Origin of the sequence: Komagataeibacter sucrofermentans DSM 15973 (genome assembly GCF_040581405.1) — a bacterium.
GTDB lineage: Bacteria > Pseudomonadota > Alphaproteobacteria > Acetobacterales > Acetobacteraceae > Komagataeibacter > Komagataeibacter sucrofermentans.
In genome coordinates, this window is record NZ_CP137157.1 from 557430 (window position 1) to 615100 (window position 57671).

Sequence of the window (57671 nt, forward strand, 5' to 3'; positions counted from 1 at the left end):
AGCGGTTTATTTTTCAGGTAAGGGCATGTGCCGGGCCTGTCCGGTCATGCCGCGCCGGGGGCATGCAGGAGGGTGACATGGCCAGCGCGCCAAAACGGATCCAGTCCATCGTGCGTTCCGCCGCCATTCTGGAAATCATGGCGCAGGCGGGTGGCAGCGCGCGGCTGGGCGAAATCGCGGCAAGGGCGGGCATGGAAAAAACCACCGCCCACAACATTCTCCAGACCCTGAATGACCTTGGCTACGTGCAGCGCAGGCCAGGCGATATGCGCTATCATCTGGGCGGGCGCATTCTCAACCTGTCGCGCATCATGGGCGATGACCACGGCCTGCGCGCGCGCATGCGCCCCACGCTCGAGGCCATCGCGCGGCAGGGCGGGGCGACCGTGCACCTTGGCGTGCCCAGCGGGGATGAAGCCGCCTATCTGGACCGGGTGGACCCGCACGCCCCCGATGCTCCGGCCACGGCCGTGCAGCGGCGCGAAACCATCGAGGGTTCGGCGGTGGGGCTGGTGTTCCTGGCTTTCGTGCCCGGCATGGGCCAGCGTGTGCTCAGCACCCGCGCCCATGCGCTTGATGGCCGCGTGCGCGAGCAGGTCGAGGCCGTGCGCCTCAGGGGCTACGCGCTTGACCTTGAAAGCTACCGCCCCGGCCAGAATGCGGTGGCCGTGCCGTGGCGTGAGCACGGCGAGGTCCGGGCCGCCATTGCCCTGACCGGCCCCTGCGCCGACCTGCCGCGCCCGCGCCTTGTGCGGCTGGCATGGATGATGATGCAGCATGTGGCGCGCGCCACGGTTCAGCAATGTTGAACAAATCGGGATTTTGGTAATTGGTGCGTTACGCCCGCGCAGGCGTAGGGTTACGCTGCGCTTTTAATGCAAGTTTAATGCAAGCCGTGGAAGCCGATATGAAACTGACTGACGCGATGACCATGATGGAGGCCGCCCTGGCCGAGACGCGCAGGCGCGGGTTTGGCGTGTGCATTTCCATCGTGGATGCCGGGGCATGGCCCGTGGCCTTTACCCGCATGGATGGCGTGCCGCTGGGCCTGATCGATGTGGCGACCAAAAAGGCGCGCACGGCGGCCCTGTTTCATATGGACAGCGCCGATCTGGCCACCATCGCCCGCCCCGGGGGCGAGGCCTACACGCTGGAAAACACCAATGGCGGCCTGACCAGCTTTGGCGGCGGCATTGTGCTCAGGGGCGCGCATGGTCGCGTGGTGGGCGCAATTGGTGTTTCTGGTGCACCCACGGAAGATGATATTGCCATTGCCCGCATTGCTGCGAACACGCTCAACGCCTGAGCGCCCCTTTACCTGAGCCGGACCCGCCCTCATGATCCAGACCGCACCCCCCGCAGGCGGGGTCGCCCCCATCACGGCGCCCCACGGCGCGAAAGCTGCTTTTTTCATCCTTACCTTCGGCACGTTCGTGGTCGGCACGGGTGAGTTCGCCATCATGGGCATGCTGCCCGAATTTGCGTCCTCGCTCGGGCTGTCCGCTTCCGATGCAGGGCATGCCATTACGGCCTACGCGCTGGGCGTGGTGGTGGGCGCGCCGCTCATCACCATTATGGGCGCGCGCCTGTCGCGGCGTGAACTGTTGCTGATCCTGTTCGCCCTGTTCTGCTGCGCCAACCTGCTCAGCGTGGCCATGCCCACGCCAGGGCTGGTGGAGGTGGCCCGCTTCATCACCGGCCTGCCGCATGGCGCGCTGATCGGCATCTCGGCGCTGGTTGGCGCCTCGATGGTGGAGCGCGCGCGGCGCGGCTGGGCCGTGGGGCGCATCCTGTCGGGCATTGCCATTTCCACCCTGGTGGGTGCGCCGTTCTCCACGTTTGCCGCCGATCATTTTGGCTGGCGCATCGCCTATCTCATCATCGCGGCGCTGGGGCTACTGACGGTGGCGGGCATCTGGCGCTATATCCCCGCCGACGCGCCCAACCGCAAGAACTCCCCGCTGAAAGAAATCCGCGCGCTGGCCAATACGCAGGTGCTGCTCACACTGGTAACGGCGTCGATCGGTTTTGGCGGCATGTTCGCCATCTACACCTACCTGACCAGCGTGTTGCAGAACGTGACCCATGTGCCTGAATGGCGCATCATGATCTACATGATCGTGTGCGGCGCGGGCATGCTGATCGGCGCGAATGTGGGCGCGTGGATCGTGGACCGCAATCTCGACCGCGCCGCCCTGCTGGCGCTCGGCGGCAGTGCCGTGGTCATGCTCGCCTTTCCGCTGGTGCTGCATAACGAGCCGGCCCTCATGCTCGATGTGCTGCTCGTGCCCGCCTTCGTCAACGCGCTTGGTCCGGCATTGCAGACGCGCCTGATGGATTTTGCGGGCGATGCGCAGACGCTTGCGGCCTCGCTCAACCATTCGGCGTTCAACATCGCCAACGCGCTTGGCGCGTCACTGGGTAGCGCGCTCCTGGCGCGGCAGTTCGGGTATGGCGCTCTGGGCGTGGGCGGGGCGGTGCTGTCAGCCGGTGGGCTGGTGGTCTACCTGCTGGCCATTGCCCTGCTCAGGCGGAGCGGGCAGGCGGAGGTGCGGGGCGATATCGGGTGAGCGGTAGCGTCTAGCGCACGCCCAGCGCCTTCATCTTGCGGTAGAGCGTGGCCCGGCCAATGCCAAGATGGCGCGCGGTGGCCGTAACATTGCCATGCGCGAGTGCGAGTGCGGAGCGGATGACATTTTCCTCCGCCTTGCGAAAGCTCACCCGGTCTTCCGCCTCAAGCCGGTCGAGCAGGTTGGGGTGGGTGCGGATCATGTCATCCGTCCAGCCGGTCAGGGCGCGGGCCGCATGGGTGGCTCCCGTTACTTCGCCCTCCGCATTGATGGCGACGAGCGGGGCCGAGCACCTTTCGGCCATGCCCAGCGTCAGCACCCGCGCGCCTTCATGATATTCACGAAAGAGCTGCTCCTCGATCCGGCGGCCCGATTGCAAAAGGGTGTCGAGCACGAGCGGGGCGAGCCTGCGCGAGGTATCGCCATTGAAGGCGGCAAGGTTGATCGCGCCCGCGACCTGGCCATGCGCGTTGAAGATCGGCACGGCATAGCTTGCCAGCAGCGAGAAGCAGAAACGCCAGTGCTCGCCTTCACCCAGAAAAATGGGGCAGCCATCCTGCACCGCCGTGCCAATGCCGTTGGTGCCCGCCATGCGCTCGCTCCACACGGCGCCTTCACGCAGGGCGAGCCTGCGGCACAGGCCCATATGGGCTTCGTCTATGTTGCGGGCGAGGATCGTGGCGTCAGGGTCGGCGAGCAGCACCATGAAGTCGAGCCCCTGCACAAGGCTGAACAGGCGCTGCATCTCCGGCATGGCGATACGGAGCAGGCTGGCGGAACGGGCGCTGACATGCCGCAGCTCCGCGCCTGAAAGCACATCGGCCTGCCACCCCTGCGAGGGGTCAAGATTATAGGATGACACGCAGCGCTGCCACGACTTGGCCACCTCGGTTCCACCAGCGGGGCGCAGGGTCTGCCCCATAAGGGGCGGCTGGGCCGGGTTATGGCAATGCGGTTTCATTTCTCCTGCCCCTGACTGTCGGGCTGCGTGCGGCATGGCTGCCGTAATGGCCTGTCCGGTTATGGTTGTATATATTTATTATCAGTCATTCCACGTTATGTTCGATCAACGCATGGCCCTACCATGCGCTACCATAAATAGACGACTTTTATATAATAGGCATTACTTTCGGGTATGTTTCGTCCATCAACAGAATGCGAGTAGCGTGTTGTAAAAGAAAAGTGTTTTGAAATATTGAACATTGCGCCCGCGCCCAGTGTTATTTCACGACTGTCTGAGTTGTCCATGTACTGGCTTGCTGTCCGGTCATAGGTGCCTTTCACGTTCTGCCAGTCCAGCGCGAAAAACGGCTCGAACAGTTTTGTCGCCTTCCAGCTGAAACGCAGGTTGGTATAGAACACCACGCCGGGTGAATAGGTATGCCCGCCCTTGACGTGCCTGGCCGCCCCCGCCACGGTGCCGGCGTCGCCATCGAAGCTGAAATGCTTCCATTCATAATCGAAAATGAAGCTCGAGATGTTCGACCAGTAATTGGGCGATGTGGCATCACGCGTGCCCACTGCGGTCTGCATGAAGGTCTGGATGCCGAACGTGCTGTGTTTGTTGGGCTTGAACCACGCGGCGGGGCCGACAATGGTGGGGCCAAGGCCGCCATAATTCGTGCCATCCGCCAGGGTGTAGCTTTCGCTCTGGATCAGCTCGAAGGCGAAGCCCACGTGGGGGATGGCATCAAAACTGCGGAAATGGACATATTTGGTCATGCCCGCCCAGGTGTGGCTGCCGCCGTTCGGCTTGCGCTGCCCCAGGCTGTTGTAGGAATGGCCCGCCGCATTGCCATCGCCATACTGCACCAGCACGTTGAAGGGCTTGAAGTCGACGGGCAGGTCATATTCGTGGGGGCCGATGATCCCGAGGGTTACGTCTGCGCCATGGGCCTTTGGCGTAAGGAACAGTATGGCCGAAGGAAGGGTGAGGCGCAGCATGGCATGGAGCCATGCCGATCTTTCTGTCAGACGCATGGGAGGGGCTTCCCTGATGAAAAGCAGGCACCCGGTGTAAACCGGATACCTGCACGGTTATTGTTTTTTATTGGGCTGCATTGCCTGCCTGTGCACCATCAAGCGTGTAGGCGATGATGTAATCGCCGCTCCGGGTGCCCAGGCCACCATGGCCGCCAGCCGCAATCAGGACATACTGTTTGCCACCAACCTCATACGACATGGGGGTTGCCTGGCCGCCTGCGGGCAGGCGGTCGGTCCACAGCACGTTGCCGGTCGCGAGGTCGAAGGCGCGCAGGTAATCATCCGCCGTGGCCCCCATGAAGACAACGCCACCCCTGGTCACAATATTGCCACCGACGTTATACATGCCGGTCGGCAGGGGGATGTTGTTGTGGGTGCGGAACGGCCCCGTATCGCGCGTGGTGCCGACCGGGTGCTGCCACACGATCTTCTTGGTCACGAGGTCGATCGCGCTCAGCGTGCCCCAGACCGGGCCCTTGCACGGAATCTGCAGCGGGTTCAGCCACGGGTTGGTCAGCGCGATGTAAGGCGTGCCGTAATCAGGCGAGACGGAAAGCGCATCGCCCTTGGCGGCAGGCTCCTCGCCCTTACCATCCCATTTGGGCAGCGTGCCGTTGCTTTCCAGCTTCTGGCGGTGGTCAAGCTTGATGCGGAAGGGCAGGTAGCTCGCATTGGCCAGCATGATCTTGCGCTGCGGGTCGATGGTGATGCCCTGCCAGTCAACCACGCCATAGAAGGCGGGATAGACCACGGTGGTCTGGCCCACATGCGGCGGCGTGAACTGCCCCTCATAGGCGGACTGGCGGTACTCGATGCGGCACAGCATCTGGTCAAGCAGCGTTGCGCCCCACATGTCGCTTTCCTTCAGGTTTGGCGGCGTAAGGCTGGGCATGGCCGCCGGGAAGGGCTGCGTGGGGGAGGCATGGTCATCAGGCGCAACACCCGCGGTCGGCACGGGGCGTTCTTCCACCGGGTAGCCGGGCACGGTCTCGCCGGTGCGGCGGTCGAGCACGAAGAACTCGCCGCGCTTGGTGCTCTGCACCAGGGCGGGGATCGTCTCGCCATTGGGGCCGGGCAGGTCGACCATCGACGGGCCGGAGGGGATGTCCATGTCCCACAGGTCGTGGTGCACGGTCTGGTAGGTCCAGCGGCGCTCGCCGGTCACGATATCGAGCGCGATGGTGGCCGAGGAGGTCGCATCATCAAACGGGCGGCGCGTGCCACCCCAGTTATCCGGCGGCGAGTTGCCAGTGGGGATGTAGACCATGCCGAGGTTGAGGTCGGCGGTGTACACGCCCCAGGCGTTGGGGGTGTCGCGGGTCAGGACTTCGTCGGGGTTGGGCTTCCAGGTTTCGGGGTTGTGGCCCGCATCCCATGCCCAGGCCAGCGCGCCGGTTGTGGCGTCAAAGCCACGGATTGCGCCCGAGGGCTCGAAATTGGCCTGGTTGTCAAACACCCAGCCACCCGTAATCAGGCGGTTCTTGGCCACCAGCGGCGGCGAGGTGACGAAGTGGAAGCCATGCGGCACGTGACCGAGATATTCACGCAGGGAAATGAAGCCGTGATCGCCAAAATCGTCGCACGGCTTGCCGGTCTCTGCATCCAGCGCCACCATGCGCACATCCGCCACGGGGGAATAGATGCGCGTGCGGCAGCTTGTCTGGATCTCGTCGGGGATGCGGTAATACGACACGCCACGGCAGGCGAGATAGACGTTCTTGGCCAGGTCGGCGGTATCGGGGTGGGGGTCGAACTTCCACTTCACCTTGCCGGTGGCGGCATCCATTGCAATCACCCAGCTATGGGGCGTGCACATGTACAGCGTGTTGTCGACCTTGATGGGCGTGACTTCAAGGTTGAACTCATGACCCTGGTCGGGGCCGGCCACGGTGCCTTCGCCCGCCTGCTGCACGTCACCCGTGCGGGTCAGCCAGGCGCGCTTGAGCTTGCCCACGTTGGCGGGCGTGATCTGCCCCAGCGGGGAATAGCGGTCGCCGCCTGCGGTGCGGCCATAGGCCTGCCAGTCGCCATCGGGCATGTTCTCGGCCGCTGATTCCGGCTGGCCCTGTGCCGCCATGCGATCGGCCGGGACCGTGCCATCGATGGAATACGACGAGAAGCAGCTGATGAGCAGCACAAGGCACGACACGCCAACCGCGCCGAGCAGGGCCTTCTTGTCAGCCAGCCAGCTTTCGCTCACGCGCCAGACCTGAGGCAGCAGCAGCCAGACGCCAATGCCCACCAGCGTCAGCAGCCGGACCTCGAGGCCCCAGATGTTGAAGCCGGTCTCGACCAGCGCCCAGATGGTGGCAACCACCAGCAGGGCGGCATACAGGCTGCTTGCCAGCCGGGGCTGCTTCAGCCCCAGCGCTGCGGCAGCGAGCAGGACGCAGCCCGTCAGCGCATAGAACCAGGAGCCGCCGAGCAGGAGCAGCTGGGCCCCGCCAAAGAATAGAAAAAGCCCGATCAGGGCCAGCAAGACGGAGGTTATGATGGATAATAACCTCTTGGTGGTTTCTCGCATGCCGCGTTTCTTCCCATAGTTTTCCAAAGCTGCGCTGCGTGTGTAGGTATCGGGTTGCCTAGTGCGCCCAGCCAGAGCCTGTTGTTCAGCATGAGGGGGGCGGCAAATGCCATGCCCTACCGCGCGGGCTTCACGCAGCTGTGTCCGGGCATGGCGCAACTGTCTCAAAATCGAGACGGGTCTCCTGCCCTGTTGTCATGATAAAGCCCGAAAGCCGCGCAGGGAGTGCCGTGTGCATGGCCGTGGGGGCAGGGCTGACGGGGCAGGCCGGGCTCCGTCCGGGCCCGGGTGCATGGCTGGTTATGGCGCTTATGTGTTCAATAGACGTTATGCACGTTTTTCTATGAACGGGGAGTCTGTACTGCCTTGGCATAATGGACACTTCCACTACAGTGCAGGAAGTGCCAGAAGGCCCACAAGTGAAGCGACATGATGTTGTGTCGTTATATTTCTGCAGGCAATCATGCTTTTCAAAACCCTCCCGGCTGAAGCCGTTATCGGTCTTTGCGCCCTGTTTGCATGTACTTTCACGGCCCTGACAACCGAGGTGGCGCCTGTCGGCATCCTGATCGACATGGCCCGCGCCTTTCACATCCCTGAAGGGGAAGCCGGACTTGCCGTCAGCGCCTTTGCCCTGATGGTGGCGGTGTGCGCCGTGCCGCTGACCATCATGACCGCGCATATTGACCGCAAGCGCCTCGTGCTGGTGTCGCTGCTGGGCTATGTGGTGTCGAACCTGGTGGTGGCGGCCGCGCCAAGCTTTGTCATCCTGTGCATGGGCCGCCTGATTGGTGGCGTTGCGCATGCGCTGCTCATGTCCATCGCATCCGCCTATGCCGCGCGGCTGGTTCCCGCGAGGATGACCGGGCGGGCCATTTCATTCGTTTATGGCGGCACGTCGCTTGGCGCGGTGCTGGGCGTGCCGGGGGCGGCGGCCATCGGGCATCTGGCGGGCTGGCGGGTGGCGATGTACGTGATGACGGGCCTGTCCGTCCTGCTTACGCTATGCATTGCCTTCTTCCTGCCGCCGGTCACAACACCGGTGCAGGTCAGAAACGGGCTGCCCTCGGCGGGGCCGAGCCGGGCCATGCGGATCTTTCTGGTGGTGATCGCGGTCAATGCCATCCTCTTCTTTGCCCATAACCTGCTTTATACCTATGTCACCCCGCTGCTGCTTGATCACGGGCTGGCTACGGGCAACCTGAGCATCGCCCTGCTGCTGACCGGCAGCGTAAGCATCGTGGGCCTGTGGGGGGTGGGGCAGCTTGTCGATACCCGCCCGGCAACGGGCCTGCTGGGCGGTGGCGCTGCCATGCTGATCGGCATGGGGCTGATGTACGGGCATATCCTCTCGGGCTGGGCGGCGGTGGCGCCAGTCGGGCTGTGGTGCATGGGGTATTCGGCGGTCATTCCTTGCGTCATGTCCGGCGCGATCCGTGCGCGGGCCACGCGGCCTGACGTGGCCGGGGCGGGCATCAATGCCGCGAGCAATGTGGGTATTCTCATGGGCTCGGCCGTGGGCGGGCAGGTTCTGAATGCCGCGGGCTTTGGCGTGCTCACGCCCATGGCCATCATCACGGTGGTGGTGGGGCTGGTCGTGGTCATGACCAATCCCCGCGCCTTTCCCCACAGGCTTGCCGACACGGATCATGAGGAATAAAGGCTGGTGTGATGACATGGCCCGTTCTGTACAGTTTCCGCCGCTGCCCGTATGCCATGCGGGCGCGGCTGGCGCTGCTGGCGAGTGAAACGCCCTGCACCCTGCGCGAGGTAAAGCTGGCAGCCAAGCCCGCCGCCATGCTGCGGGCCTCACCCAAGGGCACGGTACCGGTGCTGGTATTGCCCGATGGTCGCGTGATGGCCGAGAGCCTCGAGATCATGGACTGGGCGCTGGCCCGTCACGACCCGCTGCACTGGCGGCCCGGCACGCGCCATGACCTGATCGCGCGTAATGACGGGCCGTTCAAATATCATCTCGACCGCTACAAATACGCGACCCGTTACCAGTCAGATGCGCTGCATCATCGGGGCGAGGCGCTGCATATCCTGCACGACCTTGAAGCGGCGCTGCATTCAGCCCCGTTTTTGCACGGAGCGCGACCGGGCATGACCGATGCCGCCATTGCCCCATTCGTGCGCCAGTTCGTGGCGACCGATCCTGACGGGTTCGCCACCTGTGCCCTGCCGCGCGTGCGGGGGTGGCTGGAGGCTTTTCTGGCTACGCCGCTGTTTGGACGCGCCATGAAACGTGTCGCCCCTTGGCGTGAAGGCGATGCGCCGGTTCTGGTGGGTTAAGGCGCGCCGCCTTTTTGAAAAAAGGCGGCACCCAAAAACGTTTATTCCTTTTAGGCCATGGTTTTTGCCAGTGGCATTGTCTCTGCGCGGAAGCGGGCGGTTTTGGGGTCGCACACATAGGCCTGCGCCATGGGGGCGGGGTTGCGGGCGAGTTCATCGACAGAGCGGATGATGAAGTCCGCCTTGGCATCATCCATCAGGGCGCAGAAGTTCAGCCGCGTCCAGCCCGGCTTGCGGATCTCCTCGCCGTTGAGAATGGCGTGGCGCAGGGTGTCCGACAGGAGTTCGTCAATATCAAGCAGGCTGTGCGCATAAGGCCCCGCGCAGGCGCAGCCGCCACGGGCCTGGATGCCATACCCGTCGGACAGCATGCGCGTGAAAAGCTGCTGGTGCACCATCTCGCCCGCCTCGACCCCATGCACGCGGAAGGAGAAGATAGGCAGGGCATGCCGTGCCTGCGCGTTGCCTACGATCTCGATATGCGGGTTGCGCCGCCAGACCTGCTCGGCGCGGGTGCGCAGGGCATGGTGGCGGGCATCGAGCCAGTCCTGCCCCATGGCGTCCTTGACCATGAAGGCCAGGGCCGCGCGGATGTCGCCAATGACATTGGGGGTGCCCGCTTCCTCGCGGCTTTCGAGGCTGGTGGCATAATCATGCCCCCACGGCGAGACAAACCGCACCGTGCCACCGCCGGTAAAGACCGGGCGCGTGCGCGATACGGCGGCATCGCGCACGATCATGATGCCCGATGCCGCAGGCCCGCCCACGAATTTATGCGCCGAGAGCACAACGGCATCCTTTTCATACGGCGTGCCCGCACGCATGTTGATGGGCAGGTACGGCCCGCCACCGGCGTAATCCCACACGGCCAGCGCGCCGTGGCGTTTGAGCACCCCTGTCACGGCATCCACATCGGTGATGATGCCCGTCACGTTCGAGGCCGCCGAGAAAGCGCCGATGCGCAGGCGCGTGGGGTCGGTGGCGGCGAGAGCACGGTCAAGCCGTTCAAGGTCCGGGCCACCTTCCGGGGCTTCGCCAATGGTGATGACCTCCGCCCCGCTCTCGCGCCAGGGCAGGATGTTGGAGTGATGCTCGTAAGGCCCGATGAACAGCACGGGCCGCTTTCCCGCTTCCGCCGCCTCGGGCACGCCAAGCAGATGCACCAGCCGGTTCAGTCCCGCCGTGGCCCCTGCGCCGCAGAACACGGTGGAGAACCCTGTGCCCGCCCCGCATAGAAGCGCGATCTGCGCGCGCGCGGCATGGCGCATGCGGGTCATGTACCCCCCACAGAACGAGGCCTCGGTATGGGAGTTGGCGTAATAGGGCAGCACGCGGGTGAGCACGAACTCCTCGATCTGCTTTAGCGCCCGGCCCGAGGCGACATAATCGGCATAAACCAGTGGTTTGATGCCAAACGGGCCGGGAACGGGCGCGCCTTCCCCGATCAGGCCCGCGCGCAGGCCCTTATGGCCACCTGCAAGCAGGCTGGCTGCAAACTCTGAAAAAGACGTGTCATCCACCTGCATGGCCTGTTCCCCCCAAAGCGCATTGCATGGAGATGTTAATCGGATTTTGGGCAATATTTTTCCCTATTTCATGCTGCATGCGTGCAAAAATGGTGTCATATGATCGGTTATGAGCGAAAAAATGGATCATTTTGATCGTGCCATATTGCGCGCCCTGCAAAAGGATGCAGGCCTGTCGCAGCGTGAACTGGCCGAGCGGGTCGGCCTGTCACAGAATGCATGCTGGCGGCGGCTTAATGCCCTGCGCGCGCGGGGCCTGGCAGGCGAGCGCACCCTGCGGCTTGATCCGGCAAAACTGGGGCTGGGGCTTACGGTTTTTGTCATGATCCGCACGCGCAGCCATTCGCGTGAGTGGCTTGAGCGGTTTCACAAGGCTGTTAATGACATCCCCAATGTGATCGATTTCTACCGCATTGCGGGCGATTACGATTACATGCTCAAGATCATCACCGAGGACATGGCCTCGTTTGACGATATATACCGCACCCTGATCAGCCGGGTCGATCTCGACACGGTCACATCCTATATCGCCATGGAGGCGATTGCAGCCAACCGTGACCTGCCGATCTGAAGCCGGGCAGGGCATGTGTTTATGCACCGGGTGCGTCCCGATAACAGGACTCACCAATCCCGTCCCGTCACGCTAAGACCGCACGGGATGGCCGGGGCAGGCGGTCGCGGATTTGTGGAGTTCATGATGCGTATTCTTGTTACTGGCACCGCCGGGTTCATCGGTTTCCATGTGGCCCGGCGCCTGCTGCGCGAAGGCCACGAGGTGACCGGCATCGATGGCGTGACCCCCTATTACGATGTCATGCTCAAGCGCGCACGCCATGCCCGGTTGCGGGAATATGCCGGTTTTACCTGCAATGAATTCATGCTCGAGGATGCGCAGGCCCTGCATGATGCCTTTGAGCAGTGCAGGCCGGAGGGGGTCATTCACCTCGCCGCGCAGGCAGGGGTGCGCTACGGGATGGAAAATCCGGGCTCGTATGTCAGCGCCAACCTTGTGGGCACCTATAACGTGCTCGAGCAGGCCCGACGCTGCGCCACGCCACACCTCATGATTGCCTCGACCTCATCCGTCTATGGGGCCAATGCGGTCATTCCCTTTGCCGAGGACCAGCGCTGCGACCATCCGCTCAGCCTGTATGCCGCCACCAAGAAGGCAACCGAGGATCTGGCGCATTCCTATGCCCATCTGTGGAACCTGCCCATCACGGCCTTCCGCTTCTTTACGGTGTACGGGCCATGGGGCCGGCCTGACATGGCGCTGTTCAAATTCACCGCCAACACGCTCGAGGGCCGCCCGATCGATGTCTATAACAATGGCGACATGGAGCGGGACTTTACCTATATCGACGATATCGTCGAGGCGATCCACCGCCTGGCAACCCGCCCTGCGCCCGCATCGGGGGAAAGTGATCGTGGGGCAAGCCCCGTGGCCCCTTATCGGGTGGTCAATATCGGCAATGGCGAGCCGGTCAGCCTCATGGCGTTCATTCAGGCGATCGAGACGGCGCTGGGGCGTAAATGCGTGTGCAATTACCTGCCCATGCAGCCCGGTGACGTGCCGCGCACCTGGGCGGACTGCACGGCCCTGCAGGACCTGACCGGTTTTCGCCCCACCACCTCCGTGCAGGCCGGGGTGGATGCCTTCGTGGCGTGGTACCGTGACTATTACGGCGTGCCTGCTGACGCCTGAGCGCGGACACGCTCAGAACCAGCTCCGCACGCCAAAGGTCAGGCGCAGCGCCCCGCTCTCGCCGTGCTGGTCATGCACGATGCGGCGGGCCTGTGTCAGATACCCCGCATAGGACACGGCCACATAAGGCGCGAATTTGCGCCAGATCTCGTAGCGCAGGCGCAGCCCCGCATCGACATCAGAAAGCCCCGCGCCAACCTGCCGCGCCGGGTCGGATCTGGTATAGAGATTGAACTCCGCCTGTGGCTGCAGAATAAGCCGGTTGGTGAGCAGGAAATCGTATGATCCCTCAATACGGGAGGCAAAGCGCCCCCGGTCGCTGACATAGGCTGTGGCCTGGAACTCGAACTGGTACAGCGCCAGCCCCTGCACGCCCAGCGCGCCCCATGTGCGGGTGGGGCCATCATCAATATCGGCGCGGACACCGGCCTGAACATTCCAGTAGGGCGAGACCGCGCGGCTGTACAGCAGTTCGTGGTCGCCATCATGCAGGCGGCCATGCTCAAGCGTGCCTTCCGACTTGAGCCACAGCCTGTTGTAGTCGCCACCGTACCACGCTTCGCCATCCCAGCGGAAATCCGTGCCGCCGGGTGCGTAACGCCCCTCAAGCTGATCGAGAATGCCGTGGAAGTAGCGGCCCTGATCCATGACCGGCTTCATGCCGCCCACATAGGCCACGGGAGCGTTGGTGGGCGCATCGGCGGCGTGATAGGCAGGCTTTGGCAGGGTTTTGCGCGTGGTTGCCGTTGCGGTTTTTCGGGGCGTGGTTGTGGCCTCGCTCCGGGCCTGCGCGGGCAGGGCGGTGGCGGGCAGCAGCAAGGCTGCAAGAAGGAGTGCGCGCCTCATTCCACGATCACCGTGCGGAACATGCCCGTTTCCATATGCAGCATGAGGTGGCAGTGATAGGCCCACAGGCCCGGCGCATCCGCCGTGACAAGGTAGCTCAGCTTCGAGCCCGGCTGCGAGATGAGGGTGTGCTTGTAGGGGCGGTAGGCACCCTGTCCGTTCTCAAGTTCGCTCCACATTCCGTGCAGGTGGATGGGATGCTCCATCATCGTGTCGTTGATGAGGGTAAAGCGCACGCGTTCGTTGCGCCTGAGCCGGATTGGCCCTGATTCGGAAAACTTGCGCCCGTTGAAGCCCCAGATATAGCGCTCCATGTTGCCCGTCAGGTGCATGATGATCTCACGCGTGGGCGGCCTTGGGTCGCTGCCCGGCCGGGTGGCGCGCAGTTGGCTATAGTTCAGCACGCGGCGGCCATTGTGCTCCAGCCCATCGCCGGGGCTGGCCAGGCGGTCGGTGGGCATGCGGGCGATATTCTGGTTTTCCACGTTCAGGGGCGGGGGGCCGGGGTCATCCACTTCCAGCACGGGCGCCATTCCGGGGGCGGGCATGTCATGGTGCATTGCCCCGTGCGTGTGCATGGGGGCAGTTCGCGGGTGGTGCATGGGTTCATCCATGCCTTGTTCAGGCATGGGCATGCCGTGTCCATGCCCGGCTGGATGCATGTTCTCCATGTTCATGTCCTCCATCGCGCCCGCTTCGTGGCGTGGCATGGAGGTATCATGCCCGTGTGGCGCCGGTTCCAGGGTGGTTGCCTGCATGTCGCTCATGGGGGCGTGCGGTGCATGATCCGTCATGTCCATGCCTTCCATCGTGCTGCTTTCGTGGTGCGGCATGGGGTGGCTGTGTCCGTGCGGTGCCTGCATGTCGGGCGCATGGTCCGCCATCGGCATGTCTTTCATGCTGCTGCCGGGTTTCATGTCGCCCATGCCCATATCGACCATGGTGCGCACCGGGCGCGGGTCCATGGGCGGGATGGGGCCGCTCATGCCCGGTTGCGGGGCCAGCGTGCCCCGGGCATAGCCGGTGCGGTCCTCGCTCTGGGCAAAGAGGGTATAGGCGCGGGCCTCCTTTGGCTGCACGATCACGTCATAGGTCTCGGCCACGCCAATGCGGAACTCGTCCACCGGCACGGGTTCGACCGCATTGCCATCGGCTGCGACCACCAGCATTTCCAGCCCCGGGATGCGGATATCGAAAAAGGTCATCGAGGCGGCATTGATGAAGCGCAGCCGCACCCGCTCGCCGGGGCTGAAGAGAGCGCTCCAGTTCATGTCAGGCGCATGGCCGTTGAGCAGGTAGGTATAGATCACGCCCGTGACGTCAGCGATGTCGGTTGCCGCCATGCGCATGCGCGACCAGGCCAGCCGGTCCTTCAGCGCAGCCAGCGTGCCGCCTGCCCCCCTGGCCTCGCGCGGGAGGGATGCCAGCGTGCGCTGGCGGAAGACATAGTAGTCATCCTGCATCTTGAGGTTGCTGAGCATGTCCATGGGCGGGACATCCGTCCATTCCGATAGCAGGATGACGTAATCACGCGCGCAGGCCTGTGGGTCGGGCACGGGCGGATCAATGACGATCGCGCCATAAAGTCCCTGCGCCTCCTGCATGCCGGAATGGCTGTGATACCAGTATGTGCCGCTCTGGGTGACGGGAAAGCGGTAGGTAAAGGTCTGCCCCGGCGGGATTCCGGCAAAGCTCAGCCCCGGCACGCCATCCATGCCGGCGGGCAGGCGCAGGCCGTGCCAGTGGATGGAGGTGTCTTCATCCGCCAGTGTGTTGGTGACGTTGATGCACACCGTATCATTCTCCCGCCAGCGCAGGACGGGGCCGGGCACATCCCCGCCAATGCATGGCGCGTGCAGCACCTTGCGGTCGATTTCAATACGGGCGCGGCCCACGCGCAGATCCCAGCGCGCGCGGGCCACGGGGGGCACCTGGCCTGCGGCAGGGGTGTGGGCATGCAGCGGGCGGGGCAGGGCAGCCATGGCCGCCCCTGCGCCCAGCCCCGTTACAAAACGGCGGCGGCTCAGGCCGCCCCGGTTACGAGACGGAATCAACATGAAAAAATCCGGAAAGAAACAGTCAGTCAGATCCCGCCCTGCGCAGGGCAGGGCAGGGGCCAGAACGGGGTGACGTGTTTACAGGTTCCGGATCTTGGGCGGCCGCAGGGGCGGCAGCCAGTCGCCGCCGGGCGCAGGGGCCTGTCGGGAGGCGAGGAAAGCACGTCTTCCCTCGGCGGAGAGGCCGGTCAGGCGTTGGGCCGAAGGGGGGGCGGGCATGTCCGACAGGCCCGCATGCACATGGCAGCACGGGTTCTGGCCGGGCGTGGCGGGATCGTGGCGGGCATGGTGTATGCGGGCCATGTGCAGGGCATGGGCGGGGGTCATGCAATCAGGCGCCATGGCGCAGGCCGTGGCGAGTGAATGGGCGTGAGCGACAGGCGTGGGAACAGCGCCAAGAAGCAGCCCCGCCTGCATCAGCAGCCAGACCAGCAGGCCAACCCATGTCCGGCCCCGCGCCCTGAACATCCAGCACTCCCATCCGCCACGTAGCATTACAAACTGTTGCCCATAATACCCATGGGGGGCATAAAGGAAAGCCTTTTATGTCAGCCCGCCTGAAGCTTTATCCGGCAGAACGCCGCTTTTTTGAAAAAAGGCGGCATCCAGAACCTTTCATCATTTTATAACAGGTTGCCTGCGCACCAGGCGGGTCGCGATCAGCATTACCGCCAGCGTAACACCCCACGCCAGGAGCTGGATGCCCATGGGCCGGTCGGAATACCCCACCAGTGCCTTGGCGGCCCGCCCCACCATGCTGCCATCAGAGAGCAGCCACGACGTATCCCACATCTCATAGCCCAGGGCGGGCACGATATCATCGCCCGCCAGCAGGGCCGCGGCCTGACTGGCCATGCCTGCGGCCAGCAGGGCGATGAGCAGGCCGGTCACGGCAAACAGGCGGTGAAGCGGGATGACGATCAGCCCGCGATACAGCAGCCACGATATGCCGCCGCCCGCCACAATGCCCAGCAGGCCACCCGCCAGCATGGGCACCGGGCCGGAATGGGTGGAGACCGCGATGCCATACAGGAACAGCACTACCTCCACCCCCTCGCGCAGTACCGCTACAGCCACCACCACGGCCATGGCCGCAAGCGAGCGCTGGCCGGTCGCGACCTCGGCGCCGAGGGCCTTCATGTCGCCCGCCATCTCGCGCCCGTGCCGGGTCATCCAGATAGTGTGCCAGCCCAGCATGACAACCGCGATGCACAGGATGATGGCCGAGAACACATCCTGCCCATTGCCCGACAGCGCCGCCGAGAGGCTGCCCGCAAACACCGCCACCACCGCAGCGCCCGCCACGCCGGCCGCAATGCCGCCCGCCACCCAGCGCCCCCGGCCCGCTATGCCCTGCGTTGCCGCCAGCACGATGCCAATGATCAGGCCCGCTTCCATGACCTCGCGAAAAACGATCAGCAGACTTCCCAGCATGTTCAGGGCTCCTGCGTTACGGTAACGGTGCCCGTTGCCTGGTCGGGGTGGTAGTCATCGAAGAACTTGTAGGTGCCCGGATGCAGTGGCCCGGCATGGACCGTAATGGTGCTGCCCGGGACCACGATCTTCTCGAACTTCAGGTCATAGCTTTCAAATTCGTCAGTCGTGTCATCCTGATTGTCCAGCATGATGAGAAAGCGCGTGCCTGCTGGCACCGTAAAATGGTCCGGGCTGAAATGATGGTCCTTGACCACCAGGTGCACGGGATCCTGCGCCCATGCCGCCGGGGCGGACAGGAGGGCCGCAAGCCCGAGGCAGGACAGGATGGTCGCGTAACGCATGGACAGACTCTCCGTGGAATGGCGGTAAATTATTGCGACTTATTATCACTGTCAATTTCAGTCTTTCCACCCGTGCCGTCCTGTCGATGCGGGGCTGACATGCGCGGGCAGGTGCCTGCATAAAGGTATGTTCTGTTGACATCTTTTTCCTGCGGCATAAAAGGTCCTTATTAAATACACCTTAATGGAGGCCAGAATGGCGCCGCCGCTCGATGACACAACCCGCAGCATCATCAAGGCCTGCGTACCCGCCCTTGAAGCCCATGGTCTGGCGATCACGACTGAAATGTATCGCCGCCTGCTGGCCAATCCCGCCATCCGCGATCTGTTCAATCTCTCGCATCAGGAAGATGGGGCGCAGCCCAGGGCGCTGGCCCTGGCCGTGCTGGCCTATGCCCGCAATATCGATAATCTTGGCGCCATGGCAGGCGCGGTCGAGCGCATTGCTGAAAAGCATGTAGGCCTGAATATCGAGCCTGAGCACTATCCGTATGTGGCCGAGGCCCTGCTGGGCGCGATTGCGCAGGTGCTGGGCGATGCCGCCACCCCGGAAATCATGGATGCATGGGGCAAGGCCTACTGGTTCCTGGCCGATATCCTGATCGGGCGTGAAAAACAGATCTACGCGGCTCACGCGGCGGCTCCCGGCGGCTGGGTGGGGTGGCGGCCCTTCCGCGTGCAGGCCCGCAAGGCAGAGAGCGAGACCGTCACCTCCTTCGAACTGGTGCCTGAGGATGGCGGCCCGGTCATGCGGCATGCGCCGGGGCAGTATCTCAGCTTCCGGCTTGATGTGCCGGGGCATGGGTGTGAACGGCGCAATTACAGCATCTCGTCCGCACCCTCCGCGCATGGCTACCGCATCAGCGTGCGCCGCATTGATGGTGGCGTGGTGTCGGACTGGCTGCATGACAGCGTGCGCGAAGGCGCCGTGCTGCAGGTTTCCGCCCCCGCCGGTGAGTTCACGCTCACGCCCGCCACCGGGCCCATCGTGTTCCTGAGCGCAGGGGTGGGGCTGACGCCGTTTATGTCCATGCTGGCGAAACTGACGGGCAGCGACGCGCATCCCCCCATTCATTACATCCACACCACCCGCACCCCGCGCACGGAAGCCTTTGGCCCGGCCATTCGCGCGCTTGCGGGCCGGGGGCAGGTGCGGGCGGATATTTTCTACACCCGGCAGGCCCCGCAGGCGGATGCATCCGTGCCGGGAGTGACCTGCCATGAGGGGCGCATCACGCCCGCATGGCTACAGGGTAGTGTGGACCTGAAGGCGACCTATTACATCTGCGGCCCCGACGGCTTCATGCGCGACATGGTAGGCGTGCTGAAGGACGCAGGCGTGCCACCAGCGCAGATCCGCTACGAATTCTTTGGTCCGGCAGATGACCCCGCACTCTGATCCGGGCAATTGTTGTGGAAATATGCTTTAAAAAATAAAAAAGCTTCAGGGAACGCCGCCTTTTTGAAAAAGGGCGGCACCCGAAAACTTCTACCCTTTTCCGTAATCATCAGCCATGTCGCGGGCAGATCTGGCGGAACCAAACAGGCGGCAATCCCCTTATCGCCTGTATCCGCAGCGCGCGTGCCGCCAGGCGGGTCCATGTTTCGCCACGGAAGGTCCGCCGCCATGATTACCGTGCATCATCTCGACAATTCGCGTTCCCAGCGCATCCTGTGGCTGCTGGAGGAACTCGAACTGCCCTACGAGATCCGCTTTTACAAACGCGACCCCAAAACCATGCTGGCGCCCAAAAGCCTGCGCAGGATCCACCCGCTGGGCAAGGCCCCGATCATCACCGATACCGAGGGCGACGTAACGCTTGCGGAAAGCGGGGCCATTATCGAATACCTCGTCGAGCGCTATGGCAACGGCCGCCTGCAGCCCGAACGCAGCACGCCCGAGCACGTGCAGTTTCTGTACTGGCTGCACTATGCGGAAGGCTCGGCCATGCCGCCGCTGCTGCTCAAGCTGGTGTTCGGGCTGCTGCCCACGCGGGTGCCCTTTATCATCCGCCCCGTGGCCAGCCTGATCGCGAGTGGGGTGCAGAGCCGGATCATCAACCCGCAACTCAAGCTGCACATGGATTTCTGGGAGCAGGCGCTAAGCCAGCGCGAATGGTTTACAGGCCAGGACTTCACTGCAGCCGACATCCAGATGAGTTTCCCGCTTGAAGCCGCCGCCTCCCGCGCCGGGGCCTTGCAGGGCAGGCCGCATGTGGGCGCCTTTTTGCGGCGCATCCATGCACGGCCCGCCTATCAGCGCGCGTTGATTAAAGGCGGGGCCTATACCTTCGCCTCGGCAGGTGATGCGCCTGCCTGACAGCACGGCTGCGGTTTACGCCCCACCTCGGTTCGTATTAAGTGCGCGCATTCCTTCCGCGCCCCCGAGGTTCCATGATTCGTCTCGACAGTATCAGCAAGCATAACGGCCAGCGCCTGGTCTTCATTGAAGCATCAGCCGCGTTGCAGAAGGGCGAGAAGATCGGCCTCGTGGGGCCAAACGGAGCGGGCAAGACCACGCTGTTCCGCATGATGACCGGGCAGGACGAACCCGATGAAGGCCAGATCCTGACCGATCGCGGCATTACCATTGGCTTCTTCAGCCAGGATGTGGGCGAGATGACAGGCCGCAGCGCCGTGGCCGAGGTGATGGAAGGAGCTGGCGCCGTATCGGAGGTCGCCTCCGAACTCGCCACGCTGGAAACGGCCCTTGCCGACCCCGAGCAGGCTGATCAGCTTGACGCCATCCTTGAACGTTTTGGCGAGGTGCAGGCCCGTTTTGAGGAACTCGGCGGCTACGCGCTCGACAGCAGGGCGCGTGAGGTGCTGCACGGGCTGGGCTTCAGCCAGGAGATGATGGATGGCGATGTCAGCCGCCTCTCGGGTGGGTGGAAGATGCGCGTGGCCCTTGGCCGCATCCTGCTCATGCGCCCCGATGTGATGCTGCTTGATGAGCCAAGCAACCATCTCGACCTTGAAAGCCTGATCTGGCTGGAACAGTTTCTGGCCGGTTACGATGGCGCGCTGCTCATGACATCGCATGACCGGGCGTTCATGAACCGGGTCATCAACAAGGTAATCGAGATTGATGGTGGCAGCCTGACCAGCTTTTCGGGCGATTACGAGTTCTATGAGCAGCAGCGCGCCCAGAACGAGAAGCAGCAGCAGGCCCAGTTTGAGCGCCAGCAGGCGGCGCTGGCCAAGGAAATCAGCTTTATCGAACGCTTCAAGGCCCGCGCCTCGCACGCAGCGCAGGTGCAGAGCCGGGTCAAGAAGCTGGAAAAGATCGATCGCGTCGAGCCGCCCAAGCGCAGGCAGGCGCTGAGCTTCGAGTTTCCGCCCCCGCCGCGCTCGGGCGAGGACGTGGTCAAGCTGCGTGGCGTGGATAAAAGCTATGGCAGCCGCGTGATCTACCACAATCTCGACCTGCTGATCCGCAGGCGTGAGCGGTGCTGCGTGCTGGGCGTGAATGGCGCGGGCAAGTCCACGCTGCTCAAGCTGGTCACTGGCACGACCCAGCCCGATGCGGGCACGGTCACGCTGGGTGGTAGCGTGAAGCTGGGCTATTTCGCCCAGCACGCCATGGACCTGCTTGATGGCAGCCGCACGGTGTTTGAAACGCTGGATGATGCCTTTCCGCTGGCAAGTCAGGGTTCGCTGCGGGCGCTGGCAGGCAGCTTCGGCTTTTCGGGCGATGAGGTGGAGAAAAGCTGCCGCGTGCTGTCAGGCGGCGAGAAGGCGCGGCTGGTCATGGCGCTGATGCTGTATGACCCGCCCAACTTCCTGGTGCTTGATGAACCGACCAACCATCTCGACATCGCCACCAAGGAAATGCTGATCGCGTCACTCGCGCAGTATGAAGGCACGATGCTGTTCGTATCGCATGACCGGCACTTTCTTGCCGCCCTGTCCAACCGGGTGCTTGAAGTAACCCCCGGTGGCATCCACCAGTATGATGGCGGCTACACGGAATATGTCGCCCGCACCGGGCAGGAAGCCCCCGGGCTGCACGCCTGAACCGGTAGGCCTGCCCTTGAAAATACCATTGGGGGGTATAAAGTCAGGTCGGTGAGCATAAGGAGCGCCGCCGTGGCCCAGACTGTCAGTTTTTCCGTAGGCGGCATGAGCTGCGCGGCCTGCGCCACGCGGCTGGAAAAGGTGCTCAACCGGCAGGGGGGCGTGCAGGCCACGGTCAACTTTGCCACCAACCGGGTGCAGGCCGAGGTCGATGACCCCGCAACCGCGCTGCCTGCCATGGTCGCGGCTATTGGCAAGGCGGGTTTTGAGGTTGCAGAAAACAGCGTGGACCTGTCGGTTACCGGCATGAGCTGTGCGGCCTGCGCGGCGCGGGTCGAGAAAATTCTCAACCGCCTGCCGCTGACACAGGCCAGCGTGAATTTTGCCACCGGGCACGCGCATGTCTCGTACGTGCCCGGCATGGGCGGGCCAGAAACCTTTATTGCCCGCATTGAAAAAGCCGGTTTTGGCGCAACCATGGTAGATGATGCAGCGCCGCGCCCGGACCCGCACGCCCAGCGCATGCAGGCGTGGCGGAGGGAACGCAACGAGTTTACACTCACCCTCGTGCTGGCTCTGCCATTTGCGGCGCAGATGCTGGCCATGCTGGCGGGCATGGGGTTCATGCTGCCCGGCCCCGTGCAGGCAGTGCTGGCCACGGTGGTGCAGTTTTACTGCGCGCGCCACCTCTATCCCCGTGCGTGGAAGGCCGTGCGCGGTGGAGCGGCCAATATGGATGTGCTGGTGGTGCTGGGCACGGGCATCGCCTATTTTTTCAGCCTGACGGTTCTGGTCCTGCGCCTGCCGCAGCCGCTGTATTTCGAGAGCAGCGTTGCCATCATCACGCTCATCTCACTGGGCCGCCTTATGGAGAGCCGCGCGCGTGATAAAACCGCGGCAGGGCTGGAAAGCCTGCTGAAACTACAGCCTCCGCTGGCCCATGTGGAACGCGATGGCGTGGTGCGCGACTGCCCGGTGGAACAGGTGCGCGTGGGCGATGTGTTTATCGTGCGCCCCGGCGAGAGCCTGCCGGTGGATGGCGCGGTGCTTGATGGCGCATCGGATGTGAATGAAGCCATGCTGACCGGCGAGAGCATGCCCGTGGCCAAGCAGGTGCATGACACGGTTTTTGCAGGCACGCTCAACACCACCGGCAGCCTGCGGGTAAAGGCCACCGGCGTGGGGGCGGATACCGCGCTGGCTCATATCGTGAAAATGGTGGAGCAGGCGCAGGGCAGCAAGGCGCATGTGCAACGTCTGGCCGACCGGGTGGCGGGCGTGTTCGTGCCGGTGGTGCTGGTATTGGCAGCACTTACCTTTGGCGTGTGGTGGGGGGTGAGCGGACATGTTTCGGCCAGCCTTATTGCCGCCGTGTCGGTTCTGGTCATTGCCTGCCCGTGTTCACTGGGGCTGGCTACGCCCACCGCCATCATGGTGGGCACCGGGCTTGGCGCGCGTGCGGGTATCCTGTTCCGTAATGCCGATGCGCTGGAACAGGCGCAAAAACTTGATACAATCATGCTCGACAAGACCGGCACCCTGACCGAAGGCACCCCCACGGTGCAGGACGTGCAGGCCCGGCCCGGCGTGGACCTGGTCCACCTGCTGGCAGTGGCCTGCACGCTGGAGCAGGATTCCGAGCACCCGCTGGCCCGCGCCATCATGGCGCATGCCGCCAGGCTTGGCGTGCAACACGGCACGCTGGCCGCCTTTCAGGCTACGCCGGGGCTGGGGGTTGCAGGCATGGTGGATGGCATGGCGGCCTGCCTCGGCGCGCCGCGCTTTCTGGCTGAACGCGGCATTGCGCTGGACCCGGAGGCGGCAGGCGGACTGACGGGCGCGGGGCGCACTGTGATTGGCGTGGCGCAGGCGGGGCGTCTGCTGGGTTATATTGCCCTGTCCGATACGTTACGGCCTGATGCGGTCGCGAGTGTGGCCGCGTTCCGGGCGGCGGGCATCCGGGTGGTCATGCTCACGGGGGATAGCCCGCAGGCAGCAGGCCCCGTCGCGGCCGCAGTGGGGGTGGATGATTACCGCGCGGGCGTGCTGCCCGGTGACAAGGCGCGGATTATCGAACAGTACCGCGCGCAGGGCCATGTGGTGGGCATGGTGGGTGATGGCATCAATGATGCGCCGGCGCTGGCTGCGGCTGACGTGGGTTTTGCCATCGGGGCCGGAGCCGCCATCGCGCGCGAGACAGCAGATATCGTGCTGATGAAGAATGAACTGGCCAGCGTGGGCGACGCCATCTCGCTTTCGCGCGCCACACTGGCCAAGATCCGGCAGAACCTGTTTTTTGCGTTCATCTATAATATTCTGGGCCTGCCGCTTGCAGCCTTCGGCCTGCTCAACCCTATTGTGGCGGCAGGCGCCATGGCCATGAGTTCGGTCTCGGTGGTCAGCAACGCGCTGCTGCTCAACCGCTGGCGGCCGCAACCCCGCGCCCGGAGCTGAATGAGGCTCACATCATGTTACGGCCTGTTCCGCATGCGTGTGCTCGTCTATGCTGCGGCATGGTGGCATGATCCAGCATGATTCAAGGGATGGACGACGACGCGTGACCAGAGATAAACAGCAGGTAACAGACCCCGCAGCCTGCACGCAGTGCGTTCCACAGCATGACAGGGTCGTGGAACAGCCCCACAAGAAAGCCCTGATCAACCGCGTGCGCCGCATTGAAGGGCAGGTGGGCGGCGTGATGAACATGATCGAGAATGACCGCTACTGCGTGGATATTCTGACCCAGATATCGGCGGTAAAGTCGGCGCTTGATGGGGTTGCGATCCAGATCCTGTCCTCTCATGCCAAGGGCTGCGTGCGCAAGGCGGTGCAGGAAGATGGCGGCGAGGAAACGATGGAAGAGCTGCTCGGCATCATCCGCAAGCTGATCCGGTAGGTGCGTTCTCCATTACTGGTAAAGAACGGAACAAAGACGTTTCTGGTAAGGATTTTTTTTAAAAGCTTCGATAGACACTGCTTTTTTTAAAACGGCAGTGCCTATGAAACATATGTTCCCTTTACTGCATGCGGAGCGCCATGCGGCCTATGGCCGGGTCATCGGTAAAGAAGCCATCAAGCCCCAGGTCCAGATAACGCCGTATTTCGGCAATTGCTCCGGGCACGTTGCGCGCGCTGTCGCCCTCGCCATTGCGGAGCTGGGCGGGCAGGAAGTGGTTCTCGGGGCGGAAGGTGTAGGAATGCACCAGCAGGCCCGCCGCATGGGCATCATCAATCAGGCTGGTGGGCGCAAGCCACGCGCCGGAGGCATCACGCGGCATGATGTCATCATTCGAGGGGCCAATGACATCGGCATAGGCCCGCACGCCGCGCAGGCCATCAGGGGTCATGAAATCGCCAAAGGTGACCGGCCTGGCCGTGCCCAGCGTGTCAGGCACCGTTTCCGTGCGCCTGCCCATGAGGAACATGAGCCGCGCCTGCGGGTTGATGGCCTGCACCCGCCCATGGAGCGCGCGCAGGTTCGCCGTCTCGAAGGACTGGACCTCGAGCGGGCAGTAGCGGGTGTAGTCATGGTCGGCGATGACGTGCAGGAACGTCTCCTCCGGCGTATGGCCAAGTTTATGGAAATGCGTTGAATTCTTTATTTCGGGTATCAGCCCGATCATGCGCCCGCGGGTTGCGGCCTCGGCTGCGACAAAGTCGATCACTTCCTCAAAGGTTAGAATATCGAAATGCCCGTCATAACGGGTGTTGTGGGCGCGCAGGGCGGGCAGGCGTTCCCTGGCGCGCAGGGTCTTGAGTTCGGCCAGGGTGAAATCGGTCGTGAACCAGCCGGTTTCCGCCTTGCCATCAATGGTCATGGTGCGACGGCGGCTGGCAAATTCCGGGTGGCTGGCCACATCGGATGTGTCTGCGATATTGCTTTCATGACGGGCGACGAGCACGCCATCACGGGTGGGCACGAGGTCGGGCTCGATATAATCCGCCCCATCGGCAATGGCGCGGGCATAGGCGGCCAGCGTGTGTTCGGGCCGCAGGGCCGATGCCCCCCGATGCGCCATGACAGCAGGCACCGGCGCCAGGGAAGGGTTTGCAAAAGCCTGCCGGGCTGTGGTCAGCGCCGCCATGCTCATCAATGTGCCTGTCATGGCCTGTCTACGGGTCAGCATGCCTCTGTCCTTTAAAAGCGCGCGCCAATTTTAAGCCAGAACGCGCGTAGGGCAATGCAGGGCGACCGGCCAGAACGGCGCTTGACCGGGAATTCTATGTGACAGTTTAATGAAAGTTCTCCTGCAAAAGGAGTAAAGCCGCTTTTGCGATTGTCTTTCCTGTCATGACAGTCTGCTTTCCGGGCTTTATTTACATGTTATGACTGGTGCAGGCTGCCCGGCCAGATCGCCATGGCGGAATCCGAATACTGTCATCCTGAGGGCAATGTCGACGGCACTCTCTCCAGGGGCCATGAAAGCTATTCAGATGGCACATCGGTGGTCTATTGCAATGACATGATGGCATGGCATATTGTGCAAATAAAGGACGTGCTGCACACCACGGTCAACTATTCGGGCAAGTATTTCACCTCGTTTGGTGCAATGCGGGGCGCATCTGACGGGTTTGGCAACGTCCTGACCTTCAACCATGGCTTCTGGCATCAGGTCTGTCCGGGCATTACATTGAAATAGGAAGTCATGAACCTGGCCAACTGGCAGCCACGCTGCGTGAGTGGCGCGTATCTGCAATATGTTGATGAAATGGAGCATTACGGTCGTGCCGTTTATTTCCGTATTGTTTTAGCTGATGGATGACATGTCTAGGGCAGCCATTTCGCAATACTTACTGTCTGGGGCGTGATCGTGGCTCGATCAGGGCCTGAAATGAACGGGTATGGGAGCATCGTGTACATGAAAAACTGAAATAGTAATGATACTTTTTCAATGCATATTAAACGTGTTTTATAATCAGCACGCATGATGCTGTTATAACGGCTGTCATTCATGGTTCTTTCGCCGGGGCGCGGCCATGCGGTTGTGCTGGCTGGCGGTCTGATCCTGTCACTATATTTTTACAAAACATGTCCTGCCTGCGGCAGCCGCTACTTTTACTCGTGAGACGTGAAGCTGCTATACGCGTAGATAGGGGTATAAAAGGTTGCAGGACTGCAGTAAGTGGCGGTATCGATATAAACACTATTGCATCCCGCACGGCCATGCCTGTCTTCCGGCATTCCTGCTGGACCAACGTGCATGAGAGGCGACGCTAGATGGCTGCAGACCGGCCCTGTTTTCCTACCAGTATTCATCGTTCCACCCCCAATACCATCAGACTGAACCGGGCGCTGCGCATGACGCGCCGCGATGCGCTGCTCGGTGCGTTCGGGGCTGCCGTTGTCGTTACGGGCAGCGGGCAGGGCATGGCCGCCACGGCAGAGGAAGACACGGTCATACCGCTGTTCCTCGCCCTGTCGCAGCGCCTGACGGATCGTGACACGCTTGATCCGCGCATTGGTCATGCCCTGTATGCGGGCATCATCCACGCCGTGCCCGAGCGGCGTGACCAGATCCAGAAGCTGCATGATTTCATGACCGGCGGCAATTTTGCCTCCGCCCGCGCGCTCGCCTCCGCCGCCGAGCATCAGGATCCCGTGTTCAAGGATGTCATTCAGGATATCATGACCGGCTGGTATCGCGGCCTGGCCGACCATAAGGTCGTGGTCTATCGCTCCGCGCTGATGTTCGACATCACCAAGGATGCGATCTACCCCAAGACCTATGCAACGGGTGGTCCGTTCTACTGGACCCAGACCCCGCCGGAAGTGGCTGTTCCCACTGGTGAACCCGCTCTTTCGCCTTCGAAACTCGTGATCGAACCTACCTGATATCCGGAGCCTTTTTATGCCGTCCGAACAAGACCTATCTGCCGACGTCGTAATCGTCGGCTCCGGCGTCGCTGGCAGCTCCATTGCCAACGAACTGGCGCGCGCGGGTATTTCCGTCATCGTGCTTGAAGCGGGGCCACGGGTCGACCGCCAGCATTTTGTCGAGAACTTCCGCAACCTCGAGAACAAACCCTCCTATCAGGGGCCGTTCCCGACGGTGCCGTGGGCGCGTCATCCGCCCGATCAGGTTACCCCCAACGATTACCTGCACACCACCGGCCCCGATGCCGAGGCCTACCAGCAGGTCTACCTGCGCATGATGGGTGGCACCACCTGGCACTGGGCTGGCTGCGCGTGGCGTTACCTGCCATCGGATTTTGAACTCAAGACCCGCTATGGCCAGGGCCGTGACTGGGCGCTGAAATATGATGATCTCGAGCCGTTCTACTACCAGGCCGAGGTGATGATGGGCGTGTGCGGCCCGGACCCGAAGGTGGAAGACCTCGGCTCACCGCGCAAGCAGCCCTACCCGATGGATGCGCTGCCCATTTCCTATGCGGCCCAGCAGTTCCGCAAGCTGATTTCGGAAAAGACGCCGTATCGCGTGGTGCATGAGCCGCAGGCCCGCAACACCCGCCCGTATGACAGCCGCCCGACCTGCGAGGGGCATAACAACTGCATGCCCATCTGCCCGATCGGGGCGATGTATAACGGCAGCTACTCCGTCTATCATGCCGAGGCGGCAGGGGCGAAGTTCGTGCCCAACGCCGTGGTGTACCGAATCGAGCGTGACAGCGCCAACAAGCGCGTCACCGCCGTGCATTATTATGATCCCGACAAGGGGTCGCACCGCGTGACCGGCAAGTATTTCGTGATTGCGGCGCACTGCATCGAGACCGCAAAGCTCATGCTGTTCTCCGCCGATGAGCAGAGCCCGGACGGCATCGCCAACAGTTCGGGCCATGTCGGTCGCAACATGATGGACCACACCGGCGTGCAGGTGAGCTTCATCAGTGGCGACAAGGCCCTGTGGCCCGGTCGTGGCCCGCTGGAAACCAACGTGATCGACAATTTCCGCGATGGTGACTGGCGCAACGAGCGTGGCGCGTATCTGGTGCACATGGTTGATGACAACCAGGTTGACCTGGCCACGCAGCTTGCCATCTCCAAGGGGTATGTCGGGCGTGAGCTTGAGGAGCAGATCCGCTATCTCGCCTCGCACACGGTGCGCCTGTTCAGCCATAACGAAGGCCTTGCCGACCCGGACAACCGCCTGACGCTGAGCAAGACCAACAAGGATATTCTCGGCATTCCGCACCCCGAGGTCTATTACAAGCTGCCCGAATATACGGTGAAGAGCTGCGAGCACACGCGCGGCCTGTTCCGTGACCTGATCGGCCTCATGCATGGTACGGATGAGGAATGGACGCCGGGCTACTTCCCGCAGGATCATCCCGCAGGCAGCACCATCATGGGCACCGACCCGAAGGATTCCGTGGTGGACGGCTTCTGCCGCACGCATGACCACGAAAACCTGTTTATCGCGAGTTCGTCCGTTTTCTCTTCGGTCGGAACCGGCAACATCACCCTGACAGTCGCCGCACTTGCCCTGCGCGTGGCTGATACGCTTAAAAAAGAACTCGCCCATGCCTGACGTGACGCGCAAGATCCTGTGGTCGGTTTTGACCGCAGGCACTGCTCTTGCAACATTTTCTGCCGTTCCCGCGCGGGCGGATGATCCTTCTGCCGACCTCATGGCCCGTGGCGAGTATATCGCCACGGCAGGCGACTGCGTTGCCTGTCATACCGCCCCTGGCGGCAAGCCTTTTGCAGGTGGCCTGAAGATCACCACGCCCATGGGCGATGTGGTGACGACCAACATCACGCCTGATCCCGATCATGGCATTGGCAAATACACGGAAGAGGATTTCGAGAAGAGCCTGCGTCATGGCATTCGCCGTGATGGCAGCCGGCTTTATCCCGCCATGCCCTACGTGTCCTATGCCGGCATGACGGATGATGACGTGAAGGCGCTGTATACCTGGTTCATGCATGGCGTGAAGCCGGTGGCCGAGACGCCGCCGGTCACATCGCTCAACTTCCCGGCCAACCTGCGCATCACGATGGGCCTGTGGAACATGGTGGCCACCAGCGAACCCCCCGAAACCGGGGATTCCGCCACCTTTGACAAGCTGCGCCGGGGCAAATACCTGGCCCGTGCCCTTGAGCATTGTGGTACCTGCCATACGCCGCGCAACATCATGCTGAGCGAGAAAGAGGACAGCTACCTTGCAGGTGCCAGCCTGCTCGGGTGGTATGCCCCTAACATTACCTCCAGCAAGACGGGCGGCATCGGCAACTGGAGCGAGGACAACCTCGTTGAATACCTCAAGACCGGCCATGTGGCAGGCCTGAGCCAGGCAGCCGGCCCGATGGGCGAGGCGGTGGAGCACAGCACCAGTCACCTGACCAATGATGACCTGCATGCGCTTGCAGCCTACATCCTGCAGGTGCCTGCCAAGGATGACGAGGCCGAGCGCAGCCCGCGTGAGCAGTTTGGCAAGCCGCTTGAAGAGGCGGATGTCCGCTCGGGTGAACTCACCCGCATCGACAAGCTTGACCCGATGGACGGCGCGCACATCTATGATGCAAACTGCGCGGCCTGTCATGGCAGTAACGGCGCGGGCACGGCTGACCATTATGCACCCTCGCTGTTCCATAACTCGGTGGTTGGCTCAGCGCGGCCCGATGACCTGATTATGGCCGTGCTCAATGGCGTGGACCGTAATGCGGGCGGGGTGCATGTGCATATGCCTGCCTTCAACCAGAGCTCCGACGTGGAGCGCCTGAGCAATGCCGAGATTGCCAGCGTGGTCAACTATGTCACGGCCACGTTTGGCAGTGGCGACCACGGTGTAACCGCCGAACAGGTGGAAAAAATGGGCAAGGAACTGCCCAAGACTCCCTAAAGGCTTTTCAGGCTCCGGCGGTGTCTGCATCCCCATTGAGGGGTGCAGGGTCGCCGGGGTTGGTCTTTGCAATACTGTCAGCGCAGGAAATATTTGTCCTGCCGGTGCAGTAAAAAAGTATCTCTCTATAATATTTACTTTTTGCGCCGGGGCGGAAAACGCTCCGGCGCTTTTGCTGCATCAAAGCCGTGTTCTTCTACCCGCAGCGGAACGATCATGTCTGGCGCATGGTTTCTGCCTGGCCAATGACCCCAGATGACTTTTGCTGCGAATGTGCGGCCACGGCATTCAACATTCACCATATCACCCACCACGGGAACCGGACCGTTGAAGAGGTTCTGATCAGCGCGAAGTTCGCATTCGGTCACGACTTCCCCTGATTGCAGCAATATCCGTTTGATCCAGTAGCGCATACTACAGGCATAGCAGATAGCGCCTTATGGCAGGCCCCACAATGAATCCTGGCGCGGCAGAAACGGTGTTCGCTAGCGAGCGGGGAGTGTCTGTGATAGGCACGACAGGCGCAAAACGGGACCCAGGATCATAATGCTGCATTTCATCACCGATTTTGCCGATCAGGCCGTGATGCTGCCGGTGATGATAACTGTGGCCCTTATCATGGTTGTGTACGGCTGGTGGCGCGGCGTTGTGGTCTGGACGGTTACAGCCGCCGCGATGCTGGCGGTCATGCTGCTGCTTAAAATAGCCGGTCTTTATTATGCCGCGAGTGAACAGGCCGCCATTATCAGCCCCAGCGGGCATGTTGCAGCGGCGTGCATGGTGTATGGCGGGCTTCTTGTTCTGCTGGGACGGCGGTATTTCATGCGTTTCCCAGCTCTTATGCTGGTGCCGTTATCGGGCATTGGCATTGCCGTGGCGTGCACCCGCGTGGCGTTGCATACCCATACCCTGTTCGAGGTCGTGACAGGTGGGGTGGTTGGCTGTGCCGCGGGCCTGGTGCTGGGGCGTGCGTGCGGGCCTGTGCCGCCGCGGTTATGGCTTTATCTGCTACCTGGGGTGGCGTGCGTGGCCATGCTGTTCCATGGAGCGCATCTGGGCATTGAAGGAGCGATACGCGCTATGTTTTTGCCCAGGAGGGTTATGACGTGATTGAATTGAAATAATAAAATTTCAGGTTCTGTTTTTTAAAAGTAAGGTTCTCTGAAGCATTTTAAAAAAAGCTTCACCCAAAACTTTTTTGTTTTTTAGGGTATTTTGCGGCCAGCGGCCCGGACGGGCACTGGCAAGGCGTCATGCCTCAGCCAGTGCCCGGTTTTTAACCGATCTGTGCGGATCAGAACGGGGCGTCGATGTCCACAACGTCAATCAGCTTGTGATTGACGAATTCCTTGATGCCAAGACCGATCAGCTCACGGCCGTAGCCCGAGCGCGCCACGCCGCCAAACGGCAGGTCGGCCTTCACCATGGTCGGATGGTTGACATAGACCATGCCGGTATAGATCTGCTCGGCCACCTTGACGCCGCGCTTGGTGTCCTTTGTGAAGACAGCACCACCCAGCCCGTAGGGCGAGTCATTGGCGATGCGGATGGCATCAGCCTCGTCCTTGGCGCGGTAAAGCTGCGTTACGGGGCCAAAGAACTCCCAGTGGCGGGCTTCGTTGTTCTCGTGCAGGTTGGTCATGAGCAGAGGCTGGAAGAAGGCACCCTTCTCCGGCACGGGTGCGCCAATCACTTCCACAACAGCGCCATGCTTCTTGGCTTCTTCAACCTGCGCGCGCAGGTCATCGGCTGCCTTCTGCGAGGAGAGGGGGGCCAGCTGCGTTGCCGGGTCCATCGGGTCGCCAGCCTTCAGGCTGGCCACGCCCTTCTTGTACAGCTCCACAAAGCGGTCATAGATCGCATCAGCCACGATCAGGCGCTTGGCCGAGACGCAGACCTGGCCCGCATTCCAGTGGCGGCCAAACACGGCCCACTTCACGGTCTTTTCCAGGTCGGCATCTTCCAGCACCACGAATGCGTCGGAACCACCAAGTTCCATCGTGGATTTCTTGAGCGCCTTGGCGGCAACGCCTGCCACAATGGCGCCAGCACCTTCGGAGCCGGTCAGGGCCACGCCACACACGCGCGGATCGCTCAGGATCACCTCGGTGTGGTGGCGGGCGGCGTACAGGTTGCGGAAGCCACCCTTGGGCAGGCCGGCTTCCTGCATCAGCGTATCGAAGGCTGCGGCACACTGCGGCACGTTGGAGGCATGCTTGAGCAGCACCGTGTTACCGGCGGAAAGCTGCGGCGCGATGATGCGGGCTACCTGATAGTAGGGGAAGTTCCACGGCTCGATGGCAAAAACGATGCCCTGCGGCTGGTGGATGATCATGGCCTCGCCCTCAGCGGGGTTGGCGACCGGCAGCTTCTCGGCTTTCAGCAGGCGCTCGGCATGTTCGGCGTAGTATTCGAAGATCTCTGCCGACAGGATGGTCTCGGCCTTGGATTCCGCATACGTCTTGCCCATTTCCAGCGTGATCAGGCGGGCATATTTGTCAATGTCGCGACGCAGGATGGCACCTGCGGCCTTCATCACTTCCGCACGTTTGGCAAACGAGGTGTGGCGCCAGGCCTTGAAGGCCTCATAAGCATCGGTCAGCGCGGTCTGGACTTCCTGATCCGTAGCATCGGGGAAAGTCTTCAGCTTTTCACCAGTATAAGGGTTGGTCGTAGCATAAGCCATGGACAATCTGTTCCTTAGAGTTTCGTCAAGTATATATTCCACGTGCAGGCGTGCAAGAATCGTTTCAGGTATCACTAACGCCCCGAACGTGCAAAAGCTGATTTTCCATCAAGGTGGCAAAAACATGGAGATTTCTTCACGGAAAACCGGACTTTCCCGCCCTCTTGGCCTGCTCCGTGCCGAGGGCGGGCGGTGATGGTAAAATGGAATTTACCGTCTGCGCGCCATGGGCTTCAGGCGTGCTCAGGCAGGAAGCGGGGCGCCGAGCATCTTGCGTTCCCGGTCGGTCATGACATCCGCCAGCGTATAACGGTCCAGCACCGAGATGAATAACCCCAGCGCTTCATTAAGCACGCCGCGCAGGCGGCACACATCGCTCAGGATGCAGCCCTTGCGGGTTACGCCTTCAGGGGGTGTGGGCTGCATGCAGGCCACCAGTCCCATATCTTCTTCCGTATAGCGCACGACATCACCGATCACGATCTGCGCGGCAGGCCGGCCCAACCGCAGGCCGCCATTGCGCCCACGGATGGTTTCCACAAAGCCGCCCTGTCCCAGCCTGTGGATGATCTTGATCAGATGATTTTCCGAAATACCATAAGCCTGCGCGACCTCCCTGATCGACGTCAGGCGGTCGGTATGGATGCCCAGATAGATCAGGGTTCTCAGGGCATAATCGGTATGCAGGGTCAGGCGCATGAGAGGAGATATATAGATTTCCCCTCTTAATTCCAGTGGATAATGTTATTTCCCGTTCTGGCTGCGTCCGATAAAAGCGGCGAAAGGACAGGCTGATATGCGGGAAAAACCCGCATCATCAGGCAGATTGCACGCTGGCGGCATAGCTGCAGGAAAAGGACGAATTCAGGGTATGCAACGCCCGTGAGAATGGCAATTGGGCAAAGAGCCGCCATGAGGCAGCGCGACAACCGCACGTGGATTGAAACCCGGCAGAAGAACAGAAAATGCCCATGGCTTTCACCATGGGCATTGTCATCAGGAAAGATGGAAACGATCAGAAGTTGGCGTTGAGGCGACCGTAGTAGTAGCCACCCGTGATGGGGATCTGCGCCGAGTTCTCATCATACGGCATGGCGCCAAGGGCATTGAGTTCCTGTGACATCATGCGCGGGCGGACATTGAACACGTTGTTCGCGCCAACAGCGAAGTGCCAGTTCTTCTGGAACCGCACGCCAATCTCGATATCGGTCAGCCAGTGCGGGGTGTTGATGAACTGCTGCAGTGCGTTGTTGGAGTACTGCAGCCCGGTTGGGCCCCAGTCCTGGTACTGCAGCATGGAGGTCGTCTGGCCGTAGCGGGTCTGACGGATGTTGAAGTCCCAGTTTTTGTAGGTGTAGTAGGCGTTCAGGATGATCTTGCTGCGCGGGTTGTCAGACGTGATCGAGGCAATATCCGCCAGGTTCAGGTTCGAGCCGTTATGGTGCAGGCGCGTGCGGTTGAGGTCGATCGACATCGACAGCGCCAGATTGCCATACTTGTGGAAGCGGAAGAGGTAATCCGCCTTGATGTCCACGCCCTGCGTGCGGGTGCTGGCACCGTTGGTGAAGTAATCGGCATAAACGTTATCGTAACCGGAGAAGCCGGTCGGCAGCGAAGCCAACTGGGCAATGGCCTGTGCTGCGACTTCACCCTGGGTCGTATTGCCATAAGGGGTGGAGCCACCGAAGTTCGTATCCTGAACAATACGGTCACGCAGGTTGATCTGGTACACGTCCGCTTCCACATGGAAGTTATCGACGGGCTCCAGCACGATACCACCGCTGACGCTGGTCGAACGCTCGGGCTTCAGCTTGGTCGCGCCAATGGCCTGTGCGGCTGAGGAATCGGCGGCCAGCAGGCCACTTGCACCGGTGGGCGAGACGTTGACGGCGCTGAAGTGCGATTCAGCCAGTGTGGGCGCACGGAAACCGGTGCTGATGGTGCCACGGATGGCAACGCGCTTGTTGAAGTTATAGCGTGTTGAAATCTTGCCGTTCTCGGTATTGCCGACGTCGGTGTAATGCTCCAGTCGACCCGCGAAATCGAGTTCCCACTTCTTGGTCAGGTGGAAGTCGCCATCCAGGTACCAAGACCAGATATCACGATACCACGTGCCAGCCGAACCCGGTGAAATACCGGCATAGCCCTGCGTGCCGCCATTTTCGTAGGAGACGGGGTTGCCTGCTGTAATGTTGTAGGATTCCATGCGCTCTTCAGCGCCGAAGGCCAGCGTCATGGGCACGGCATGCCCGATATCGAAATGGCGGCGGAAGTCAATGTTGTTGGTCCACTGCGCCATGCTGTAGGTCTCGGCGCGCGCCTTGCGCGGGCTGGAGCCGTAAGTATTAACGTAGCTGGTGTTCAGGGTGTTCTTGTTGCCGATCTTGTCGATATCTTCGCCATAGGTCGTGCTGAGATCCCAGTTGAAGCCCATGAAGTTGTTACCCTTCAGGCCCAGCGTGGCGGCAAAGTCGTTTTCTTCCATGGTTTCCAGCGGGGAGAAACCATAAGGGGCGATGCTTTCGCACGCGGTGCAGCTACCGCCTACGGAAGGCGTGCGGTAGTTTTCATAAGCTTCCGAGTGGCGATGGGCATAGGTGATAAGCCCGTAAAAATTGATGCCGGGGGTGAACTGCTTACCCCATTCAATCGCCAGGTTTTCACGCGTTTCTTCAGGCGTGCTCATGATCTTGTTGGAGTTCGTAGCGATCTTGCCTGCATTGGGGCCAGTATAGGTCCCGCTGGAGGCGCTGGCGGGCTGGGAGCCAAGCAGGCGGTGATCATGCGCGTTGTTGGCCACGAAATGATCGGTGTGGTACATCTGCCCGCTGATATGCAGGAAACCGTCCTGGCCGAGCTTCATGCCGCCATCGGCGTTGAGCTGGTAGTTCCAGCCATCGCCATTATAGGCGTTGGCGCCAGTCTGGCCGCTCAGGTTCAGGCCATGATCCTGCTTTTTGGTAATGATGTTGACCACGCCCGCGATCGCATCCGAGCCATACATGGCGGCCGCGCCATCTTCGAGCACTTCGATATGGTCGATGGCATTGGCGGGGAGCATGTTCAGGTCAACCGGAGTGGAGCCTGATTCCGGGCCTGAATCCGCATACAGGTTGGCCGTGGTGTGGCGGCGCTTGCCATCAACGAGCACGAGCACTTCGTTCGGGTTCAGGCCACGCATGCGGATGGCGGATGTCAGCGCGCCCGCATCGGCACCCATCGCGGTGACATTGATCGAGGCATTGGTGCGGGTCAGCGCATCGGCAAGGTTCATCTGGCCCGAGCGGCGCAGGGCCGCCCCGCTGATGACCGAGACCGGGCTCATGCTGTCACGCGCCTTGCGGTTGGTGGAGTGCGTGCCGGTGGAGACGCTGATCTGCTCGACACCGGAGCTGTTCACGCCCCCATTATCGGTCTTGGCGGCCTTGAGGGTAGTGCTGGCACGGCTGTGCGCCTGTGCGGTTGCAGTGTGGTGCGCCCGTACGGTGCTTCCCTTCTGATCCGCTGTTGTCGCGCTACCAGATGGTGTGGCGGCCATCGCTCCATAGGAAACAAAAGAGCAGATAGTCGTAATCAAAAGAGAAGTGCGTCTGTTCATCGAGTGCCCCGCAATCCATAGCTCGTGATGCTATTTATTAGCGGCGCGTAATAATTTGCGAGAGGGAAAAGCACCCCCCCGATCATTGCGCAGGAGATATGTTGCGGCGCTGCAACACAATGTTGGATGTTACTTTAAGTTAACTTTGCATGAGACGAAACTGATGGCGCCCTGGAAATTTCCAGGCATGATCCTGTAATATCTTTTATTTTCAATAAATTATAAATTTCCTGCGCCCTTCGCTTTCTCAAGGCGTTTTCGTAGTTGACAGTGGGTGGAAAGTTATTTGGTTCTTTGTAATAACAAAATGAAATCAATATATTGCCTATTCCCGTATATCGATGGAAAGCGTGATATAAAAGATACGCTCGCCTGTGTGCCGGTTGCATTTCTGACTCATGTCGCAGCCTGGAGCCCCATTGTTGTTTCGGCTGCTGATGTCGGGGGCTGTCTTGTCCCGGATGGCGGGTGAAAGGACTGGAATCGGCGCGGTTACGGCAGAATCGGTTCGGGTTGCGGATGGAGAGGGCGTTTATCCTCCCTGCAGGCGGGCTACCCGGCAGGCGGCCAGATCCCACGCGGCGCACCCGACGGATTTGAAAAGCACAGGCTGCTCCGCAGGCGGAATGCGACCTTGCAGCGCCAGCGAGAGGGGATGGACGGTCTGCCAGTCCACGCCTGCCTGATACAGATCGCCCGCTTCCGTCGGGGCGCCGATCGGGTCATCAACATAAAGGGCGCTACCCGCAATGGTGGTGGGGCCAATTTCCACCATGTCGGTCCGGTAGGCGCCAACGCCTATGACAAGGCAGGATGCGCGGGCGGGTTCATTATAGATGACCGATGTGCTGGCCGTGAGCGTCAGCACCACATCAAAGGGATCTTCATGCGCCTGTTCGGGGCGCACGTTCAGGCTTGGCATGGCGTGCGCCGCGCAGAAGGCCCGCGCCCGCTCGGGCGTGCGCCCGCGTATGACAATGGTAATGCCGGGATGGATGGCATCAAGGGCCTGCAGATGCGCGATGGCCTGCGTGCCGGTGCCGATCAGCAGCACGCGCTGCACGGGGCCGTGCGCCAGCGTGCGGATGCCAAGCAGGCTGATGCCGGCAGTGCGACGCATGGTGACGGTGGGGCCATCAAGCGTGAACAGAAAGCGCCCGGCCTGCGCTTCGGCGCAGATGACCTGCCCCTGTATGGCGGGCAATCCGTGGGCCGGATTGCTGGCAAACAGGGTCAGCAGTTTGGTGACCATGATGTCATCAGCCACGCAGGGCATGCTCATGAGCGCGCCGCGCTGGTCGCTGGTGCGGATGGTGGTGCGCTCGGGGCACAGGATCTGGCCCTGAGCCGTATCACGCGCCGCCTGTGCCAGGGCATCGATCAGGGCAGGGAAGGGGAGAAGGGCGCGCGTTTCAGGCGCGGAATACTGCTGCATGCGTGTGAACCGTTGCATCATGGGAAGAAGATATATGGGTATTGGATTTCTCGGCTGCCGTCATCGTGCATGGTGCATTTGTCAAAAACAAAATGTTATCGCCCGTAACAAAAATGAAAATGGCATAATGCATATGACTGCCTGTCCTGCCCGCGCTGTTTTTTTTGGGGTTAATTGTATTGCGATTTGTTCTCATTCGTGATTATGGTGCTCCCACATCATGAATGGGATGGATAAATGTTTGTCTGCTCCTGCAATATGCTGACTGACACGGACGTAGAGACCGCCGCCCGCAATGGCGCGGTCAGGCCTAAAGAAGTCTATGAATCCAAGGGCTGTCGGGCCCAGTGCGGTAACTGCGTGCCCGGTGTGGTGTGCATCCTGCGACAGCTTGCCCGTCAGGGGCGCAAGGTCATGCCCGAGGTGGCGCATGTGCACCCCGATATGCAGGCCATCTGACCCGGTTTCCGGCTTGTGCGGTGCCTGTGCAGGGCTTTTATGTGTCTTTCCCCGCCCTGCCATCGTTTGGCAGACCGGCAGGGGCTTCATCAGGATAAAGGCGTGTGACGCCAGATAGGGGCGGCAAGTCACGCCCGATCGGGCGTCAGGATGCGCCGGAGCCCGAGCAGCGACCTGATTGCAGGCATAAAAAACGGCACGCCTGCAGGGCGTGCCGCTATGTCCCGATTACAGGAAATGACAGGGGTTTCTGGTGAAACTTTTTTCAAAAAGCTTCAGGAGGCACCGCTTTTGTTAAAAAAAGACGGCGCCCCAAAATGCTTTATGTCAGTGCAGACCGAATGGCACGGTCACTTCTCAGCCCTGCCGCCGCATGTTCTGGCGGGGCTGGAGGGTGGAGGGCGATGCCCCCAGCGCCAGCCGGATCACGCTGCCCAGCACCATCGTCACCATGATATTGACGCCCAGCGCCAGCAGTCCAGTTGAAACGGAAGCCGAAAAGCCACCAAACGCAATGGGGTGCACGGGTTTGAGCCCATCCAGCCAGCACAGCCCCAGCCCGAACAGCGAGCCGCTAGCCCAGCCGCCAATCAGTGCGGGGGCTGACAGCCGCAGCGGCAGCAGGCCCATGATCAGCGCAGGGAAGGTCTGGAGAATGATGACGCCGCCCAGCAGTTGCAGGTCGATCGCGAACTTGGCGTTGAGGAACACGACGCAGCCCAGCGCGCCCACTTTCACGCCCAGCCCGGCCAGACGCGAGCCGGTGACCGATTCGCTATGGCGCGGCAGGATGTTGTGCATGATCAGGTTGGCCGCGCCAATCGCCATGACCGAGGCAGGCACAAGCGCCCCCACCGCAATGGCGGCAAAGCAGAAGCCCGCGAACCATGAGGGGAAGATGGCCAGAAACAGCTGCGGCACCACCTGCGAGGATGACGTGGTTACGATTCCCGCCGCATGCGCCATCAGCCCCAGCAGCGCGATCAGCCCGAGCACAATGGTGTAGATGGGGAGGAACACGGCATTCTGCCGGATGGTATCGGCGGATTTGGCCGCCAGAATGCCGGTCAGCGTATGCGGGTAAAGGAAGGCGGCAAAAGCCGATGAAAGCGCAAGCGTGGCATAGGGTACCGTCTGGTCCTGTGACACGATGCGGCCGCCGGGGATGGCGGGCAGGTGTTCCGTCGCCGCATGGAACATGGCGCCATAGCCACCAAGGTGGATCGGCACGATAATGACCGCCGCCAGCACGGCGATATAGATCATTACATCCTTGATGAACGCGGTCAGCGCTGGCGCATGCAGGCCACCCAGCCACGTATAGGCGGCCAGCGACACGAACGCGAACAGCAGCGGCAGCATGCCGGTATAGCCCAGCGCTTCGACAACCGTGCGGATGCCGATCAACTGCAGCGCGATATAGGGCAGCACCGCCACCAGCCCGCTTATGGCCACCGCCAGTTCCAGCGTGCGGCTGCCAAAGCGCGCGCGCACGATATCGGCCGCCGTGGCGTGGCCGCCATCGCGCGCGATGGTCCACAGCTTTGGCATTACGGCGAAGATGAACGGATAGACAATGATGGTGTAGGGCAGCGCGAAAAAGCCGAACCCCCCGGTGGAATAGACCAGCGCGGGCACCGCGATGACCGTGTAGGCGGTATAGAAATCACCCCCCACCAGAAACCATGTCACCCAGGCGCCGAACTCACGCCCGCCCAGCCCCCATTCCTCGCCCTGGCTGTGATGGGTCGTGGCCTTGCGGCGGTTGAGCAGCGGGCGCCAGAACCGCACCGTGCTGCCCAGCACGATGGTTGCGACAAAAAAGAGGATAAACACGCCAATGGCGGCATTGTCAGGCAGGGAGGCGCTCATGACTGTTTGTCCACCTTCCACGCCATCCAGATCAGGACGGAGGTTACGGGCACCCAGGCAAGCTGGTACCAGTAAAAGAACGGGAAGCCGAGCAGCACCGGATCGTGCCGGTTATATAGCGGCACCCACAGCAGCCCGGCAAAGGGCAGCAGGAGGAGTATGGTTTTTTTCATGTTGACCGGACTTCTTGTTTTTGTGTGGCCGTCAGCAATTTTTCTGGAAAGCACGGTAAGGTGTCAACATAATTAAGGGTGTTTTAAAAGTATTTTTTGAAGAATTGATCGGGTTATTTTTGTAATTACATTTTTTATTGTGCGATGCGCAATGCTTTTGCTGCGATGCACAATGCAATGCAGCAAAAACAGGTGTTTTGCAGGCCAAAAAAATTATCCACAAAACAAATAACTAAAATTATTAAAAATAATATAATGAGTGTCCCGTTGGTGGGCCTTATAGGGTTCATGTCAGAATTTTTAAAAATAACCCATTATAATTAAAGTATATTATTCTGATTGCCTGCGCCGCAGCCTGCCCCACGCGCCCATGGCGGCGCAGCCCGGCAACCCGTGGCCGGTGAAAATAGTGATTGCCCGCCCTTGCCCGTGCCGGTTAAATTCACGACCCGGACCTGCCAACAACAAACAATATTAAAAAGCACGGTCGTCTGTTTTTACCCTGTGCCGGAGCAGGCGTTATCCTTGACAGACGGGCGCGCGTAGGAACGAACAGACATGACCAAATGGGTTTATAGCTTCGGAGATGGCCTGAACGAAGGGCGCGCGGAGATGCGCAACCTTCTGGGCGGCAAAGGCGCCAACCTGGCGGAAATGGCGGCAAACGGCCTGCCGGTGCCCCCGGGCTTCACCATTACAACGGAAGTCTGTTCGGCCTTTTATGAAAATGGCCGGAAATACCCCGCCGAGCTTGAGGCGCAGGTGAACGAGGCGCTGCGCCGGGTCGAGCAGTCGATGGGCCTGCGCTTTGGCGATGCAGCCGCCCCGCTGCTGGTTTCGGTGCGTTCGGGCGCGCGCGTGTCCATGCCGGGCATGATGGATACCGTGCTCAACCTCGGCCTCAATGACGAGACGGTGGAAGGTCTGGCCCGGTCCTCCGGCGATGCCCGCTTCGCATGGGACAGCTACCGCCGCTTCATCCAGATGTATGGTTCGGTGGTGATGGGCGTGCCCCACCATCACTTCGAGGATGTGCTCGAGCAGTTCAAGCGCGCGAGCAAGGTGGAAGACGATACCGCCATCACGGCAGAGCAGTGGCGCACCATCGTGGCCGATTACCGCCACCTCATCAGCACCCATGCCGGAACCGAATTCCCCACCAGCCCGCAGGACCAGCTCTGGGGTGCGATCGGGGCGGTGTTCGGCTCGTGGATGAACCCGCGCGCTAATACCTACCGCAAGCTGCACGAGATCCCGGCCTCATGGGGCACGGCGGTCAACGTGCAGTCCATGGTGTTCGGCAACATGGGCGATGACTGCGCCACGGGCGTGTGCTTCACGCGCGATCCGTCCACGGGCGAGAACATTTTCTACGGCGAATACCTCATCAACGCGCAGGGCGAGGACGTGGTGGCGGGCATCCGCACGCCGCAGCCCATGGCGTGTGCGCGCGCCGAGGCGGGCCAGCACCCGATGGAAACTACCCTGCCGCAGGCTTACGCCGAGCTGATGCGCGTGCGCTCCGTGCTGGAAACCCATTACAAGGACATGCAGGACATCGAATTCACCGTCCAGCGCAACGTCCTCTACATTCTCCAGACCCGCAGCGGCAAGCGTACCGCCGCAGCAGCGCTGAAGATCGCCATCGACATGGCGCGTGAAGGCCTGATCACGCAGGAGGACGCGATCCGCCGCGTGCCGGCCTCCTCGCTCGACCAGCTTCTCCACCCCACGCTCGACCCCAAGGCCGAGCGCGTGCAGCTTACGCGCGGCCTGCCTGCATCGCCGGGGGCGGCTGCCGGTGCGGTCGTGTTCTCGGCCGAGGAATGCGAGGCGCGGGCGGCCAAGGGCGAGGACGTGATTCTTGTGCGTATCGAGACCTCGCCGGAGGACGTGCACGGCATGCACGCTGCCCGTGGCGTGCTCACCACCCGTGGCGGCATGACCTCGCACGCCGCCGTGGTGGCGCGTGGCATGGGCCGCGTGTGCGTGGCGGGCGCTGGCAGCATCCATGTCGATTACGCCGCTGGCACCATGACCATTGGCGCGCACACCATCGCGCAGGGCGAGTGGATCACGCTCGATGGCGGCACGGGGGCCGTCTATCTGGGCCGCGTGCCTACCATAGCACCCACGCTGTCCGATGATTTCAACACGCTCATGGGCTGGGCCGACAGCGTGCGCCGCCTTGGCGTGCGCGCCAACGCCGAAACGCCTGATGATGCCGCCACCGCCCGGCGCTTCGGCGCGGAGGGCATTGGCCTTGCCCGCACGGAGCACATGTTCTTCGGGCCTGACCGCATCGGGCTGGTGCGCCAGATGATCATCGCCGATGATGAACTGGTGCGCCAGAAGGCCATTGCGGGGCTGCTGCCCTTCCAGCGTGATGACTTCGCCAGCCTGTTCCGCATCATGGCCGGGCTGCCTGTTACCGTACGCCTGCTCGACCCGCCGCTGCACGAGTTCCTGCCGCATGAGGAAGCCGAGATGGCTGAAGTGGCGCAGGCGCTGGGCAAGGGCGTGGAAGAGGTTCGTACCCGCTGCGCGGCGCTGGCCGAGACTAACCCGATGCTGGGCCACCGTGGCTGCCGCCTTGGCCTGACCAGCCCGGAAATCTATGCCATGCAGGTGCGTGCCCTGATCCAGGCCGCCGTGATTGTGGAGAAGGAACTCGGCAAGCCCATCCGCCCCGAGATCATGATCCCGCTGGTGGCGACGCAGGCCGAACTGGCCACCACCCGCCGCGCTGCGGAAGACGAGATCGCCCGCGTGCTGAAGGAAGAGGGCACCAACCTCAACTACTACATCGGCACCATGATCGAACTGCCGCGTGCCGCCATCCAGGCGGACAAGATTGCGGAATATGCCGATTTCTTCTCGTTTGGCACCAACGACCTGACCCAGACCACCTTTGGCCTGTCGCGTGATGATGCGGGTTCATTCCTGCCTTACTACGTTGATAACGGCCTGCTGCCGCGCGACCCGTTCGTATCCATCGACCGTGATGGCGTGGGCGCGCTCGTGCGCCTTGGCGTGGAGCGTGGGCGCCAGACCAGCCCGGACCTCAAGCTGGGCATCTGCGGCGAGCATGGCGGCGACCCGGATTCCATCGCGTTCTTTGATGAAGTCGGGCTGGACTACGTATCGTGCTCGCCCTTCCGCGTGCCGGTGGCCCGCCTTGCCGCCGCACAGGCGGCCCTTGCCACCCGCAACAAGGTCGGCAACCCCGCCTGACGTGCATATGGTGGCATAGATACTGAAAAAAATGGCGCGTCGCCTGCCCTGGGGCAGCGGCGCGCCTGTCAGGCAGGACAATGAGCGAACAGCCGATTATCCTGCATCTTGTATCCGAGGCGACGGGACAGGCGCTCGAGGCGGTGATGCGCGCCTGCGGGGCCCAGTTTCAGGATGCCGAGTTTTCCCTCCGTAACTGGAATCTCGTGCGCACGCGCGTGCAGGTCGGCCGCGTGCTGGCCGGGATCAGTCACGAGCCGGGGCCGGTCCTGTCCTCGCTCACATCGCCCGAATTGCAGACCATGCTGCGGGTGGGGTGCGCGCGCCTTGGGGTGCAGGTCAAGAACATCCTTGATGGCACGATCCATTTCCTTGAACAGCAGACCGGCATCCCCGCCGAGCGCCACCCCGGTGGCCAGTACGTGATGGATGAAAGCTACCGTCGCCGCATCGATGCGATGCAGTACGTCATCGCCCATGATGACGGGCAGAAAACAACCGACCTGACCCGCGCGGAGGTGGTGCTTGTAGGGGTCTCGCGCACATCCAAGACACCCACCTGTTTTTATCTGGCCAACCGGGGCATTCGCGCGGCCAATATTCCACTTGTGCCGCATGCGCCGCTGCCTGCGGGGCTGGAACATTTTCCCGGCCTTGTGGTGGGCCTGACCATTGATGCGCATACCCTGCTCGAAATCCGCCGCTCGCGCGTGGGCATGATGCTGCCTGGCCGCTCAATGGCAGCGCCCGGCATGTCGGAAACCTCGGTCAAGCCCTATATCGACCCGGTCAACGTGCAGGAGGAACTGCAGTGGGCACGGCGGCTGTGCACACGGCATAAATGGCCGGTCATCAACGTCACCCATCGCTCGGTGGAGGAAACGGCGGCGGCCATCATCGACATGCTCGAGCATGATGGCACCACCAGGATCCTGCCTGCCATGTAAGGCGCCAGATAGAAGTTTTTGAAATCCCTCCACGGGGCAGGCCGTATCCAGCCGGGGCGACGTGACAGATACGCCGCCATATCCTATTGCTGCGGTAGCGCGTGCGCCTGCCTTTTTTCTGTCCTGATGGATCATGGATGATTGATACACTCACACCCGGCCGGATTGTTGTCGTGGGTGATCTTCTGCTGGACCGCTACATTACCGGCTCGGTCAACCGGATCTCGCCCGAGGCTCCGGTGCCCGTGCTGCTGCACGCGCGCGAGCACGCAACGCCCGGTGGCGCCGCCAATGTGGCGGCTAATGCGGCAGCCCTTGGCGCCCCGGTCAGCCTGATCGGGGTGGTGGGCGCTGATGGCGCGGCCCGTACCCTGCGTGAAAAACTGGCCAGCTGGTCCGGCATCGACACGGGCGCATGGGTGGTGGCCCCCGCATGGACCACCATCACCAAGACCCGCATTCTGGGCGGGCAGCAGCAGATCATCCGCATTGATGAGGAAATTCTCAGCCCCTTCAATGCTGAAATCAATGCACGCCTGCTGGCCGCTGTTGATGCGGCCCTGCCGGGTGCCCGGGTGCTGGTCTGCTCGGATTACGCCAAGGGCGTGCTGTCGGATAATGTGATACGCGGCATCATGGCGCGGGCGGCTGCCTGTGGCGTGCCTGTGATCGTGGACCCCAAGCGCGCGACATTCGGCATTTACGCAGGTGCCGCGCTGATTACGCCCAATCGCGCCGAGATCAGCCGCGCCACCGGCCTGCCCACCGACACGGATGCGCAGGTGGAGGCGGCGGCGCGCGCGGCAGGCAGCCAGTTTGGTGGCGACGTGCTGGTTACGCGCTCCGAGCAGGGCATGTCGCTGTGGCGGCAGGCGGGCACCGTGCGGCATGTCTCGGCCCAGCGTTCGGAAGTGTTTGATGTGTGCGGCGCGGGCGATACGGTGGTGGCCACCATCGCCACCATGCTCTCCGCCGGGCTGCCGCTCGAGACGGCCGTGGTCATCGCGACCACGGCGGCGGCGATCTCGGTCAGCAAGCATGGCACGGCCACTGTCTCGCGCCACGAACTGCAACATGCCCTGAATGGGGAAACCACGGGCCACGGCAACCTTGTCAGCCTGGGTGAGGCCGCGCGCATCGTGGCGGACTGGCGGCACCATGGCGCGCGCATCGTGTTCACCAATGGCTGTTTCGACCTGCTGCATCCCGGCCATATCGCCCTGTTGCGAGGCGCCGCCCGGCAGGGCGACCGGCTGGTGGTCGCACTCAATACCGACCGCTCGGTTGCGGCCCTCAAGGGGCCTTCGCGCCCGGTGCAGGATGAGCAGGCGCGGGCAACCGTGCTCGGCGCCCTGCGTGATGTGGACCTTGTGGTGCTGTTTGATGAGGAGACGCCCATCGAGGTCATCAGGGCCCTGCGCCCCGATGTGCTGGTCAAGGGCGCGGACTATACGGAAGAGCAGGTGGTGGGTGCGCCCTTCGTGCGTGGTTATGGTGGCCGCGTGGCCCTGATTGACCTGATTGATGGCCGTTCGACCACATCGCTGGTCCGGCGCGCGGGGGCAGGGCAGGCCAATGGGTGAGCGGCCCGTGGAGGCGCAACCTTTTGGCGGGCTGCGGCACTGGCTGGCGCAGGCCGCCCTGCCGTTATGGATCGATGCGGGCTTCGACCCCGTGCGGCGGCTGTTTCATGAGCGGCTGGGCTTTGACGGCGTGCCGTGCAATCCGCCCGCCCTGCGGCTTATGGTGCAGGCCCGTCAGATCGCGACCTATGTGCGCGCCGCCGATGATGGCCATACGACCGCCGGGGCCACGGCGCTGGCCTGCATGGCGCAGGTGCGCCAGCATTACTGGCGGGCGGATGGCGCGCCGGGCTGGGTCTTTTCACTCGCCCCCGATGGTGCCCCGGCGGATACGCGGCGCGATCTTTATGCCCATGCCTTCATTCTTTATGCCTGCGCGTGGTCATACCGGCTATCGGGCGAGCGGACGTGGCTGGAGACAGCGCGGCAGACAGTGGATGAAATAACCACCCTGTTCGGCACCACCCAGATCGGTGGCTATCTTGATACCGTGCCGGGGCAGGATGATTTTCGCCGCCAGAACCCGCACATGCACCTGCTTGAAGCCTTCCTGGCGCTGGCCGAGGTTGGCGGCGGGGAAATGTATCTCGATCATGCCCGTGCCCTTGCGATGTTGGGCATGCGGCATTTCATGCTGCCCGGCGGCGCGGTGGGCGAACTGTTCACGCCCCTGTGGCAGCCGAGCGCGCCGCCGGGGCAGAACCGGACCGAGCCGGGACATGTGTTTGAATGGGCGTGGCTTCTGGCGGAATATGCACGCCTTGCGGGGGAGGGGGCGGACTCATCCTTCATGTGCGCATCCGCGCAGTTGCATGCGTTTGGCATGCGCCATGGCGTCTGCCCCGACACGCTGGCCGTGTGTGATGCGGTGACCGATCAGGGCGCGCCACTCGAAGCCACGACGCGCATCTGGCAGCAGACCGAATTCATCCGCCAGCTTGCCCGCCGCGCCGCAGGGGGCGATGGCGGGGCACAGGACCTGCTGGCCCCGGCCTGCGCCCGTTTTGCGCGGGCCTATCTGCCGCCCGGGTTGCGCGGCGGCTGGTTTGACCGGCTGGGGGCGGATGGCGCGCCGCTTGATGGCTACATGCCCGCGAGTTCGCTGTACCACATCTATGGTGCCGTGCGCGAAATCGGCTGAGGTGGCAGCCTGGCAGCATCAGGATATTTTTGGTGAGGCCTTTTTCAAAAAGCTTTGGAAAAACGCAGCCTTTGCGGGAAAAGACCGCGCCTGAGAACTATCAATGAATTGTTCTTCAACGAGGCGCCAGCCATGACAGATAATCCCCATGAGGCCCTGCAGCCCGATGCTGGGTGAGGTTACGAGGCCCGTGCCGTCAGGACGGGCCTTTTTCTTTGCATGCGAAGATCACAGGCATGCAGCAGGCTTAAACCTGATATGTGGCTATTTTTAAGTTACGGCCTAATGGGTTGTAGTAAGAAAAATAAATGAAATAATAAACAAGTAATAAAAAATCTGTTAAATAAATAATCATGCAAATTTTTGATATATGAAATATGAATGATCTATATGACCGCGCATGAATATAATCGTGTTTATTGCGTGTAGTGGACATGAGGGACAAAAGCCGTACGATATTCCTGACAGTTATTTATTCAGCATATTTCCTTCACATCCCGGTCCATGGAGTTGAAGCATGTCCAAGGCAGATCTCAAGCTGCTGATCATCCAGCCATCGCATTACCGTTCCAAGACCGACCGGACCATTTTCAAGACAAAGCGGCGGCAGATGGTGCCGCTCGCACTGCCCTACCTTGCTGCCCTTACCCCACGCGAATGGACCGTCACCCTGCTTGACGAGCAGTTGGAGGACATCAACTTCGAGGTGCCGGTCGATGTGGTCGCACTCAGCGCCTGGACACTGCATTCCCCCCGCGCCTATGACATCGCCGCCGAGTTCCGCAGGCGTGGGGTCAGGGTCATCATGGGTGGCCCGCATGTGTTCTTCTATGCCGAGGAGGCGGCCGAGCATTGTGATGCGGTGGGCGTGGGCGAGGCCGAACCCATCTGGCGCACCATGCTTGAAGATGCGGCCGCAAACCGGCTGCAAAAGATCTACCGCGCCACGCCGCTCAGGGAACTCAATGACCTGCCAGCCCCGCGCTACGACCTGCTGGACCTGAAGAAGTTTGGCCCCTTCCGCACCTTTGCCGTGCAGTCCTCGCGCGGGTGCCCGTTCGTGTGTGATTTCTGCTCGGAGCGGTTCTATCTTGGCGGGCGCTTCCGCTGGCGGCCGGTGGACCAGATGGTGGCCGAACTTGAGCGCGTGAAGAACAAGGGCAGCCATTTCTTTTTTGGCGAGAGCAATTTCGGCGGCAAGAAAAGCCGCGCCATGGAACTGATGGAAGGGCTGGTGCCGCTCAGGATCCGCTGGTCCACGCTGTGGTCATCCAACCTGTGCCTTGATACCGACTTCCTCGACCTTGCCCAGCGCAGCGGGGTGATGCACGTCAATATCGGCATTGAGAGCATTGATGAGGAGATGCTCCAGGGCATGAAGAAGGGCTGGAACAAGGCCAGCCGCTATGGCGAGATGTTCGACAACCTGCGCAGGCGCGACATCAGCTACTCGCTCAACTTCATTTTTGGCTACGACAACGAACACCCCGATGTGTACGAGGCGACCCTCTCCTTTCTCGAGGCGCACAAGGTGCCTGCCGCCTACTTCAATATTCTCACCCCCACCAAGGGCACGGCCCTGTTCGAGCGGATGAAGAAGGCGGGCCGCATCATCGACCCTGAGGATATCGATCGCTGGCCCGGCCAGGTTTGTCATATCTGGCCCAAGAACTGCACGCCGGGGCAGATGGAGCAGCGCATCCAGGGCATGTACCGCAAATTCTACAGCATGCGCTCGATGGTGCACCGCCTGCCATTTCCGCGCACGCGCTCGGACATGTCATCATGGATTCTGAACATGACGGAACGCCGTATGGCCTTTTCATCCACCGGAAACAATGATTTTGATGTCTATTGACCTTGCTCCCGCCAATTCCGGCGGGGGTGGCAACAGATAGGGGAAAGACGGCATGCGCGGATCAATCGGTAGTATGCTGCTGGACCGGCTCCGGCATCTTGGTGTTTCGCGCATTTATGGCGTCCCCGGTGATTACAATCTTGAATTCCTCGAACTCATCGAGCGCACGCCGGGCATTGAGTTCATCGGCACGTGCAATGAACTCAATGCCGCTTACGCCGCCGATGGCGATGCGCGGCTGGCGGGCATCGGGGCAGTGCTGGTCACCTACGGGGTAGGCGACCTGTCATGCCTTTCCGCCGTGGCGGGGGCGAGCGCCGAGGGCGTGCCGCTGGTCGTGATTTCGGGCATGCCGCCGTGGCATGCCATCCAGTCCCGCGCGCTGGTGCACCACACCCTGGCCGATGGCAATTATGACAACGTGCTGAACTGCTACCGGCAGTTCACGGTAGCCTGCGCGCGGCTCAACCCCGCAACCGCCGTGGCCGAGACCGACCGCGTGCTGCAGGCGGTGCAGGCGCTGCGCCGCCCGGTCTATATCCAGTTCCCCTCCGATATCTGTTATGTCGCGGTTGACGTGCCGCCCCCGCCCACGGTTGCCGCCGTGTCCGATCCCGTCCTGCTGGCCCGGGCGGCGGAGCAGGTGGTCCGGCGCATCAGCCAGGCCCGCAAGCCCGTTGTGCTGGTTGATGCCATGGTGCGCCAGTATGGGCTGCGCGAACGCGTGCAGGCGCTGTGCACCACCTTCGGCATTCCCTATGCCGCGCTGTCTACCGCGCGCACGCTGCTGCCTGAATCCGGGCCTGAATGGCTGGGGCCGTATGGGGGGGCTGCATCCGCCCCGGCTGTTGCGGATTACGTGCAGGCCGCCGATTGCGTGATTGCGCTGGGGGTCCGGTTTGTTGATTCCACATCGGGCTATTTCTCGCAGCAGATCGCGCCGGGGGCGATGGTGGACGTGCAGCCCTTCAGCCTGACCTGCAATGGCGAGAACATTCAGGGCATCACCGCAGCCGACCTGCTGGACAGCGTGCACCAGCGCCTGGCCAGCGTGCGCACGGCGCGGCCCGGACGGATTGCCGCCCCCGTAGCCTCCGTAACGCCCGCGCCCCAGGATGAAGGCTGGGCGCAGGCCCCGTTCTGGCGCCGGGTCGAAGCCTTCTTGCAACCTGATGACGTGGTGGTGGCCGATAACGGCTCCTCCATGACGGCCATGCTGCACGCGCAACTGCCCGCAGGGTGCAGCCTGCTGGTGCAGCCGGTCTGGGCCGCGATCGGTTATTCGCTGCCAGCCAGCCTTGGCGCATGCCTTGCCCGGCCCGAACGGCGGCATGTGCTGTTTATTGGCGATGGCTCCTTTCAGATGACCGTGCAGGAGCTCTCCACCCTGCTGCGCCATGAAGCCAATATCACCATCTTCCTCATTAATAATGGGGGCTACACCATCGAGCGCATGATCCTTGGCCCGCAATCGGCTTATAACGACATCGCCAACTGGCGTTATGCCGACCTGCCGCAGGCCTTTGGCCCGGACAGGGCGCCGCGTGCGTGGAAGGTAACCGGCATGGACGAACTCGAAACCGCGCTGGACCAGGCTGCAGCCCAGAAGGGCGTGAACTTTATCGAGGTGCTGTTCACCCCCATGGATGCCCCGGCAGGCATGGCTAAAATGGGTGCGGCGGTGCGGCGCTATGATTATGGAATCGATCTGCCCGACCAGACCTGATCGGGGCTACTGCCCGCAGGCAGGTCACTTTTTTGCCTTCGGGGTAAAATGACCTGTTTTTATGCTGGACGGGTGCTTCAGTGCAGGCTATTGAAAATAAGACAGTTTTTTCGGGCCTGCGCCTGAAGTGACCAGAAACAGGCTGGCATGGCCCGAAAATGGGCCCGTAAGCCAGCCAAGCAGTTCACGAAATCGTGATAATATATGATTAAATATTGTGCATTTGCGCAAAATTTAATCTGGCCTTGCATCCCTCTGGCGGGGTGCGGGGCCATTGTGCTGCTTTTCTCGGCACAGTGTTCCTGACCATCGGAGAAAAGATCAGGGCGATCTTGGTAGTATGCGCATTTATTGAACAATAATAATATGCCGATACTGTAATGGTCTGCTGGTTGTTGCCATCTGTTCCAGATTTTTTATTGCCAGTATTTTGGTTCTGGTGTTCCTTCCGTCTCACCAACACGACACCAAAGGAACCAAGAACATGTTTATTGAAAACATCAGCACCATGATTGCCCACTCCGTTGACGCCATGTCCTCCCTGACCATGGTTGCTTTCCTGCCCATGATCGCTGCCCTGATGATCGCTACCATCGTGTCCGATCGCGCTGCCTGAGCTCTGGGGTTTCTGTCCTGACACCCCTGCCGCCGGAATTCCCACATTAATGTGGGAATGGCCGGCAGCCAGCAGGCAAAAAGACTGACCATGACAGGCGCTTCGGCGTCTTTTTTTGTGCCCGGTGTTTTGCCTGTCCCGCCGTGAAGGGCCTGCCTGCGCCGTACCGGCATGCGGGCGGTTGTGGCGAAAACTGTTTCAAAAAGCTTCGTAAAAACATCGTATCAGGCGTTTACCGCCCTTTTGCCCGCATGGTTCTGGCGCGGGCTGAAATACATCGCCCAACGGGGCTTGTCGGCATGTCAGCATGGGTGTAACGGCGCGCAACCGGTTGCGTGCACCACGCGCGCTTTATTCCATTCATCCAGAGCATATGCATGACACAGACAATGATCCATGACCGTGGAGGGGCTCCTGCGCCCGCGCGCCACGTTGGCAGCCCCGGCCTGATCTTCTTTATTCTCGCACTTGGTGGCTTTGCCATCGGCACGGCTGAATTCGCGGCCATGAGCCTCGTGCCCATGATCTCGGCAGGCATGCATGTAACCGTGCCGCAGGCGGGTCACGCAATCGAGGCCTATGCCGCGGGCGTGTGCGTGGGCGCGCCGCTCATTGCCATGCTGGGCGCCAAATACAGCCGTAAATACCTGCTGATTGGCATGATGGTGCTTTATGTCATTGGTAATGGCCTGACCGCACTCGCCCCCAATTATTTGTGCCTGCTTTTGTGCCGGTTCATCAGCGGGCTGCCGCATGGGGCCTATTTTGGCACGGCTGGCATTGTCGCCTCCGGCCTCGTGCCCGAAAACCGCCGCACGCAGGCGGTGGCCCGCGTGGTGCTGGGCCTGACCATAGCCACCATTGGCGGCGTGCCCATGGCCAACGGGCTGGGCATGCTGGTGGGGTGGCGCTGGGCGTTCGTGCTGATTGCGGGGCTGGCGCTGTGCACCATGCTGCTGATCATGCGCTTCGTGCCCACTGATCCGCCACGCCCCAACGCCAGCGCCATGACCGAGATCCGCGCCCTGAAGAACCGGCAGGTGTGGCTGACGCTGGGCATTGGCGTGGTGGGTTTTGGCGGCATCTTCTGTGTCTATACCTATCTTGCTTCCATCCTGCAGGAGGTCACGCACGCGCCTGCCTACATGACGCCCGTGCTGCTGGCGGTGTTTGGCGTGGGCATGACGGTCGGCACCATGACCTGCGCATGGGCGGCTGACCACAAGATGATGCCCACCATCGGCGGCACGCTTCTGGTCAATGCGGCGGCGCTGGCGGGCTTTCCCGGTTCGGTGCATTCCGTATGGAGCATGATGCCCATCGTGTTCCTGATTGGCTGTGGCGGGGGCCTGGGCACGGTCATCCAGTCGCGCCTGCTCAGTGTTGCGGTTGATGCGCAGGCGCTGGCGGCAGCGATGAACCAGAGCGCTTTCAACATGGCCAACGCCATTGGCCCATGGCTGGGCGGCATGGCGATCAGCGCCGGGCTGGGCTGGGAATCCGTGGGCTGGGTCGGAAGCTGCCTGGCCATGGGGGGCTTCGTGATCTGGCTGCTGACGCTGAGCGATATCCGCGCTGCTGCGCGCAGGCAGGCCGGGGGCTGAGCGGCTATAAGAGTTTTTGGTGAAGGTTTTTCAAAAAGCTTCAAGGAACGCCGCCTTTTTGAAAAAAGGCGGCCCCGAAAAACTTCTGTTATTTTAAAAGACTTCGTAAATCAGGGGTATGGTTGATGCCGCGCCCCATCCTTCCTATCGTGCCGCATGAGTATTCGATCGGCACAGGCCTCATGCCTGCCTCCACTGTTAGGTGACCTGTTTCCCGCCCGCCCCGTGCAGGGTGAAGCGGGTGCGGTGCTGCTTCGGGTCCAGACGGTGATCGACACCGTTATCGCGCCCACCGCAGCGCAGCGTGACTGCGCGGGTGGTTATCCCCATCAGGCCATGGCGGCGCTGAAGGCCACCGGCGTGCTGGCCCTTGCGGTGCCACGCGCCTGGGGCGGGCTGGGGGTTACGCAGGAACTCTCGCTCGAACTCATGTTGCGCCTTGCGGTGGCGGACCCGGCCATCGCCCAGCTCTACAAGGTGCATGACGACCTCGTGCGCGAGATATTCGTCTATGCGCCTGCCGCGCTCAGGCCCGTGCTCGCCCGGCGCATCGTGCATGACCACGCCATTCTCGGCATGGCCGTGGCCGAGAACGGGCGCAGGGCGGACAGTTTCATGCAGACATTGGCGCAGCCGGGTCCTGCTGGCGCGCATGTCATATCGGGCCGCAAGATCTATGCCACGGGTGCATCCGGGGCGGATCTGGTCGCGGTGTCTTCCTTTGATCCCGTGCGGGCGCAGCAGGCGGGGGGGAACGTGCGCGCGGGCGTGCGCATGGATCTCGTGCCGCGCGGGGCGGCAGGGCTGCGCTTTCACCATGACTGGAACCGCATGGGCCAGCGCGCGACCGATTCCGGCACTGTCACGCTGGAGAATGTGGTGGTCGATGATTTCTGGAACGCCCTGGCCCCTGATACCGCCCTGCCGCAGCACGTTGCCCTGCGCTTTCAGGCCGGTTTCAGCGCCATCCTGACCGGCATCGGCCTTGGCGCGTTGCGCGCGGTCTGCGCCTTTGTGCCACAACATGCACGCCCGTGGGGGGCGGCAGGCGTGGAAAGCGCGGATCAGGACCCCTATGTGCGCCGCCTGCTTGGCGAGATCGGGGCTGATCTGTCTGGCGCCTGGTGCAGCGTGATGCAGGCAGGCCGCCTGCTCGATCAGCATGAGCAGGGCGAGGTGCCCCGCGCCACGGTGGCCATGGCGGCGAGTGCCGCGCGTTCGGTTGCCACGCGCGCGGCCCTGCGCGCGGCCAGTGAGGCACCGGCAGCAGCAGGCGCGCGGGGCACGGATGCTGCCTTGGGGCTGGACCGTTACTGGCGTGATGCCCGGACCCTGTCGCTGCATGACCCCGTGGACTGGAAAAATGCTGAAATCGGCCGCAACCTGCTGACAGGCTGGGTGCCGGAACCAGGGCCGTATCAGTAAAACTTTTATCAATGGGTTCATGGTCATGGCATGACAGGCTGTGGCCGCAGCTTCCGACCAAAGCAGGTTTGACAGGCAGCGTGCCTGCGTGATTGATCGCGCCTGAATGTGCCTGAACCAGAAGGTAGAGCGGAATGCAGCGACCCGTCATAGCCATTATATCAACCGGCGGCACCATTGCCCGCCAGGCGATGGACCCGCGCGATACGGTCGATTATGCCGAGATTGGCACGAGCCTTGGCGGGGCTGACCTGCTTGCGGCCCTGCCCGAGGCCGTGCGGGCGCGCTTTGCGGTGCGGGGCATTCCCTTTTCCAGTTGCGACAGCGTGGAGATGACCCTGCCCCGGTGGTTTGAACTGGCCAGCGTCATCAGCCACACGGTTGCCAGCCAGCCCGATCTGAGCGGCGTGGTCGTCACCCACGGCACCTCATCGCTGGAGGAAGGGGCCTGCTTCCTCGATCTCGTGCTTGATCTGCCCTGTCCGGTCGTGGTGGTGGGCGCGCAGCGTCCGGCCAGCGCCATCAGCGCCGATGGCCCGGCCAACCTGTATGCCGCCCTGCTAGTGGCATCAGCCCCGCAATCAGCCGGTCGCGGCGTGCTGGTGGTGGCCAATAACGAGATTCACGCAGCCCAGGAAGTGACCAAGGCCTCAACCTATCAGCTCGAAACCTTCCGCTCGCCCGATTTTGGCCCGCTGGGCATGATCGAGGCCAACCGGGTGTTCTTCGGGCGCGCCGCTGCTTATCGCCGCCATGTGGGCTGGCCGCCCGCTTATGGCGCGGGCGGCGAGATTCCGCGCGTTGACATAACCTACAGCCATGCAGGGGCCGATGGCGTGGGCATACGCGCCTTTGTGCAGGCCGGCGCGCGCGGCCTCATTGCTGCAGGCATGTTGCCCGGCATGTGCACGCCTGCCGAAAATGCTGCATTGGATGAGGCCGTGGCGGCGGGTGTTGTGGTGGTGCAGGCCAGCAGCGGGTATTGCGGCGGCGTGGTGCGGCGCCACGAACTGCGCCAGCGCGGCCTTCTTGCCGCAGGCCACATGCGCCCCCGTCAGGCGCGCATCCTGCTGGCCCTGGCCCTTATGACCGGCGCGGATGCCGATGCCATCCAGGCTTTGTTCGACCGACCCTGACCCAGAACCATTTATGGAGAAAAGCGTCAAGGCACGCTGCCTGTTTGACAGGGCAGCGCCCGTTGGCCATCAGAACACGCTGTTGAACGCAAATTGCGGCGAGATGACCTGCCCGGTGTTATGGCCCGCAAAGATGGCCGTAACACCGGCAATGATGCCAAAGCGCGGCGACCAGTTATATTCCACCGCAGGGGCTATCACCCAGTCGCCCGAGGCCTGCCCCAGCACGTTCTGGTATTTGCCCTGCGCGTTATAGCCGCGCACGCGCGAGCCATTGGCCCAGTCACGTGCCAGATCCATGGCGATGACCCATTTCTGGTTTACGCCATATTCCAGCGAGAAGCCGCTCTCGCCATACATGCCCGGATGCGCCAGCCCGCGAAACCCTGCCGAGGTGCCATAGCTGCTGATATCGGCAATATGCGCCTGCGTCAGCGCGCGGCGAAAGGTGCCCCATGTGCGCAGCCGCAGTTCATGGTGGCCGGGCAGGGTGTAGGTTGACTGCTCCGTCAAGGCGACGCGGAAGGTATAGGTGCCGGTGCCTACGCCATCTTCCGCGCGGCCCAGTTTTGTATAGTCGCCTGCGGGAAAGGCCACGCCCACGAACAGGCTCAGCGCGGGGATGTAGCGCCTGGGGTCGGCATCAAGGTAGCGCCACATCACATCCACCGGCAGGTCGCCCATCTTGGCGCCACTTGTCGTGCCACCATAGTTACCATGCCGCCAGCCGTAACTGATGGTGGGCGTCATCTGCAGGCTGATCGAATTGGTGATGGAATATTTGTACAGCGTAAAGCTCGAGACCATATGCGCCCGGTCTTTTATCGGTGCCGCCCGGCCCACGCTATCAAGGTTGCCCACCGGCTGGCTGTAGGCAAAATACGGCTCCCACGCAAACACGCCCTTCTTGGTCAGCGCGCCGGATGGCGAGACGAGCGAGCCGGTGTACCACTGGGTATAATCCTCGTTCACGCCCTGCGAGCCCGCCGCCGTGCCATTGCCCGTGCCCGCCGCATGCGCGCAGCCAAGGCCCGCGAGGGCAATAAGAAATGGAATCGCAACGAATAATATTGATTCCGGTATCGGAATGTATGATGCTCTTGCACAGGGGCGACCTGCGTCTTTTTCCCGTGCTGTCATGGCGCGGGTAGCGGATGCGGTGCCCAGCCTTGCGGCGTGGGTGCGTGTCAGGGAAATCATGGTTGCGGCCATTTCCTGCTCAGGGCGTCCCTGCATGCATGGCAGTGCATGCAGGGTCTTATTGGTTCTGGGGTAAGTGTGCGGGTGCCTGCTATACGAACTGCAGTCGCAGGGAAGGGATCAGGACATCACGGCGGTGCTCCTTAAGCTGACAGACCAGTGAAACGGCGGAAGAATGGCAGTTCTTCCGCCGTTTTCCTTTACGGTGTGGTCATGCGCGGCGGCTCCTGCCCATCCTGCGCGGCAGCGCGTGTGGGGTTGAGGTACTTCCACCCGATCACCAGCAGCACGGCCACGATCGACATGCTGGCAATGGTGTAGGTGCCATTGGGGTAATCAAACAGCATCAGCACGAGCACGCCGGCCAGATAGGCCAGTGTCAGCCACGAGGTGAAGGGTGCGCCCGGCATTTCAAAACCCGATGAGGCCATGCGCCCGCTGCGTACTGCCTGGCGCAGCTTGATCTGGCTGAGCAGGATGAAGCCCCATGTGCTGATGATGCCGATCGCCGCCATGTTCAGCACGATCTCGAACACCTGCGAGGGCACGATGTAATTGAGCACCACCCCCACCAGGTACACCGCAACCGTAAGCAGGATGCCGTTGGCTGGTACGGCGCTGGCGTTCATGCGGGCCAGGGGCTCGGGTGCAGCGCCGCCCAGCGCCATGGCGCGCAGCACGCGCCCGGTGGAATACAGCCCCGAATTGAGGCTCGACAGGGCGGCCGTCAGCACCACGATGTTCATGATCGTATCAACGCCCGGCACGCCAAGGGCTTCAAAAAAGGTCACGAACGGGCTGGTGCCACCGTGATAGGCGGTCCAGGGCAGCAGGTTGACCAGCAGCACCACCGACAGCACATAGAACAGGCCGAT

47 protein-coding genes (1 of these 47 only partly in view) are annotated in these 57671 nt (G+C 62.1%); 28 read left to right on the forward strand and 19 right to left on the reverse strand.

The features are described 5' to 3' along the window. Nucleotides 1-77 precede the first annotated feature (77 nt). The 3 genes from R5N89_RS02650 to R5N89_RS02660 all read left to right on the forward strand — a co-directional run bounded on the left by R5N89_RS02650 (nucleotide 78) and on the right by R5N89_RS02660 (nucleotide 2570). Complete coding sequence (locus R5N89_RS02650) at nucleotides 78-809, forward strand: IclR family transcriptional regulator (protein ID WP_110567350.1); 732 nt, start codon at nucleotides 78-80, stop codon at nucleotides 807-809. A gap of 98 nt (nucleotides 810-907) precedes the next feature. Further along, nucleotides 908-1306 carry a heme-binding protein gene (locus R5N89_RS02655; RefSeq protein WP_110567352.1) on the forward strand — a complete coding sequence of 133 codons (399 nt, stop codon included), beginning with the start codon at nucleotides 908-910 and terminating at the stop codon, nucleotides 1304-1306. 31 nt (nucleotides 1307-1337) lie between these two features. Further along, nucleotides 1338-2570: an MFS transporter gene (locus R5N89_RS02660; protein WP_110567036.1), complete on the forward strand. Its 1233-nt coding sequence runs from the start codon at nucleotides 1338-1340 to the stop codon at nucleotides 2568-2570. A 10-nt stretch (nucleotides 2571-2580) separates the two neighbouring features. Here the strand turns inward: R5N89_RS02660 and R5N89_RS02665 are convergent, their stop codons facing one another. From R5N89_RS02665 to R5N89_RS02675, 3 genes are all read right to left on the reverse strand, one after another. Further along, entirely contained in the window at nucleotides 2581-3492 is a 912-nt protein-coding gene (locus tag R5N89_RS02665) for a helix-turn-helix domain-containing protein (protein WP_244192057.1), read from the reverse strand. A 167-nt stretch (nucleotides 3493-3659) separates the two neighbouring features. Continuing rightward, nucleotides 3660-4550, reverse strand: coding sequence for a transporter (locus R5N89_RS02670; protein WP_110567040.1), 891 nt, complete (start codon nucleotides 4548-4550; stop codon nucleotides 3660-3662). Nucleotides 4551-4617: 67 nt separating this feature from the next. Continuing rightward, nucleotides 4618-7077 carry a membrane-bound PQQ-dependent dehydrogenase, glucose/quinate/shikimate family gene (locus tag R5N89_RS02675; protein ID WP_110567354.1) on the reverse strand — a complete coding sequence of 820 codons (2460 nt, stop codon included), beginning with the start codon at nucleotides 7075-7077 and terminating at the stop codon, nucleotides 4618-4620. A 463-nt stretch (nucleotides 7078-7540) separates the two neighbouring features. On the opposite strand from R5N89_RS02675, the gene R5N89_RS02680 reads away from it, so the two are divergent. Further along, nucleotides 7541-8737: an MFS transporter gene (locus R5N89_RS02680; protein ID WP_110567042.1), complete on the forward strand. Its 1197-nt coding sequence runs from the start codon at nucleotides 7541-7543 to the stop codon at nucleotides 8735-8737. An 11-nt stretch (nucleotides 8738-8748) separates the two neighbouring features. Continuing rightward, entirely contained in the window at nucleotides 8749-9372 is a 624-nt protein-coding gene (locus R5N89_RS02685; RefSeq protein ID WP_167400814.1) for a glutathione S-transferase, read from the forward strand. 50 nt (nucleotides 9373-9422) lie between these two features. Here R5N89_RS02685 and R5N89_RS02690 read toward each other — a convergent pair whose 3' ends face one another. After that, on the reverse strand, nucleotides 9423-10898 hold the full coding sequence (locus R5N89_RS02690; RefSeq protein ID WP_110567046.1) for an aminotransferase class V-fold PLP-dependent enzyme: 1476 nt from the start codon (nucleotides 10896-10898) through the stop codon (nucleotides 9423-9425). 109 nt (nucleotides 10899-11007) lie between these two features. Here R5N89_RS02690 and R5N89_RS02695 point away from each other — a divergent pair, with 109 nt between their 5' ends. Next, complete coding sequence (locus R5N89_RS02695; RefSeq protein WP_110567049.1) at nucleotides 11008-11469, forward strand: Lrp/AsnC family transcriptional regulator; 462 nt, start codon at nucleotides 11008-11010, stop codon at nucleotides 11467-11469. Nucleotides 11470-11595: 126 nt separating this feature from the next. Next, nucleotides 11596-12603 (forward strand): NAD-dependent epimerase, encoded by a 1008-nt coding sequence (locus R5N89_RS02700; RefSeq protein ID WP_110567357.1) that lies wholly within the window; start codon nucleotides 11596-11598, stop codon nucleotides 12601-12603. A gap of 12 nt (nucleotides 12604-12615) precedes the next feature. Here R5N89_RS02700 and R5N89_RS02705 read toward each other — a convergent pair whose 3' ends face one another. The 5 genes from R5N89_RS02705 to R5N89_RS02725 form a co-directional block, all read right to left on the reverse strand. Next, nucleotides 12616-13449, reverse strand: coding sequence for a copper resistance protein B (locus tag R5N89_RS02705; RefSeq protein WP_110567051.1), 834 nt, complete (start codon nucleotides 13447-13449; stop codon nucleotides 12616-12618). Next, entirely contained in the window at nucleotides 13446-15506 is a 2061-nt protein-coding gene (locus R5N89_RS02710) for a copper resistance system multicopper oxidase (RefSeq protein ID WP_110567053.1), read from the reverse strand. Before R5N89_RS02710 ends, R5N89_RS02705 begins: the two co-directional genes overlap by 4 nt. Before the next feature lie 78 nt (nucleotides 15507-15584). Further along, complete coding sequence (locus R5N89_RS02715) at nucleotides 15585-16001, reverse strand: hypothetical protein (protein WP_244192048.1); 417 nt, start codon at nucleotides 15999-16001, stop codon at nucleotides 15585-15587. 123 nt (nucleotides 16002-16124) lie between these two features. Next, nucleotides 16125-16940 (reverse strand): FTR1 family protein, encoded by an 816-nt coding sequence (locus tag R5N89_RS02720; RefSeq protein ID WP_110567057.1) that lies wholly within the window; start codon nucleotides 16938-16940, stop codon nucleotides 16125-16127. A gap of 2 nt (nucleotides 16941-16942) precedes the next feature. Further along, nucleotides 16943-17284, reverse strand: coding sequence for a cupredoxin domain-containing protein (locus R5N89_RS02725; RefSeq protein WP_208624613.1), 342 nt, complete (start codon nucleotides 17282-17284; stop codon nucleotides 16943-16945). 196 nt (nucleotides 17285-17480) lie between these two features. Between R5N89_RS02725 and hmpA the strand changes: the two genes are divergently transcribed. The 5 genes from hmpA to R5N89_RS02750 all read left to right on the forward strand — a co-directional run bounded on the left by hmpA (nucleotide 17481) and on the right by R5N89_RS02750 (nucleotide 24197). Continuing rightward, entirely contained in the window at nucleotides 17481-18683 is a 1203-nt protein-coding gene (gene hmpA / locus R5N89_RS02730) for an NO-inducible flavohemoprotein (protein ID WP_110567059.1), read from the forward strand. A gap of 228 nt (nucleotides 18684-18911) precedes the next feature. After that, nucleotides 18912-19604, forward strand: coding sequence for a glutathione S-transferase (locus R5N89_RS02735; RefSeq protein ID WP_110567061.1), 693 nt, complete (start codon nucleotides 18912-18914; stop codon nucleotides 19602-19604). A gap of 74 nt (nucleotides 19605-19678) precedes the next feature. Further along, nucleotides 19679-21301, forward strand: a complete 1623-nt coding sequence (locus tag R5N89_RS02740; RefSeq protein ID WP_110567063.1) for an ABC-F family ATP-binding cassette domain-containing protein — start codon at nucleotides 19679-19681, stop codon at nucleotides 21299-21301. Nucleotides 21302-21373: 72 nt separating this feature from the next. Next, nucleotides 21374-23755, forward strand: a complete 2382-nt coding sequence (locus R5N89_RS02745) for a heavy metal translocating P-type ATPase (RefSeq protein ID WP_110567065.1) — start codon at nucleotides 21374-21376, stop codon at nucleotides 23753-23755. A 175-nt stretch (nucleotides 23756-23930) separates the two neighbouring features. Further along, nucleotides 23931-24197 carry a metal-sensitive transcriptional regulator gene (locus R5N89_RS02750; RefSeq protein WP_265001368.1) on the forward strand — a complete coding sequence of 89 codons (267 nt, stop codon included), beginning with the start codon at nucleotides 23931-23933 and terminating at the stop codon, nucleotides 24195-24197. Between the two features lie 121 nt (nucleotides 24198-24318). Here the strand turns inward: R5N89_RS02750 and R5N89_RS02755 are convergent, their stop codons facing one another. Beyond that, complete coding sequence (locus tag R5N89_RS02755) at nucleotides 24319-25428, reverse strand: glycerophosphodiester phosphodiesterase family protein (protein ID WP_110567067.1); 1110 nt, start codon at nucleotides 25426-25428, stop codon at nucleotides 24319-24321. 231 nt (nucleotides 25429-25659) lie between these two features. Between R5N89_RS02755 and R5N89_RS02760 the strand changes: the two genes are divergently transcribed. The 4 genes from R5N89_RS02760 to R5N89_RS02775 all read left to right on the forward strand — a co-directional run bounded on the left by R5N89_RS02760 (nucleotide 25660) and on the right by R5N89_RS02775 (nucleotide 30103). Beyond that, on the forward strand, nucleotides 25660-25941 hold the full coding sequence (locus R5N89_RS02760; protein ID WP_208624614.1) for a hypothetical protein: 282 nt from the start codon (nucleotides 25660-25662) through the stop codon (nucleotides 25939-25941). A 578-nt stretch (nucleotides 25942-26519) separates the two neighbouring features. Then, complete coding sequence (locus R5N89_RS02765) at nucleotides 26520-27134, forward strand: sorbitol dehydrogenase family protein (protein ID WP_110567069.1); 615 nt, start codon at nucleotides 26520-26522, stop codon at nucleotides 27132-27134. Between the two features lie 16 nt (nucleotides 27135-27150). Then, on the forward strand, nucleotides 27151-28788 hold the full coding sequence (locus R5N89_RS02770) for a GMC family oxidoreductase (RefSeq protein ID WP_110567071.1): 1638 nt from the start codon (nucleotides 27151-27153) through the stop codon (nucleotides 28786-28788). Then, complete coding sequence (locus R5N89_RS02775) at nucleotides 28781-30103, forward strand: cytochrome c (protein ID WP_110567072.1); 1323 nt, start codon at nucleotides 28781-28783, stop codon at nucleotides 30101-30103. The genes R5N89_RS02770 and R5N89_RS02775 overlap by 8 nt, the downstream gene beginning before the upstream one ends. 134 nt (nucleotides 30104-30237) lie before the next feature. On the opposite strand, the gene R5N89_RS02780 is transcribed toward R5N89_RS02775, so the two are convergent. After that, the gene (locus tag R5N89_RS02780) at nucleotides 30238-30516 is read right to left on the reverse strand and encodes a hypothetical protein (RefSeq protein WP_110567074.1); all 279 of its coding nucleotides are present in this window, start codon (nucleotides 30514-30516) and stop codon (nucleotides 30238-30240) included. 133 nt (nucleotides 30517-30649) lie between these two features. Between R5N89_RS02780 and R5N89_RS02785 the strand changes: the two genes are divergently transcribed. Beyond that, nucleotides 30650-31213, forward strand: a complete 564-nt coding sequence (locus R5N89_RS02785; protein ID WP_110567076.1) for a phosphatase PAP2 family protein — start codon at nucleotides 30650-30652, stop codon at nucleotides 31211-31213. A 184-nt stretch (nucleotides 31214-31397) separates the two neighbouring features. Here R5N89_RS02785 and R5N89_RS02790 read toward each other — a convergent pair whose 3' ends face one another. The 4 genes from R5N89_RS02790 to R5N89_RS02805 form a co-directional block, all read right to left on the reverse strand. After that, on the reverse strand, nucleotides 31398-32789 hold the full coding sequence (locus R5N89_RS02790) for an NAD-dependent succinate-semialdehyde dehydrogenase (RefSeq protein WP_110567078.1): 1392 nt from the start codon (nucleotides 32787-32789) through the stop codon (nucleotides 31398-31400). 243 nt (nucleotides 32790-33032) lie between these two features. Next, nucleotides 33033-33488, reverse strand: a complete 456-nt coding sequence (locus tag R5N89_RS02795) for an Rrf2 family transcriptional regulator (protein WP_110567080.1) — start codon at nucleotides 33486-33488, stop codon at nucleotides 33033-33035. Nucleotides 33489-33804: 316 nt separating this feature from the next. Continuing rightward, nucleotides 33805-36387 (reverse strand): TonB-dependent receptor plug domain-containing protein, encoded by a 2583-nt coding sequence (locus tag R5N89_RS02800; protein WP_373320442.1) that lies wholly within the window; start codon nucleotides 36385-36387, stop codon nucleotides 33805-33807. Nucleotides 36388-36919: 532 nt separating this feature from the next. Next, on the reverse strand, nucleotides 36920-37822 hold the full coding sequence (locus R5N89_RS02805) for a delta(1)-pyrroline-2-carboxylate reductase family protein (protein WP_110567082.1): 903 nt from the start codon (nucleotides 37820-37822) through the stop codon (nucleotides 36920-36922). 237 nt (nucleotides 37823-38059) lie between these two features. On the opposite strand from R5N89_RS02805, the gene R5N89_RS02810 reads away from it, so the two are divergent. Continuing rightward, nucleotides 38060-38281 carry a bacterioferritin-associated ferredoxin gene (locus R5N89_RS02810; protein ID WP_208624615.1) on the forward strand — a complete coding sequence of 74 codons (222 nt, stop codon included), beginning with the start codon at nucleotides 38060-38062 and terminating at the stop codon, nucleotides 38279-38281. 357 nt (nucleotides 38282-38638) lie between these two features. Here the strand turns inward: R5N89_RS02810 and R5N89_RS02815 are convergent, their stop codons facing one another. Next, entirely contained in the window at nucleotides 38639-40153 is a 1515-nt protein-coding gene (locus R5N89_RS02815) for a sodium:solute symporter (protein ID WP_110567083.1), read from the reverse strand. After that, nucleotides 40150-40326 carry a DUF3311 domain-containing protein gene (locus R5N89_RS02820; protein ID WP_110567085.1) on the reverse strand — a complete coding sequence of 59 codons (177 nt, stop codon included), beginning with the start codon at nucleotides 40324-40326 and terminating at the stop codon, nucleotides 40150-40152. The genes R5N89_RS02815 and R5N89_RS02820 overlap by 4 nt, the downstream gene beginning before the upstream one ends. Nucleotides 40327-40884: 558 nt before the next feature. Here R5N89_RS02820 and ppdK point away from each other — a divergent pair. The 10 genes from ppdK to R5N89_RS02870 all read left to right on the forward strand — a co-directional run bounded on the left by ppdK (nucleotide 40885) and on the right by R5N89_RS02870 (nucleotide 55596). Beyond that, entirely contained in the window at nucleotides 40885-43560 is a 2676-nt protein-coding gene (gene ppdK, locus R5N89_RS02825; RefSeq protein WP_110567087.1) for a pyruvate, phosphate dikinase, read from the forward strand. An 80-nt stretch (nucleotides 43561-43640) separates the two neighbouring features. Then, nucleotides 43641-44507, forward strand: a complete 867-nt coding sequence (locus R5N89_RS02830) for a pyruvate, water dikinase regulatory protein (protein ID WP_110567088.1) — start codon at nucleotides 43641-43643, stop codon at nucleotides 44505-44507. Between the two features lie 137 nt (nucleotides 44508-44644). Next, nucleotides 44645-46090: a D-glycero-beta-D-manno-heptose 1-phosphate adenylyltransferase gene (gene rfaE2, locus R5N89_RS02835; RefSeq protein WP_110567090.1), complete on the forward strand. Its 1446-nt coding sequence runs from the start codon at nucleotides 44645-44647 to the stop codon at nucleotides 46088-46090. After that, a complete protein-coding gene (locus tag R5N89_RS02840) occupies nucleotides 46083-47231 on the forward strand; it encodes an AGE family epimerase/isomerase (protein ID WP_110567092.1) in 1149 nt (382 codons plus the stop codon). Before rfaE2 ends, R5N89_RS02840 begins: the two co-directional genes overlap by 8 nt. Nucleotides 47232-47748: 517 nt before the next feature. Further along, nucleotides 47749-49089 (forward strand): B12-binding domain-containing radical SAM protein, encoded by a 1341-nt coding sequence (locus R5N89_RS02845; protein ID WP_110567093.1) that lies wholly within the window; start codon nucleotides 47749-47751, stop codon nucleotides 49087-49089. A 52-nt stretch (nucleotides 49090-49141) separates the two neighbouring features. Beyond that, complete coding sequence (locus R5N89_RS02850) at nucleotides 49142-50815, forward strand: alpha-keto acid decarboxylase family protein (RefSeq protein ID WP_110567095.1); 1674 nt, start codon at nucleotides 49142-49144, stop codon at nucleotides 50813-50815. 484 nt (nucleotides 50816-51299) lie between these two features. Continuing rightward, nucleotides 51300-51431, forward strand: coding sequence for a hypothetical protein (locus R5N89_RS02855; RefSeq protein WP_257788376.1), 132 nt, complete (start codon nucleotides 51300-51302; stop codon nucleotides 51429-51431). Nucleotides 51432-51808: 377 nt separating this feature from the next. Next, complete coding sequence (locus R5N89_RS02860) at nucleotides 51809-53035, forward strand: MFS transporter (RefSeq protein WP_110567096.1); 1227 nt, start codon at nucleotides 51809-51811, stop codon at nucleotides 53033-53035. Between the two features lie 156 nt (nucleotides 53036-53191). Then, complete coding sequence (locus tag R5N89_RS02865) at nucleotides 53192-54460, forward strand: acyl-CoA dehydrogenase family protein (protein ID WP_110567098.1); 1269 nt, start codon at nucleotides 53192-53194, stop codon at nucleotides 54458-54460. Between the two features lie 134 nt (nucleotides 54461-54594). Next, nucleotides 54595-55596 carry an asparaginase gene (locus R5N89_RS02870; RefSeq protein ID WP_110567099.1) on the forward strand — a complete coding sequence of 334 codons (1002 nt, stop codon included), beginning with the start codon at nucleotides 54595-54597 and terminating at the stop codon, nucleotides 55594-55596. Nucleotides 55597-55665: 69 nt separating this feature from the next. Here R5N89_RS02870 and R5N89_RS02875 read toward each other — a convergent pair whose 3' ends face one another. Both R5N89_RS02875 and R5N89_RS02880 read right to left on the reverse strand, forming a co-directional pair. After that, nucleotides 55666-56808 (reverse strand): hypothetical protein, encoded by a 1143-nt coding sequence (locus tag R5N89_RS02875; protein WP_110567367.1) that lies wholly within the window; start codon nucleotides 56806-56808, stop codon nucleotides 55666-55668. 188 nt (nucleotides 56809-56996) lie between these two features. Next, a protein-coding gene (locus tag R5N89_RS02880) for an amino acid permease (RefSeq protein WP_110567101.1) crosses the window boundary here: on the reverse strand, nucleotides 56997-57671 show its 3' end. It continues 780 nt past the right edge of the window; 675 of the gene's 1455 nt are visible here — the last part of the coding sequence; the start codon falls outside the window, past its right edge; its stop codon occupies nucleotides 56997-56999.

Bases quoted from the DNA above. Each gene is read 5' to 3' on its own strand.
- R5N89_RS02810 (WP_208624615.1), top strand. From the start codon at position 38,060: ATGTTTGTCTGCTCCTGCAATATGCTGACTGACACGGACGTAGAGACC.
- R5N89_RS02695 (WP_110567049.1), top strand. From the start codon at position 11,008: ATGAGCGAAAAAATGGATCATTTTGATCGTGCCATATTGCGCGCCCTG.
- R5N89_RS02815 (WP_110567083.1), bottom strand. From the start codon at position 40,153: ATGAGCGCCTCCCTGCCTGACAATGCCGCCATTGGCGTGTTTATCCTC.
- R5N89_RS02860 (WP_110567096.1), top strand. From the start codon at position 51,809: ATGACACAGACAATGATCCATGACCGTGGAGGGGCTCCTGCGCCCGCG.
- R5N89_RS02775 (WP_110567072.1), top strand. From the start codon at position 28,781: ATGCCTGACGTGACGCGCAAGATCCTGTGGTCGGTTTTGACCGCAGGC.
- R5N89_RS02720 (WP_110567057.1), bottom strand. From the start codon at position 16,940: ATGCTGGGAAGTCTGCTGATCGTTTTTCGCGAGGTCATGGAAGCGGGC.
- R5N89_RS02755 (WP_110567067.1), bottom strand. From the start codon at position 25,428: ATGCTGACCCGTAGACAGGCCATGACAGGCACATTGATGAGCATGGCG.
- R5N89_RS02675 (WP_110567354.1), bottom strand. From the start codon at position 7,077: ATGCGAGAAACCACCAAGAGGTTATTATCCATCATAACCTCCGTCTTG.
- R5N89_RS02790 (WP_110567078.1), bottom strand. From the start codon at position 32,789: ATGGCTTATGCTACGACCAACCCTTATACTGGTGAAAAGCTGAAGACT.
- R5N89_RS02710 (WP_110567053.1), bottom strand. From the start codon at position 15,506: ATGTTGATTCCGTCTCGTAACCGGGGCGGCCTGAGCCGCCGCCGTTTT.
- R5N89_RS02680 (WP_110567042.1), top strand. From the start codon at position 7,541: ATGCTTTTCAAAACCCTCCCGGCTGAAGCCGTTATCGGTCTTTGCGCC.
- R5N89_RS02850 (WP_110567095.1), top strand. From the start codon at position 49,142: ATGCGCGGATCAATCGGTAGTATGCTGCTGGACCGGCTCCGGCATCTT.
- R5N89_RS02855 (WP_257788376.1), top strand. From the start codon at position 51,300: ATGTTTATTGAAAACATCAGCACCATGATTGCCCACTCCGTTGACGCC.
- R5N89_RS02760 (WP_208624614.1), top strand. From the start codon at position 25,660: ATGGCGGAATCCGAATACTGTCATCCTGAGGGCAATGTCGACGGCACT.
- R5N89_RS02650 (WP_110567350.1), top strand. From the start codon at position 78: ATGGCCAGCGCGCCAAAACGGATCCAGTCCATCGTGCGTTCCGCCGCC.
- R5N89_RS02740 (WP_110567063.1), top strand. From the start codon at position 19,679: ATGATTCGTCTCGACAGTATCAGCAAGCATAACGGCCAGCGCCTGGTC.
- R5N89_RS02865 (WP_110567098.1), top strand. From the start codon at position 53,192: ATGAGTATTCGATCGGCACAGGCCTCATGCCTGCCTCCACTGTTAGGT.
- R5N89_RS02845 (WP_110567093.1), top strand. From the start codon at position 47,749: ATGTCCAAGGCAGATCTCAAGCTGCTGATCATCCAGCCATCGCATTAC.
- R5N89_RS02770 (WP_110567071.1), top strand. From the start codon at position 27,151: ATGCCGTCCGAACAAGACCTATCTGCCGACGTCGTAATCGTCGGCTCC.
- R5N89_RS02840 (WP_110567092.1), top strand. From the start codon at position 46,083: ATGGGTGAGCGGCCCGTGGAGGCGCAACCTTTTGGCGGGCTGCGGCAC.
- R5N89_RS02690 (WP_110567046.1), bottom strand. From the start codon at position 10,898: ATGCAGGTGGATGACACGTCTTTTTCAGAGTTTGCAGCCAGCCTGCTT.
- R5N89_RS02655 (WP_110567352.1), top strand. From the start codon at position 908: ATGAAACTGACTGACGCGATGACCATGATGGAGGCCGCCCTGGCCGAG.
- hmpA (WP_110567059.1), top strand. From the start codon at position 17,481: ATGGCGCCGCCGCTCGATGACACAACCCGCAGCATCATCAAGGCCTGC.
- R5N89_RS02700 (WP_110567357.1), top strand. From the start codon at position 11,596: ATGCGTATTCTTGTTACTGGCACCGCCGGGTTCATCGGTTTCCATGTG.
- rfaE2 (WP_110567090.1), top strand. From the start codon at position 44,645: ATGATTGATACACTCACACCCGGCCGGATTGTTGTCGTGGGTGATCTT.
- R5N89_RS02665 (WP_244192057.1), bottom strand. From the start codon at position 3,492: ATGGGGCAGACCCTGCGCCCCGCTGGTGGAACCGAGGTGGCCAAGTCG.
- R5N89_RS02830 (WP_110567088.1), top strand. From the start codon at position 43,641: ATGAGCGAACAGCCGATTATCCTGCATCTTGTATCCGAGGCGACGGGA.
- R5N89_RS02805 (WP_110567082.1), bottom strand. From the start codon at position 37,822: ATGCAGCAGTATTCCGCGCCTGAAACGCGCGCCCTTCTCCCCTTCCCT.
- R5N89_RS02820 (WP_110567085.1), bottom strand. From the start codon at position 40,326: ATGAAAAAAACCATACTCCTCCTGCTGCCCTTTGCCGGGCTGCTGTGG.
- R5N89_RS02875 (WP_110567367.1), bottom strand. From the start codon at position 56,808: ATGGCCGCAACCATGATTTCCCTGACACGCACCCACGCCGCAAGGCTG.
- R5N89_RS02800 (WP_373320442.1), bottom strand. From the start codon at position 36,387: ATGAACAGACGCACTTCTCTTTTGATTACGACTATCTGCTCTTTTGTT.
- R5N89_RS02795 (WP_110567080.1), bottom strand. From the start codon at position 33,488: ATGCGCCTGACCCTGCATACCGATTATGCCCTGAGAACCCTGATCTAT.
- ppdK (WP_110567087.1), top strand. From the start codon at position 40,885: ATGACCAAATGGGTTTATAGCTTCGGAGATGGCCTGAACGAAGGGCGC.
- R5N89_RS02870 (WP_110567099.1), top strand. From the start codon at position 54,595: ATGCAGCGACCCGTCATAGCCATTATATCAACCGGCGGCACCATTGCC.
- R5N89_RS02705 (WP_110567051.1), bottom strand. From the start codon at position 13,449: ATGAGGCGCGCACTCCTTCTTGCAGCCTTGCTGCTGCCCGCCACCGCC.
- R5N89_RS02765 (WP_110567069.1), top strand. From the start codon at position 26,520: ATGGCTGCAGACCGGCCCTGTTTTCCTACCAGTATTCATCGTTCCACC.
- R5N89_RS02725 (WP_208624613.1), bottom strand. From the start codon at position 17,284: ATGCGTTACGCGACCATCCTGTCCTGCCTCGGGCTTGCGGCCCTCCTG.
- R5N89_RS02735 (WP_110567061.1), top strand. From the start codon at position 18,912: ATGATTACCGTGCATCATCTCGACAATTCGCGTTCCCAGCGCATCCTG.
- R5N89_RS02670 (WP_110567040.1), bottom strand. From the start codon at position 4,550: ATGCGTCTGACAGAAAGATCGGCATGGCTCCATGCCATGCTGCGCCTC.
- R5N89_RS02715 (WP_244192048.1), bottom strand. From the start codon at position 16,001: ATGCTACGTGGCGGATGGGAGTGCTGGATGTTCAGGGCGCGGGGCCGG.
- R5N89_RS02660 (WP_110567036.1), top strand. From the start codon at position 1,338: ATGATCCAGACCGCACCCCCCGCAGGCGGGGTCGCCCCCATCACGGCG.
- R5N89_RS02685 (WP_167400814.1), top strand. From the start codon at position 8,749: ATGACATGGCCCGTTCTGTACAGTTTCCGCCGCTGCCCGTATGCCATG.
- R5N89_RS02780 (WP_110567074.1), bottom strand. From the start codon at position 30,516: ATGCGCTACTGGATCAAACGGATATTGCTGCAATCAGGGGAAGTCGTG.
- R5N89_RS02785 (WP_110567076.1), top strand. From the start codon at position 30,650: ATGCTGCATTTCATCACCGATTTTGCCGATCAGGCCGTGATGCTGCCG.